Here is a 55,680-nt window from a genome sequence, read left to right on the forward strand (position 1 = left end):
CTGCGCTGCCGAGAGGGGCTGAAAGTGCAATGAAACAACCGAGGAAAGGTCGGCGTTCGCAGGCTCACCTAAATGACGGATCGTGTATCCGCAGCAGCACGAGAAAACCTGGGTTGCTAAGTGAGCTGTCCAAAATCCCGCAACGTTCCTTGGCTCCAAAGACAGCAAAGCCCGCTTAGGCGCTTGTTTTCTACTCTTATATTTTTCTGTAAGGTTCGATTTCAAAACTGGTACTCGCCTCAACTGCTCTACGTTGACAACTGGCCGTATTGCGCCGCGTAGTGCGTCATTCCGCCCTTCGGCCCTGCGGGATGACTTCGTAGCCCGGTTCTTCCGGTTCGTCATCCAGAATCTCGGGCGGAAAGCCGGGTGCTGTGATGTCCAGGCCAGTGGCCTCCTCTAACCGCCTGATAATGTTCGGAGACAGTTCTCGTTCGCCAAAACGGGCGATGCCATCGTCGAAGATGCGGATCATCACCGGGTTGATTTCCAGCGGCACTCCGGCCCGGTCGGCCACGTCCTGGAACAACCCGATATCCTTTTTGACAAGGTCCATCGTGAAGGAGATATCGCGCGATCCATTCAGGATGACCTGGCTTTCGGTTTCATGCACGAAGGATGTACCGGAGGAAATCTTGATCGCCTCATAGGTGGTGTTGAGGTCCATCCCGGCAGCCTTGGCGGTCACCAGCGCCTCGGCACAGGTGATCAGGTTGGCGGTGGCCAGATAATTCGTCAGCACCTTCAGGACCGAGGCCGAACCTAATTCCCCGGTGTGCAGAACTCGCCGTCCCATCGTGGTTAGAAACGGCAAAATCCGCTCGAATGTTTCGCGGTCGCACCCTGCGAAGATCGAAATGTTGCCGGTCGCCGCCCGGTGGCACCCGCCGGACACCGGGCAATCGACCGCGGCGCCTCCGCGTTCGACCACCATCGCGCCGAGACGCATAACCTCAGTCTCATCGGTGGTCGACATCTCCATCCAGATTTTGCCCGGAGCGACCTCGGGCAGCATCTCTTTCATCACGGTGTCCGAGGCGGCCGGGGACGGCAGACAAGTGATGACTGCATCACAATCCCGCATCATCTGCGCCGGGCTTTCAGCAGCTTTGGCGCCTTTGGCCACGTATTCGGACACCAGATCGGGGGCGAGGTCATGGACCGTCAAGTCAATTCCGTTGCGCAGCAGTGAGCCGGACAGCTTGCCGCCGACATTGCCCAAACCGATGAATCCGACTTTCATTTCACCCTCCCGAAGGTCGCCGTTTGTGCCGAGTATCCCTATTGCCTGTCGGAAAAGAAAATGAATAATAACATGCGATATAGGTAAAAATTTTTGGTGGTAAATGGATCGCCTTCCAAATCCCGTTTGGCTGCGCAGCTTCGAATCCGCTGCGCGCCATCTGAATTTCACCACAACCGCGCGTGAACTTGGCCTGACGCAAACAGCCGTTTCACTGCACATTCGGTCCCTTGAGGCCGAGTTGGGTCAAAAGCTGTTCACACGAAATGCACGGCGGCTGGAACTGACCGAGCTGGGGCAGTCTTATTCGCTGACGGTTCGGCGCGCTTTGGCCGACATTGCGCTGTCGACCAACAGTCTGTTTGGCTCGGCCTCGCGCCAGACCCTGACGATCCGGGCAGCAATTTCGACCGCGACCTATTGGTTGGCTGCCGAGCTGCCTGACTTCTCCGCGCAGCATCCGGATATTCCGGTCCGTCTTGTCTCGCACATCTGGAACGACAGCGGGACGCCCGGCGATGTGGATGTGGAAATCCGGCTGGGTTATGGCGACTGGCCGGGGGTGCGATCCCAAAAACTCACCGACGAAAAGCTAGTCCCGGTCTGTCGGGCTGGGGACGACTCAGCGAAACTGATCACCCTGCCGAACGGGCCACTGATTCACATCCTTGGATACGAGGACAACTGGGCGCGGTATCTTCAGGCCAACGGCATAGCGCCGCCCGACCAGCCGCCTCGGCATTCTGTGGACACCACGGTGGCAGCGCTGCAACTAGTGATGGCCGGTGCAGGATATGCCACGATCCTTGAACGGTTCGCAAAAAACGCAATTCGGCAAGGCGCACCGATTGCGATTGCGGGTCCGGCGATTCCCTTTGCCCAGTCGCATTATCTGGTCAGCGCTCAACGGGCCGCGCAATCCACGGCAGCGGCCGGTTTGTTTTGCGCATGGTTGCAGGACCGGCTGGTGGCGGATGCCGCGGATTGACACAAGCTGGTCGCTTTTCTGTTCTATGGGGTTTCTACCCCTGTCTCGCGCTTGACAAGGCCCCTGCCCGTGCCGCATGTCGCTTGCGTTGGTGTCCATCCTAGGATGGATGAAAAGGGAATGCGTCAACGGCCATCCGTCAAACGCAGCCGCCCCCGCGACCGTGACCGGAGAGGGTGCCCATAGCCACTGGCCGAATTGGCCGGGAAGGCGGGACATCCGACAGAGGCCCGCCTCTGACATCCGCAAGCCGGGAGACCTGCCAGCACGCGAAGATGAAACCGGGCGGGGTGTTCCGGTGTCGGGTCCATGTTGCGACACGTGGCCCGCATGAAACCCCGTCCCCCGCAAGGAGGATTTGGGGGGATGAGAGACATGACCGAGACCGCACCTGTTGAGCTGCTGGTCTGTACCACGTGCCGCCGTGGCCTGCCTGTCGAGGACGACGCGCAACGGCCCGGCTCCCTGCTTCATAAAGCGCTGGAACAAGCGGAACTGCCCGAGGGCATCACGCTGAAAGCCGTGGAATGCCTGTCGAACTGTGATGAAGGTTGTTCCATCGTGCTGCGCGGCGGGCCGGATCGTTGGACCTTTGTCTATGAACACCTCAACGAAAACGACCATGTCGAAACCATTGTCGAAGGTGCCACCAAGTACCTCGCGACCGAGGACGGCCTGGTCAAATGGCGCGAACGCCCCGAACATTTCCGCAAAAACTGTGCGGCCCGCATTCCCCCGATTGGAGCCCTGAAATGAGCAATCTCGAAAAACTCCCCGTCACTGTGATCACCGGCTTTCTGGGCTCGGGCAAGACTACGCTGGTCAAACACCTGATGCAGAACCCGCAGGGCAAGCGTCTTGCCGTTGTGGTCAACGAGTTTGGCGATGTGGGCGTAGATGGCGATATCCTGAAATCCTGCGCCATCCCGGATTGCCCGGCGGAAAACATCATGGAACTGGCCAACGGCTGCATCTGCTGCACCGTAGCCGATGATTTCATTCCCACTATCGAGGCGCTGATGGCGCTGGAGCCGCGCCCCGATCACATCCTGATCGAAACGTCCGGTCTTGCTCTGCCCAAGCCGCTGCTGAAGGCCTTTGACTGGCCCGACATCCGCTCCAAAATCACCGTGGATGGCGTGATCGCTCTGGCAGATGCCGAGGCCGTCGCCGCCGGTCGTTTTGCCCCTAGTGTCGAGGCCGTTGATGCCCAGCGCCTGGCCGATGACTCGATCGATCACGAAACGCCCCTGTCCGAAGTGTTCGAGGACCAGATCTCCTGCGCCGACATCATCCTATTGACCAAGCCCGATCTGGCCGGTCCCGAGGGTGTGGCGAAGGCGAAAGAAATCATCGCCGCCGAGGCGCCTCGTCCCCTGCCCGTCGTCGAAGTGGCCGAAGGTGCCGTGGACGTGCGCGTGGTACTGGGTCTGGAAGCCGCCGCCGAGGATGACATGGACGCCCGCCCATCGCACCACGACGGTCATCACGACCACGAGCATGACGATTTCGAAAGCATCATCGTCGAGTTGCCGGAACAGACCGATCCGGCCCAACTGGTCGCCAATATCGAACGTCTGGCCAATGAGTTGAACATCCTGCGCGTCAAAGGCTATGCCGCCGTTCAGGGCAAGCCGATGCGTCTATTGGTTCAGGCCGTCGGTGCCCGTGTACGTCACCAGTACGACCGCCCCTGGGAACCCGGCGAGGATCGTCGCTCGCGTCTGGTGGTGATTGCCGAGCATGACGACATCAAAGAGGCCGCGATCCGCGATATCCTCGTGGGCATGACCGAGGCCGCCGAGTAAGCCATGCACGTCGTCTTCCGCGAAAGCCACGGGTTAGAAGAAACCGAGCCCCCGACCGATCTGGGCCAAAGCCCGGCGGATCTGGTTGTGCTGTCCTTTTCCGACAGCGACCTTGGTGCTTTCGCGGCGGGCTGGCATCGTGGTGGCGGTCCCGAGGGGCGGATGCCGACGATGCGGCTGGCCAACCTGACGGCGCTGAAACACCCTCTGTCTGTCGACACATATGTTGAACAGACTCTGGAGGGTGCAAAGGGCATCCTGATCCGCCTGATCGGCGGTGTTCCTTATTGGTCTTACGGCTTGCAGCAGGTTCTGGCGCTGGCGCAGGCCAAAGGCATCGCGCTGGCCGTTCTGCCTGCGGATGGGCGTGAGGACACGCGGCTGGATGATTACTCCACCCTACCGGTCTCGACCCTGCGCCGCTTGGCGCATCTGTGTGACACTGGCGGCGAGGTTGCAGCACAGGCTGCACTGGCGCAGATGGCGCTGGCGGCAGGTCTCTATGCCGGCCCGGTGATGGGTGCAAAGACCTTACCCGACTGCGGCGTCTGGTGCCCGGACCGCGGCGTGATCCCGGTGGATATAGCGTTCACAAGCGATGCGAGACGTATCCTCGTCACCTTCTACCGCGCCTATCTGACATCGGCCGACACTGCTCCGGTCGCCGCCCTGATCCGCAGCCTACGGGACCGGGGACTGGATGCGGTTGGCCTGTTCGCTCCTTCGTTGAAAGCGCCAGCCGCCGCTGAATGGCTGCGTGAACAGGTCGTTGTATCGGAGCCCTCAGCGATCATCAACGCCACCTCTTTCTCGGGCAAAGGCGCATCGGGCACTTCGCCCTTGGACGCGGCAAACGTGCCGGTGTTTCAGGTCGCCCTCGCCACCTCGCGCCGCAAAGCGTGGGCCGAGGCGGAACGGGGCCTGTCGCCTGCCGACCTTGCCATGCATGTGGTACTGCCCGAGGTGGACGGCCGGATTTCGGCCGGCATTGCCTCCTTCAAAGAACCCGGCAAGCGCGATCCGCATCTGGAATATTCCCGTTTCGCCCATCGTGCCGAGCCTGAGCGGATCGAAGCCATTGTCGACCGCGTCACCGGCTGGTTGAACCTGCACGACAAGCCCAAAGCGGATCAGGTTCCCGCACTGGTGCTGTCCACCTACCCCGGCAAGAACTGGCAGATGGCCCATGCGGTTGGCCTCGACGCGCTGGCTTCAGCCGAAGCAATGCTGTCCGACCTGCAAGGCGAAGGTTATGATACCGGACCGGCGGAGCCGATTGCCGAGACCTTGCTGGACGCACGTGTTTCGTGGTCGCTGGACGACTATCAAACCGCACTCGCGGACCTACCGGAACAACTACGCACCGACCTGCAAACAGTGTGGGGCAACCCCGAGAACGACCCGGCCTTCGCCAATGGTGCGTTCCACTTTACCGCTCTGCAGCGCGGCAAGGCGCTGGTCGCGCTGCAACCCGAACGCGGCACGCCCGAGTTGCGCGATGACGACTATCATGACCTCTCACGCACTCCACGCCACGGCTATGTGGCCTTCTATCTCTGGCTCCGCAAAGGATTGGGCGCGGATGCTCTGATCCATATCGGTGCGCATGGGACACTGGAATGGCTTCCCGGCAAATCGGTCGCCTTGTCCGCCGATTGCTGGCCCGAGGCGCTGATCCGCGATCTGCCGGTGATTTACCCCTTCATTGTCAACGACCCCGGCGAGGCCGCGCAGGCCAAGCGCCGAATCGGGGCCGTCACGCTGGGCCATATCCCGCCTCCGATGAAGGAAAGCGGCACGCCTGATCGGATGGTGCGACTGGAATCGCTGCTGGATGAGTTCTCGAACGCCGATGGCCTCGATCCCAAGCGCCGCGACCGGCTGCAGGAAGACATCCGCAACGAAGCACAGGCCATCGGGCTGGAAAACGACCTCGGCCTCGATCAGGCCACCTGCACCGCCGAGGCAATCACCCGCATCGACCGCTTTGTCTGCGATATCAAGGAAAGCCAATTCGGTGACGGTCTGCACATCTTTGGCCGTGTGCCCGAGGCGAACGGCAATTTCGACCCCGCGCCCTCGGCCCACGCAGAGCGCAACGCTCTGATTGACGCGCTGGCCGGCAAACGGATCGAGGCCGGGCCGTCGGGCTCTCCCTATCGGGGGCGGTCGGACGTGCTGCCCACCGGGCGGAACCTCTATACCACCGACCCGCGCTCGGTGCCGACCCGCGCCGCCTATGACCAAGGTGTGAAACTGGCCGAAGAACTGGTCCGGCGACACCTGCAGGAGGAAGGCGATTACCCCAAGGGCCTGATCGTCGATCTATGGGGCTCGGCCACCATGCGCACGGCGGGTGAGGAATTCGCCATGGCGCTACACCTGCTGGGCGTGAAACCGGTCTGGGACAAGGGGTCCGAGCGGGTCTCGGGCATCGAGGTGCTGCCGATCACCGACCTGAGCCGCCCGCGTCTAGACGTGACCTTGCGCGTCTCGGGTTTGTTCCGCGATGTGTTCCCGACGCTCTCGGCACTGTTCGGTCAGGCGGTAAGGGCGCTGTCAGAACGCGATGAAGCGTCGGACTGGAACCCCTATGCCGGTCAGGAACCCGCCGCTCGCGTCTATGGCCCGGCCCCCGGCAGCTATGGCCTGAACATGACGCACCTGTCCGAGACCTATACGGATGAGGCCCGAATACAGGCGGGCGAAGCGTGGCTGGAGGCCAGTTCCTTCGCGCTGGAAGGTGAGCATATAGCGCCGGACAAAGACGGCATTACAAAACGTGTCGCCAGCGCCGACAGTTTCGTGCACCTGCAGGACCTGACGGAAACCGACCTGCTATTGGCCAATGACTATGCCACGCATGAGGCCGGGTTTGCCGCCGCCAAGAAAATCACCGGCGGCACTGCGCAGCTCTACCATCTGGACAATACCAACCCGGAAAACCCACGCGCGCGGACCCTGCCCGAAGAAATCAGCCGCGTCGTCCACGCCCGTGCCGCCAATCCCGGCTGGATTTCGGGAATGCAACGTCACGGGTTCCGGGGCGCGGCCGAGATCGCGGCAACGCTGGATCACATGGCATCGTTCGCGCATCTGTCCAACACAGTCGCGCCGCATCTGTTCGAACTCTACCACGATTCCACGCTGGGCAATGCCGAGGTCGATGCCTTCCTGCAAGAGGCCAACCCGCAGGCACATCAGGCCATGAAAGACAGGTTCCTTGCGCTGCTGGAGGCAGGGCTTTGGAACACGCGCCGGAATTCTATCCGGGCCAACCTGGAGGACCTGGAATGAGCGCGCCAATCGTCCAAGGCTGGTGTCCCGGCGCCCATCGCCCGATGATGTCCGGTGACGGGCTGGTTGTACGGGTACGACCCCGGCTGGCCCGGTTGAGCGCCGCGCAGGCGCTTGGGCTATGCGAACTGGCGGAACGGTTCGGCAATGGCACCATTGACCTGACCAACCGCGCCAATCTGCAGCTGCGAGGGGTGAAAGAGCCCGACCATCAGCCGCTGCTTGCGGAGCTTGCAGCGCTGGACCTGCTGGATTCCGAACCTGGCATCGAAGTACGTCGCAATATCCTCGTGTCACCCTTGTATGACACAAGTGATCTGACCGCGCGACTGACCCAAGAACTGATCAACCGGCTGGCGGAACTGCCTGCCCTGCCCGCGAAATTCGGCTTTGCCATCGACACTGGCCCCGAGCGTCTGCTGGCTGGGGATTCGGCGGATATCCGAATTGAAACCGGTGCCGAGGGCCTGATCCTGCGCGCCGACGGCTGTGAAACCGGGTGCCGCGTGGCGGAATCTGAAGCCATCGACCAGTTGATCGCTCTGGCCGATTGGTTCGCTAAGAGTTTCACGCCCGAAACACGCCGCATGGCGCGGGTGGTTGCGGCGCTGGGCTTGCCGCAGGACTGGCAGGGTAGCGCACCAGCTGCCATCGGCGCGCCATTGCGACCCGGTGCCTGCGAACTCGGTGCACTTTATGGTGCGGCCTTCGGGCAACTGCCAGCAAGGCGTCTGTTCGACCTGATCGAAGACACCGGCGCGTCGGCTCTGCGGGTCACCCCGTGGCGGCTGATCCTGCTTGAAGGCGGGGCGGCGATACCCGCTTCCGCCTTTGTCACCGATGGTACCGACCCGCTGATGACCACCGACGCCTGCCCCGGCGCGCCGTTCTGCCCGCAGGCGCAAGCGGAAACACGCGACATTGCTCGCGCGCTCGCTCCGCGCGTCTCGGGCAGCCTGCACGTCTCGGGCTGCGCCAAGGGCTGCGCTCGGATGGGAACCGCAGATATCACTTTAGTCGGTGACAATGGACGATTTGATCTTGTCAAACAGGGCCGCGCGGGGGATGAGCCCAGCCAGCGCGGGCTGAGCACCGAAACACTCAAGACCATGGACTTCACCTGATGCCATATGAATACGAAACCAACGGCGCGGCGATCTATAAGGAAAGCTTCGCCACCATCCGGTCCGAGGCCGACTTGGCCCGTTTCGACGCCGACGAAGAGCAGGTCGCCGTTCGCATGATCCACGCCGCCGGGATGGTCGGGCTGGAAGAGTTCGTACATTTCTCGCCGGGTTTTGTCTCGACCGCTCGCATCGCATTGGAAAACGGCGCGCCTATACTGTGTGACGCGCGCATGGTCAGCGAAGGGGTGACCCGCTTTCGCCTGCCCGCCGATAACGAGGTGATCTGCACGCTGCATGACGAGCGTGTACGCCCATTGGCCGCCGAGATGAGCAACACCCGCTCCGCCGCCGCTCTGGAGTTGTGGCGCCCGCATCTGGAGGGTGCTCTGGTCGCCATTGGTAACGCGCCCACCGCACTTTTCCATTTGCTGAACATGCTGGAAGACCCCGAATGCCCACGCCCCGCCGCCATCATCGGCTGCCCTGTGGGCTTTGTCGGCGCGGTTGAGTCCAAAGACGCCCTGTGGGAAGCGCAACCCGTGCCGTCCTGCATCGTCAAAGGCCGACTGGGCGGCAGCGCCATCACCGTGGCCGCCGTCAACGCCATCGCGAGCCGCGCCGAATGAGCGCGGGTAAGATATACGGTGTGGGCCTTGGCCCCGGTGACCCGGATTTGATGAGTGTCCGGGCCGACCGCCTGCTGCGCAATGCCCGCCACGTCGCCTTTTTTCGCAAACCGGGCCGCAGCGGTCAGGCGCGCAAGATTGTCAACGGAATGATTCCCGAAGGTGCGGTAGAATTCCCGATGGAATACCCGGTCACCACGGAAATCCCCGTGACCGACCCACGCTATAACGAACTGCTTTCGGCCTTTTACAAAAACTGCGCCGCGCATCTGAAATCCCTGTCAGATCAGGGTGAGGAAGTCGTGGTTCTTTGCGAGGGTGATCCGTTCTTCTATGGTTCTTTCATGCATCTTTACAGCCGCTTGCGAGACGAGGCTGATGTCGAAGTCGTGCCTGCTATCACCGGCATGTCCGGCGCATGGACAGCGACCGGCGACCCGATCACCTGGGGCGACGACGTACTGACCATACTGGTCGGCACCCTGCCCGAGGAAGATCTGGCGCAGCGCATGGCGCAGACAGACGCTCTGGTCGTGATGAAGATCGGGCGCAATATCGACAAAGTGAAACGAGCGCTGAAGACGGCTGGTCTATATGATCGCGCGTGGATCGTGGAATTTGCCCAGATGCCGAACCAGACGGTGACGAAACTGTCTGAGGCCTGTGACAAGGTCACCCCCTATTTCTCGATCATCATCGTGCATGGTCAGGGGCGGCGGCCATGAGCGGATGGGTCAAGATCGCGGGCCTTGGGCCGGGTAACGAAGATTTGGTGACACCCGAAGTGTCAACCGCGCTGGCCGAGGCCACAGATATCGTTGGCTATATCCCCTACGTCGCACGCGTGGCCGAGCGGCCCGGCCTGACGCTGCACGCCAGCGACAATCGGGTCGAGATTGACCGCTCGCAGCACGCGCTGCAGATGGCTGCCGAGGGAAAACGCGTGGTCGTCGTCTCCTCGGGCGATCCCGGCGTGTTTGCGATGGCGGCCGCGGTGTTCGAAGCGTTGGAGAACGGTCCCGCCGAATGGCGCGACATCCCCATCGACGTTCTGCCCGGGATCACCGCGATGCTGGCCGCCTCCGCCCGTGCTGGCGCTCCGTTAGGGCATGATTTCTGCACTATTAACCTTAGCGACAACCTGAAACCGTGGTCCCTGATCGAGAAGCGCCTGCGCCTTGCCGCGCAAGGGGATTTTGCGATGGCGTTCTACAATCCGCGCTCGAAATCCCGCCCCGAAGGCTTTGTGAAGACGCTCGAAATTCTACGCGAGGAATGCGAGCCCGAGCGTCTTATCCTGTTCGCCCGCGCCGTATCCCGCACCGACGAAACCATCCGGGTTTCGACCCTTGCCGAGGCGACGCCGGATATGGCCGACATGCAGACGGTGGTCATTGTCGGCTCCTCGCTGACGCGTGTGATAGAACGGAACGGCCCCCCGATCGTCTATACCCCGAGGTTCACACCGGAATGAACCAGCCAGTCCAGAACATGAGCGACATTCGACAATTCGGTCCGCAGCGGCAAGGCCGGGCGATCGATCATCAGCACCGGCACGCCCAGCGCCCGCGCGGCGTCCAGTTTGGCACGCGCGCCGGTGCCGCCCGCGTTCTTGGACACTACCAACTCTATGCCATGCTGTTGCATCAGCGCCCGATCATCCTCAACTGTGAACGGCCCGCGCGCGACAACTACGTTGCAGTTCGGCAGAGGCCGCTCGTCCGGTTCATCAACCAACCGCAGCAGATAGTGGTGGTGGGGCTGGGCGGCGAAATCCTCAAGATGCATCCGACCGACGGCCAGAAAAATGTGCTGCGGCTTGCCGGACAGCGCTGCGACCGCGTCGTCGATATCCGCGACGTGGTGCCACCGGTCGCCTTCCTGCGCTTCCCATGCCGGGCGGGTCAGCGCGGCCAGAGGCACTCCGGTCTCATGACACGCCGCGACAGCGTTGGCGCTCATCTGTGCGGCAAAGGGATGCGTGGCGTCGATCACATGGGTGACCGTGTTGTTCCGCAGATAGCTTGCCAGACCGTCGGAGCCGCCAAATCCGCCTACACGCACCGGCAAAGGTTGCGGGCGCGGTTTTTCAACGCGCCCAGCGTAGGAATAGGTGGCCGGAAGCCCCTGTTCAGCCACAGACTTTGCAAGTGTGTTGGCCTCGGTCGTGCCACCAAGAATCAGGAGATGTGTCATGCATGAAACTCCGTGGCTGACCGTTCTGGGCTTGGGCGAAGATGGACTGGATGGCCTGCCGCCCGCAAGTCGTCAAGTGCTGGAACGCGCCGAAATCATTATAGGCCCGCCACGCCATCTGTCGCTGGTTCCCGAAACCTCGGCGCAACGGATCGAATGGCCTGTACCGTTCGCAGATGGTCTGCCGATCCTGACCAAATTCCGGGGGCGGCCAACCGTTGTTCTGGCCTCTGGAGATCCGTTCTGGTTCGGCGCAGGCTCGGTCATCGCGCGTAATTTCGAGGCCGGGGAATGGGCAGCTCTACCCGGCCAATCAACCTTTTCTCTGGCAGCTGCACGACTGGGCTGGCCGTTGGAAAGCACGCTGACCTTTGGCCTGCACGCGGCCCCGCTGACCCGGCTTCGGCCGCATCTGTCCTCCGGCCTGCGCGCCATCCTGTTGCTACGCAACGGCGCCGCAGTGGCGGAGCTGGCAACCTATCTGACCGAGACCGGATTTGCAGACAGCGCCCTGCACGTGATGGAAGCTCTCGGCGGTCCCCGCGAACGCGCGCGGACCGTGTCGCTGACCGAGGCTCTGCTCGGTAGCTTTGACCACCCTGTCTGCGTCGGGCTTGAGGTCGCGGGCGCAGGGCGCGCTTTCCCGAAGGCCTCGGGCAAACCCGATGAGATTTTCGAAACCGATGGCCAGATCACCAAACGCCCGGTCCGCGCGCTGACGCTGTCGGCACTGGCACCGCAGCGGGACGAGCATCTGTGGGATATCGGCGGCGGCACCGGTTCGATCAGCATTGAATGGCTGATGTGCGACCCGACTCTGACAGCCACCACGATTGAACCCCGCGCAGATCGCGCAGAACGTATCCGGCGCAATGCCGATGCACTGGGACAGGATCGCCTGAATGTGGTGCACGGTACCGCACCGGATGCCTTGATCGAGCTTACCCTGCCCGATGTCGTCTTCATCGGCGGCGGGTTGAGCGCCGAATTGTTGCAGTGGATACATGATGCCCTCCCTGCGGGTACCCGGCTGGTCGCCAATGCGGTGACACTGGAAAGCGAGGCGTTGCTGGCGCAATGGCACGAGAAACTGGGCGGTGAACTGTTGCGGATCGAGTTGGCGCAGGCCTCGGCCCTTGGCCCCCGGCGCGGCTGGAAATCCGCTTACCCGGTGGTGCAGTGGAGCGTCACCCTATGATTGTAGCGGGTTTGGGATTTTCTTCGGCGGCCACTTTGGACAGCCTGCGCGCAGCCTTCGACCGGGCCCGCGTCGATTGGCAGGTCGAAGCACTCGCCACAGTCATCGACAAAGAAGGTCACGCCGCGCTGACGGAATTCGCGGCATCCACAGGCCTGCCGCTGTATTTCATCGCGCCCGCCGATCTGGCCGGACAGCGCACCTTCACCTGCTCGAACCGCAGCCGCGCCAGCTATGGCACTGGCAGCGTGGCCGAAGCATCCGCCCTTGCTGCCGCCGGCCCCGGTGCGCGGCTAACCTCACCCAGACACATTTCGGACGACCGGCTTGCCATCTGCGCCGTCGCCATCGGAGGACAAACATGACAGTTCATTTCATCGGCGCGGGACCGGGCGCTGCCGACCTGCTGACACTGCGTGGGCGCGATATCATCGCCTCGTGCCCAGTGTGCCTTTATGCCGGATCGCTGGTGCCCGAGGAAATCCTGGACCACTGCCCCGAGGGGGCAAAGATAATCAACACCGCGCCGATGGACCTGGATCAGATCATGGCCGAGATCGAGGCGGCCCATAAAGCCGGACAGGATGTGGCGCGACTGCATTCCGGCGACCTGTCGGTCTGGTCGGCAATGGGAGAACAAATCCGCCGCCTGAAAGAGATGGGCATCCCGGTCAGCGTAACGCCGGGCGTGCCGTCATTCGCGGCTGCCGCGGCCTCGCTGGGAACCGAGTTGACCCTGCCCGGGCTGGCGCAATCGGTGGTTCTGACCCGGACGCCCGGACGAGCGTCTTCAATGCCCGAGGGCGAGACGCTGGAAAACTTCGCCCGTACCGGGGCGACGCTGGCCATTCACCTGTCGATCGGCAATCTGGACAAGGTGATCGCCGACCTGACCCCGGCCTATGGCGCGGATTGCCCGGTCGCTGTCGTGTACCGCGCCAGCTGGCCGGATGAGCGGATCATCCGTGCTACTCTGGCCACTTTGAAAGGTTCGCTGGACGAAAGCATTTCGCGCACCGCCCTGATCATGGTTGGCCCCGCGCTGGCCGGTGAAGGTTTCGACGAAAGCTGCTTGTATTCAAAGGATTACGATCGCCGCTATCGTCCGCAAAGCGCTGACAGCCCGTGGTCGAGCTGGAGCCACGGTGATGACTAACCCTCCGGGTCTTCTGATTTCCGCGCCGTCTTCGGGCACAGGCAAAACCACCGTCATGCTGGGCCTGCTGCGTGCGTTAGCCGAAGACGGGCTGGCCGTTCAGCCGTTCAAGAGCGGACCTGATTATATTGACCCGGCCTTCCACCACGCGGCAGCGGGGCGGGCCTCGTTCAACCTCGACAGTTGGGCGATGGGGGACCCGCTGCTAGGCGCCATTTCGGCGCAGGCCGAAGGGGCTGATATCGTGGTCGCCGAAGGCTCGATGGGTCTGTTCGACGGCGTCGCCAAGCCCGGAGAGCTGGGCCACGGGTCCAGCGCCGAAACTGCGCTGCAGATGGGATGGCCTGTAGTACTGGTGCTGGATGTTGGTGGTCAGGCGCAATCGGCAGCCGCCACCGCGCTGGGGTTTCGGATGTATAACCCGGATCTGCCGTTTGCGGGCGTGATCCTGAACCGCTGCGCCAGCCCTCGGCACGAGCGGCTGACGCGCTTGGGAATGGAGCGTGCAGGTCTGCCGGTTCTGGGCGTATTGCCCCGTCGCGGAGACCTGACCCTGCCCGAACGGCATCTGGGCCTGATCCAGGCGGTCGAGCATCCCGATCTGGAAAGTGCGATTGCCGGTTATGCAGCGTTTCTGCGCGAACATGTGGATCTGGAGGCGATCAAGGCGGCGGCTTCCTCAGGCCCAATGGAGCCATCGTCAGCCGCGCTGCCGCGTCCTCCGGCGCAACGGATCGCGCTGGCCCGGGATTCCGCGTTTTCCTTTACCTATCCGCATTTGCTGGAAGGCTGGCGCGCGGCAGGGGCCGAGATTCTGCCGTTTTCGCCGTTGGCGAATGAGGCCCCTGCACAGGATGCTGATCTGGTCTGGCTGCCCGGTGGATACCCCGAATTGCACGCCGGGACGCTGGCCGCGGCGGAGACCTTCCTGACCGGGCTGCGCAAGCACGCCGAAACCAAGCCCGTCCACGGGGAATGCGGCGGGTACATGGCGCTGGGTCAGGCACTGATCGACAAGGAAGGTGTTCAACACCAGATGGCCGGTCTGCTGGGACTGGTGACCTCGTATGAGAAGCGCAAGTTCAACCTTGGTTATCGCAAGGCGGAACTTTTGGCACCGATGCCCGGCTTTACGTCCGGAGCGGCTCTGCGTGGGCATGAGTTCCATTACTCGTCGATTGTCCAGCAACCGGATGCGCCGCTGGCACGGGTCTTTGATGCTGAGGGGGCCGAGGGTCCGCAGACCGGTTCGGTCCGCGGCAACGTCACCGGCACATTCTTTCACCTGATTGCGGAGGCCACGGCATGAACGGCTTCGTTTCCTTTATCGGATCCGGCCCCGGCGACCCGGAACTTCTGACGCTGAAAGCGGTCGACCGGATGCAGAAGGCCAACGCGGTGCTGTTTGACGACCTGAGCAGCGGTCCGATTCTGAGCCATGCGCACGAGGACGCTGATTTGGTTGGTGTTGGCAAACGCGCCGGGCGGCCCTCGCCAAAGCAGGATCATGTCAGTCGCCTGCTGGTGGATTATGCCAAGACCGGTGCCCGCGTGGTGCGGTTGAAATCAGGCGATGGCGGGTTGTTCGGACGGCTCGAGGAAGAACTGGTCGCCCTGCGGGAAGCCGGAATTGAATACGAGATCATCCCCGGCATTCCCTCGGCCGTGGCTGCTGCGGCGGCAGCCGGTATTCCGCTGACGCGGCGTCTGACCGCCCGTCGGGTGCAATTCGTCACCGGCCATGACGTCAGCGGCCAACTGCCCGAAGACCTGAACCTGCCCGCGCTGGCCGATCCGGATGCGACAACCGTGGTGTTCATGGGCAAGCGGACCTTTCCCTTGCTGGTCAAAACACTCCACGATCACGGACTGCCGCTGGACACACCTGCCTTGATGGCCGAGTCGGTCTCGACACCAGACCAGAAATTGCAGCGGGCGACCATCGGCGCGTTGTCGGAACAACTGACATACGAGATCGGCACCGCCCCGGCGCTGATCCTTTATGGGCCACTGGCAGAGCTTGACGATGTATGACCTGACCCTGATTGGCATCGGCACCGGCAACCCGGATCACGTGACCTTTCAGGGCGCGCAGGCCATCCGCGATGCAGACCTGATCCTGATCCCTCGCAAGGGTGATGACAAGGCCGATCTGGCCGGGTTACGCGAAGATATCATCGCAGCCGTGACTGACACGCCACCTCAGATCGCTTATTTCGACATCCCCAAACGTCGCTCGGACGACGGCTACCTGCGCGGCGTGGACGAATGGCATGACGCGATTGCCCTGCGCTGGCATGAGGCGATCTCAGTACACCCAGAGGCGAAACACGTGGCCTTGCTGATCTGGGGCGACCCGTCGCTCTATGACAGTTCGCTGCGGATCGCTTCACGGCTGGACACACAGCCGGAGACGCGAGTGATACCGGGCATTACGGCGCTGCAAGCGTTGACGGCCGCCCATGCGATTCCGATCAACGACCTTGGTGCGCCGTATATTGTTACCACGGGCCGGCGCATCCGGGACGAAGGTTGGCCTGTAAATGCCTCGAAAGTAGCGGTTATGCTGGACGGCGAATGCTCGTTCCAAAGCCTTGAGATGCAGGACTATGACATCTGGTGGGGCGCCTATGTGGGTATGAAAGAGGAACTGCTTATCAAGGGGCCTTTAGCCGACGTGGCGCAACAGATTCTGGAAACCCGCGCTCGCGCACGGGCTGACCATGGCTGGATCATGGATATCTATCTGCTGCAAGAACGCACGGGATTGTGAGTGCGCCGCCCCGTGTTCTCTGTCATCAATAGAGCCAATCATGGAGCTGGAGGTATCACGAATGCGCGCTCTTTGGGCTTCGCTTTGCTGTCTGGTCATGCCTGCCTGGGCCGAAGAACCCCTATCCGGCTGGGCAGTTTACCCGACTGACAAGAGTTATGAGGAACTCGTGGCCGACACAAAGGCTGCGGTGAAAGAAAACGGGCTGATCGTGGTCACTCAGGCCGGACCGACCAAAGCCGCGGCCGCGCGCGGCATCGTCATTCCCGGCAATCTGGTGATCGGGGCCTTCAACAACGACTACGCGGTACGTGTTCTGGAGACCTCGGTCCAGGCGATGATCGAGGCCCCAATCCGGTTCTACGTCACCGAAAACGAGGATGGTACCGCCACCCTATCCTACAAAACGCCCAGCTTTGTGTTTGCGCCCTATGTCTACGAGGGGGGCGAGCCCCTGAGCGACATTGCCGCCGAGCTGGATACAAAGTTTCAGGCAGTGGCGGGAGCCGCAGTCAAATAGTCACACTGACGTGAACCTGCTTGCGTCCGGGCGCGTCCTCCGCAATCTCCTGTGAAACACGTTTTTCGGAGCTTTCCTGATGCAGGACCTATCCCCCCGCGCAGCGGACCTATTGGCCCAACGTCTTTTCGAGGCCGGGTGCCGCCACGCCTTTGGTATGCCCGGTGGAGAAGTTCTGACGCTGGTGGATGCGCTGGAGCAGGCGGGGATCACTTTTCACCTGGCCAAGCATGAAAACGCCGCCGGGTTCATGGCTGAGGCCGTGCATCACCGCGACGGCGCGCCTGCGATTCTGGTGGCCACCCTCGGCCCCGGCGCGATGAACGGGATCAACGTGGTAGCCAACGCGCTGCAGGACCGGGTGCCGATGATCGTTCTGACCGGCTGTGTCGATGCGGATGAGGCGCTGACCTATACGCATCAGGTCATGGATCATGCGCAGGTCTACCGTTCTATCACCAAGGGGACATTCACCCTGACCGCGCAAGGCGCGGACATCGTGGCTGACAAGGCCGTGTCATTGGCTAACCAACCACGCCCCGGCCCGGTTCATATCGACGTGCCGATCTCGGTCGCGGATACGCGCGTATCCGGGGTGAAGCGCCGTCGCCTCACCAAACCCGCCGCCGTCGCGCCCGAGGGGAATTGCGTCGAAAAGGCCCGCCGCTGGGTCGCCAACGCTGAGCGGCCCATCGCCATCGTCGGCCTGGACGTGCTCTATGACGCCTCACGCAACGTGGTACAGGCGTTTCTGGAGCATTTCAGTATTCCCTTCGTGACTACCTACAAGGCCAAGGGTGTGATCCCCGAGGACCATCCTCTCTGCCTCGGCGGCGCGGGCCTGTCACCGCTGGCCGACAAACAACTGGTGCCGCTGGTTGAACAGTCCGATCTGGTGCTGTGTCTTGGCTATGACCCCATCGAAATGCGCCCCGGCTGGCGCGAAATCTGGGACCCCGAGGAAAAGCGGGTCATCGACATCTCTGCCGTGGTCAATGATCACTATATGCATCAGGCGGGACTGAATCTGGTGGCCCATACCGGTGCCACGCTGGAGGCCATCGCAAAAGGCAACTCTGCCCGCGCGACATGGCCGGGTGGTGAGCCCGCGCTGGTCAAGGCCGCGCTGGCGCAGGCCTTCCCAACCGATGACGATTGGGGCCCAGCGGCGGTGATCGCCGAAACCCGCGCCGTTCTGCCTGCCGAGACGCTGGCGACCGCTGACAGTGGCGCGCATCGCATTCTGCTGAGCCAGATGTGGGACTGCCACGAAGAACGCGGGCTGATCCAGTCCTCGGCTCTGTGCACCATGGGCTGCGCCGTGCCGATGGCCATTGGCCTGAAACTGGCCGAACCGGACCGTCCGGTGATCAGCTTCTCGGGCGACGCCGGATTCCTGATGGTAGCCGGAGAGCTGTCGACCGCCGCCGAAATGGGCGGCAACCCGATCTTTCTGGTCTTCGTCGATGCCAGCCTTGCGCTGATCGAATTGAAACAGCGGCAGCGGCAGATGGGCAACATGGGCGTCGATTTCGACCGCCACGATTTTGCCGCCATGGGCCGGGCCTTTGGTGGCAACGGCCATACCGTCAGCAATCGGGAAGAACTGCGCGCAGCGTTAAACGCGGCCGTCAAGGCCGACGCATTCACCGTGATCGCCGCCGAGATTGACCGTGGAGGGTATGATGGCCGTATCTGAGGGACCGCTGAAGGGCGTTAAAGTACTGGATCTTTCCCGCATTCTGGCCGGGCCGACCTGCACGCAACTGCTGGGCGATCTGGGCGCCAGCGTCATCAAGATCGAAAACCCGGCAACAGGTGGTGACGACACGCGGCAATGGGGTCCTCCGTACGTTGAGGATGCAGACGGCAACCGCTCGGACCTGAGCGCCTATTTCATGTCGACCAACCGCAACAAAAAGTCCGTTGCGATCGACATCACCACAGCTGAGGGTCAGGCACAGATCAAACGGCTGGCCTCGCACGCGGATATCCTGATCGAGAATTTCAAACCCGGCGGGCTTGCAAAATACGGGCTGGACTATGCGGGCCTGTCGGAAGAGTTTCCCAGCCTCGTCTATTGTTCGATCTCGGGCTATGGCCAGACCGGGCCGAACGCATCCAAACCCGGCTATGACCTGATGGCGCAGGGCTATGGCGGGATCATGTCACTGACCGGTGACCCCGAAGGCGCGCCGATGAAGGTGGGCGTGGGCATCTCCGACGTGATGTGCGGAATGTACGCAACTGTCGGTATTCTGGCCGCGCTGCGCCACCGCGATCAGACCGGTGAAGGCCAGCAGGTAGACTTAGCACTGGTCGATACACAGGTTTCCTGGCTGATCAATGAGGGCGTGAACTATCTGACTTCGGGTGATGTGCCACAACGGCGCGGCAATGGGCATCCCAATATCGTGCCATACGACGTCTATGATACCGCGGATGGTCACGTCATTCTGGCGGTCGGGAACGATGGCCAGTTCCGTCGCTTTTGCGAGTTCATCGACCACCCGGAACTGGCGGAAGACCCGCGCTTTGCCACCAATCCGGCGCGGCTGGAAAACCGTGACGCCCTGAATTCGGTGCTGCGCCCGGCGGTGCAGAGCCACGACACCGCCACCGTCATTGCCGAGCTTGAAACGCGCAAAGTGCCCGTTGGCCCGGTGCAGACGCTGGATCAGGTATTCGCCACAAAACAGGTCGCTGCGCGGGAGATGCAGATCGCCATGCAGGCCGCCCCGGGCGAGGTGAAATTGATCGGGAACCCGCTGAAACTGTCCCGAACGCCCGTAACATATCGCAGTGCTCCGCCCGTGTTTGGGGCTGACACTCAGGCCGTACTGAACGCCAAAAATCCATTCGAAGATTGAAACACAGCGCCCATTTCGGCGGCATGTTGCTGAAACATGCCGTTGAATCGGCGGTTTTTTTCACGTTTTCCACACACGGCATTTCACCAATTCGAGAGCAGCAGCGATACTGATACGACGCCGCCGAAGTCTCTGCTACATCGAATATGTAGAAATTTACAATTGGATCGGATCACACGCATGAAACAAGATGTTTTCGGACAGATGAACACCCTGAGCCAGCCCGCAAGCGTCGAGGCGTGGAATGGTGTTCTGCTTGGTTTCATGGCGCATTCGGCCAGCACGCCGCTACATCTGGGCAAAGTGCTTGAACTTGAGCCCGACTTTGCCTTGGGTCACGCGATCAAAGGTCTGTTCATGGTTTTGCTGGGTCGGCGTGAGATGACGGCGGTCGCGGTTGAGGCTCTGGCAGCTGCGAATGCGGCGGTGGAACGACAGCCAGTCTCCGCGCGCGAGCGGTTGTATATCGAGGCGCTGGGTCTGTATCTGGCCGACCTGCCCTCTCAGGCCGTAAAGAAGTTCGAAGAGATTCTGCGCGCCGCTCCTCAGGATACGCTGGCGATGAAGCTCAGCCACGCAACGCGGTTTGTTCTGGGCGATTCGGCCGGAATGCGCCGTTCGATTGAACGGGTATTGCCCGCCTATGAACCTGACCATGCCGGACGTGGATACCTGCTGGGCTGTCATTCCTTCGCGCTGGAAGAAACGGGCGCCTATGAAAAGGCCGAGATCGCGGGACGTCAGGCGCTGTGGATGGTATCCGACGACGCCTGGGGGTTGCACGCGGTGGCCCATGTGCATGAAATGACCGGTAACGCGCAGCTGGGTCTGGATTGGCTGGCCGGTCGCGAGGATGCGTGGACCCACTGCAACAACTTCCGCTATCACGTCTGGTGGCATAAGGCGCTGATGCATCTGGATCTGGGGCAGGTCGATCAGGTGATGGAGCTTTATGACAACTATATCCGTCAGGACAAAACCGACGATTACCGCGATATTTCCAACGCAACATCGTTGCTGTCGCGGATGGAACTAGAGGGTATCGATGTCGGCAACCGCTGGGAAGAGCTGGCCGACCTGAGCGCTGCCCGGACCGAAGATGGCTGCCTGATCTTTGCCGATTTGCACTATCTTCTGGCGCTGACCGGCGACAAACGTACCGACGCGACCAACAAGATGTTGCAACGCATCCAGAAGGACGCGCAGCGCAATCAGGGGGATACTCCGATCCGCATGTCCGATCCGGGCATTGCAGCCGCTAAGGGGCTCGAAGCCTTCGGCGATGGTCTCTACGGTGCGGCATTCGACTTTTTATCGAGTGCCCGAAATGGTATGCAACTGGCAGGTGGAAGTCACGCCCAACGTGATGTATTCGAGCGCATCACAATTGATTCTGGCCTGCGCGCGGGCCGTCTGGATGCTGTCGAGCACATTCTGGACGATCGCCGCGCCAAACGCGCCGGAGGCGAGGATAATTATGCACTGGCGCGCCGCGCATTGATTGACGCGGCGCGCGACAACGGAGACGCACAAAGCGTCCCGGCTGAATAACAAAACAAAAAAACCAAGAAGGACAGAATACGTATGGCGACAGCTTCGCCCGCTTCTGATTTTGCGCCTGTGGTGGCCTCGACGGCTGCCCCTGCGCGCACGCGCGACCCGCGGCTGGATTTCTATCGCGGCATAGCGATGTTCATCATCCTGATCGCACATATCCCCAATGACCCATGGGCCAACTGGATTCCAGCCCGGTTTGGGTTCTCGGACGCGACTGAAATTTTCGTGTTCTGTTCGGGCATGGCTTCGGCCATTGCTTTCGGCGGGGCGTTCCTGCGCAAAGGCTGGTGGATGGGCACCGCCCGCGTCGCCTTCCGCATCTGGCAGGTTTACTGGGCGCATATCGCGCTGTTCTTCTTTGTCGCCATGACCATGGCAGCGCTGGATCAGAGCGGGCTGTTCGAGAAGAATTATATCTCGTCGCTGAACCTGCAGCATTTCTTCAACGACCCGGCGCCGCAGATCGTCGGGATGTTCACCCTGACCTATGTGCCGAACTATTTCGACATCCTGCCGATGTATCTGGTGGTTCTGGCGATGATGCCGCTGGTCATGGGCCTGTCTCGGATCGGGTTCTGGGCGGTTGCCTTGGCCTCGGTCACGCTGTGGCTGGTTGCCCAGACCGACGTTTTAGACCTGCCGGCCGAGCCGTGGTCGGACCGTCAGTGGTTCTTCAACCCCTTCGGTTGGCAGTTGTTGTTCTTCACCGGCTTTGCCTTCATGCGCGGCTGGATTCCCGCACCGCCGGTGTCCAAGACCCTGATCTGGGCGGCGGCGCTCTTTCTGATCTTCTCGATGCCATTTGGCTCGTGGAAAGTGTTTAGCTGGATCAATGCTGCAGCCCCCGATCTGGCTGACGAAATCCGTAAGGTCTGGCCGGTCACCAAGGAGTTACGCGACAAGACAGACTTTGGCCTGTTCCGGTACCTGCACTTCCTGTCGCTGGCCTATCTGGGCTGGGTCATCGCAGGCGAGCACGGCCACCGCCTGATCGCCACCGGGCACGGAGCCGCTGCCAAAGTATGGCAATTCCTGCTGACCGTGATCACCAAGGTCGGGCAACAATCGCTGGCAGTGTTCGTATTTTCCATGGCAGCAGCACGACTTATCGGCGTCGGACTGGACCTGAGTGGGCGGGATGTTGCCAGTGTGTTCGTCGCTAACACAATAGGCTTTGCTTTGATCATCGGTGTGGCTTACATCGCCGCTTGGTTCAAGTCTCAACCTTGGAAAACAAAGACATGAATTTTACGCGTCGCGCATTTCTGGCCTCGACTTCGGCGCTTGCGTTTGCGCCGGCCACCTTTGCCACAGGAGGTGAGACTCCGTTCGATCGCAACGACGTAATCGCCATGGCCCGGGAACTGGCCAGCCAGCCTTACGCCGAACGCGAGATGGTGCCGCAGGAATGGCAGAACCTGACATACCAGCAATACCGCTCGATCCGGTTCCGTCTGGACCGTGCGCTTTGGTTTGAGACCGAAACACCCTTCAACGTCGATTTCTTCACCCCCGGCCTGTATTTCCCGCGCACGGTGAAGGTGATGACGGTCGAAAACGGGATGGCCGCGCCTGTCGCCTTTGATCTGAGCATGTTCGACAAGTCCGAGGACGTGCCGGAACTTCCGATCGACGAGACGCTGGGTTTTTCCGGCCTGCGCCTGCGCACTGAAATGCACCGCCCCGGCAAGACCGACGAGTTCTGCGTCTGGCAGGGTGCCAGCTATTTCCGCGCGATTGGACTGCACGAGGTTTATGGCCTGTCGGCCCGCGGTCTGGCGTTGAAAACCGGTGACCCGGATGGCGAGGAATTCCCCGAATTCATCCGCTTCTGGCTGGAGCGCCCCAAGCCCGGTCAGCGCGGCATGGTCGTCCATGCGCTGATGGACAGCCCCAGCGTGACCGGTGCCTATCGGTTCAACGTCACCGCTGGTGCGGATTGCGTGATGGATATCGAGGCCACTCTGTTCCCACGCGAAGAGCTGACCCATGTCGGCATCGCACCCGGAACGTCGATGTTCCTGTTCGATCAGACCAACCACAGCCGGTTCGACGATTTCCGCCCTGCTGTCCATGACAGCGACGGCCTGCTGATCCGCAACGGAGCCGGTGAGGTGCTGTGGCGCCCGCTGGCCAACCCCACGCGCCTGCAGTTTTCGTCCTTTGTCGACATGAACCCGCGCGGGTTTGGCTTGTTGCAGCGCAAGCGTGAGTTTTCGGACTATGCAGATCTTGAGGCGAATTACCACAAACGACCCGGCCTTTGGGTCGAACCCAATGGCGATTGGGGCAAAGGTGCTGTCACGTTGGTCGAAATTCCGGCCGATCAGGAAATATATGACAACATCGTAGCCTATTGGCGCCCGATGGAACCCTATGCAGCAGGCACTCAGGTCGATCTTTCCTATCGACTGGTCTGGGGCGAAGAACCGCAGCGCACGCCGATGCCGCGCGTAATCAATACTGCGATGGGTGAAAACACCTTTGGCGAAGGGCGTCTGGCCGTCATCGACTTTGAGGAAAGCGAGCTGTTCGACGATCCCGAGGCGATGACGATCTTTGTCGACTCGCCCCATGCCGCAACCTCCGAGGGCGTGCTGCAACGCAACCCCGATACCGGTGGCCTGCGGCTGGCGTTTTCGTTTCAGCCGGGCGACCGCAACCACGTGGAACTGCGCGCGCAGTTGCTGAAAGACAAACAGCCGGCCTCTGAGGTCTGGCTTTATCGCTGGACCGCATGACCCAGGATTTGCACATCATGCCCCCGGAGGCGCCTTTGGCCATGCCCGCGCAGGATTTCAGCGCGGACTTCCGGGATGCGCAGGTACCCGAGGGCCAGCGGCCCTCGGCCGGGTTCTGGCGCGCGTTGGCGTTTTCTCCGGCGATGGCGGCCACGCTGGGCCTACTGTGGGTCATGAGCGATTGGTTCGGGGCTGAAGGGATCAATCTGATCGAAGGCGTCTTGCTGGCGCTGATCTCGTTCAACTTTTTTTGGATTTCCTTTACGGTCTGCACAGTGCTTCTGGGCATGGTGTCCCTGTCGCGACAGGAACCGCCGAAACGCGAGACCCGACCGCAGCCGCTGCGTGTGGCGCTTCTGACGCCCGTCTACAACGAAGTGCCGTGGAACGTGCTTGGCAACGCCCGCACGATGTTGGAGGATCTGCGCGCGCGGGGGGGGCAGCACCATTACGCGATGTTCATCCTGTCCGACACCCGCGATCCCGAGATCGCGGCGCAGGAGCAGGACAGTGTCGAAGCGCTGCGCACCACCCTCGCCCCCGGTCTGGAGCTCTACTACCGGCGTCGTGAAGAAAACACCGACCGCAAGGTCGGCAACATCGCCGATTGGGTCAGCCGCTGGGGTGCCGATTGGGATGCGATGTTAGTGCTGGATGCCGACAGCCTGATGACCGGGCGCGCCATCCTGCGGCTGACGGACTCGCTGGCGCGTGACCCGGGTGCGGGCCTGATCCAGAGCTATCCGCAGCTGATCGGCGCGCAGTCGGTCTTTGCCCGGATGCAACAGTTCGCCAATGGCGTCTACGGTATCGCCTTTGCCGAAGGTCTGGCCCGCTGGTGCGGGCAGGAAGGCAACTATTGGGGCCACAATGCCATCATCCGCACACGGGCTTTTGCCACAAGCGCTGGCCTGCCCAAACTGCGGGCTTATAATGGTCAGGAAAAGCTGATCATGAGCCACGACTTCGTCGAAGCCGGTTTGTTGCGCCGCGCCGGTTGGGGGGTGCGGTTCCTGCCGCGCATCCGGGGCTCGTATGAGGAAACTCCGCCCACTCTGATCGACCACGCCCTGCGGGATCGTCGCTGGTGCCAGGGCAACCTGCAGCACCTGAAACTGTTGGGCTCGACCGGGTTCCGAGCCGTGTCCCGCTTCCACATGTTCCACGGCGCGGTCGGCTATCTGATGTCGCCGCTGTGGTTTGCCCTGCTGGTTATGTGGGCGCTTATTGGTCAGGGTGAAGATGCCTCGGTCCTGCACTATTTCAGCCCCGACAACCCGATGTTCCCGCAATGGCCCGAGATGTCGGAAACACGCCACGTGCTGATCATTCTGGTAATGTACGCGATGCTATTGGCCCCAAAAGTGCTAGGTGTTCTGGCCCTGCCCCTGAGCGGGGTGCGCTATGCAGAGTTCGGCGGCGGGTCCAAGTTCCTGACGTCATTTCTGGCCGAGGTGATCCTGTCTATACTCTATGCCCCGATCCTGATGGTACAGCAGATGATCGCTGTGTTCCGCACGGTACTGGGCATTCAAAAAGGCTGGTCACCGCAGGCGCGGGACGGCGGCACCTACAGCTTGCGCACACTGATCCTGTGCCACACGCTGGAATCTATCAGCGGCATCGCGCTGAGCGTTGGCATCCTGTCCGGCCTTGTTTCAGTCTGGTTGGCACCAATCGCGATCAGCCTTGCGCTGGCAATCCCTCTGTCCGCGCTCAGTGGTGTCTCGGCCGGGGCTGCGCGGCGTATGGTCGGGATGAGAGAGGATTTCCGGGAACCTGCGATTACCCGCTCGGCCCGGCGTCACCGGGACGAACTGAAGCGTCTGATCGAAGGCAAAGGCGTCATGACCCCTGCCGAGTAAAGTGCTTTGCGTTTCATGTGAGCACCAGCAAGGAAATGCGCGTTCGTCCAACAGGAGAGTCAGGGCGTTTCGTTTCCAACTGAACGCAAAGCGCCTGGATCAACCACCCGGCAGACCTTCGTACCAATCGACCATCATGTCCGCCCAGCCCTTGGGCACCCCGTGGCCGCCGGGGAACAGCGCAAATTCCAGCGCGCTGCCCTCGGCGCATCCAGTCCAATAGCGGCGCATGAATTGGCCGGTGGTGGAAAACCCGCTGGGTTTGGTGTCGGCGCATTCGTTGGCAACGCGCCAGATTTCCAGACCGGCAAAGATGTCGCCCTGGTGGAACCGGCCGCCCCCCAACAGTCGCCCCTCCAGCGGCACCACATTATCGGTCCAACCGTGAGTGTGAAACAAGCGCACCGGGCCGTCGCAGGCTACGGGTTGTGGGCGCCAGAAACCGCCCGAAACGGGCACATAGGCCGAAAACGTTTCCGGCGCGGCGCAGGCAAGGTAATAGACCATGAAGGCACCCGCCGAGAAACCACCCAACACCACCCGGTCAGCATCCACCCCGAACCGGTCCGAGGCATCCTGAACAGCCTCGGTCAAAAAAGCCGTTTCTTCGCGCCCTTCCCATCCGGGAAAGAAGTTCCAGCTTTGGCGGCCATTCCGCTGGGACCCTTCCGGGGCCATCACCGCATACCCCCGCGCCAGCAGAGGCTCGACCATGCTGCGATTCTTCAGCGTTCCCGTGGCGGTACCGCCATAGCCGTGCAGAAACACCACCAGCGGCGGGTTTTCCGCCTCGGGCATTTCGATGTGATAGCCGCCTGTTGCGGTTTCGCACATGCCTTCCTGATCGGCACAAGCAGCAAAACCCATCTGGCCCGCCAGCGCCAGCCCGGTTGCCAGCGTCATTTCCCGGATCATCCTGTCTCTCCTGTATTACGCTGCACAGGCAACCCGGCGCGCACCCATCCCGGCCCTGCGGCCGACCCCAACATGCCCTCGGGCACATCTATGACATTTGTGAACCCGACCTCAATCAACCGGTTGCTCAGACGGGCCGACCGCACCCCGCGGGCGCAAATCAGCGCAACCCGAGTATTGCGGTCTCCACCGACAAGCTGCGCCAGCGCCTGCTCAAAATCATCCCGGCGCATATCCAGCTGGTACGCGCCTTCAGCAACGCCCGTGGCCTTCCACTCGCGCGGGGTTCGGATATCCACCAACAGAACTTCGCCCGACAACGCCTGCTCATGTGCGTCTGCAACACTCAGTTTTTCACCCGCATAATCCGGGGGGATCAGGCGGTATTGCCGGATGGCGAAACCGGCGGCAAAGGCCGCACCCCCGCCAAGCAACACCCATCTTCGGGTCCGGTTCACCATTTCAGCCATACAGCAACCTCCTGCGCGGACAGGCCGGTTCTATCACAGTCGTCGGGTTGGCGCTGTGGTGAAATCCGGGCGGCAGATCAAGTTCGCGTCATTATTTCGCACCTGAAACGCTATCGGCGCGACGCTTCTAGAATGCAGCTAAAAACCTGCAATAGCTGGACAGTCAGAAAATTATCCTTACAAAATCAGGATTACTTTTGACCGCTCAGACCGGAGTATCGCACTTGTCCCTATTCCTCATCGCGGCCCTTCCCTTCCTCGGAGCTGTTTTTCCAGCCCTTCTGATCCGGGCAGGACGAAACGCAGCAGCATCAGCCGCCGGGCTGACGACATTTCTGGCGCTTATGGGGCTGTTGATTCACATCCCGTCGGTCATGCGCGGAGATGTCGTTACGGCGCGGTTCGAGTGGATACCAGCGTTGGGACTGAACGCGAATTTCATGCTAGACGGTCTGGGGTTCCTGTTTGCCCTGCTGATCCTGGGGATCGGATTGCTGATCATCCTCTATGCCCGGTTCTACCTGTCGCGCGAGGACCCGATGGGGCAGTTCTATACCTATCTGCTGCTGTTTCAGGGCGCGATGGTCGGGATTGTCCTTTCTGACAACATCCTTCTTCTGCTTATATTCTGGGAGCTTACGTCGCTTAGCTCATTCCTGCTAATCGGCTATTGGAAGCACCTGCCCGAAGGTCGTCAGGGCGCACGGATGGCGCTGGCCGTTACCGGTTCCGGCGGGCTGGCGATGATTGCCGGGATGCTGATCCTTGGCAATATCGTGGGGTCTTATGACCTGAGCGTGATCTTGCAAAACAAGGAACTGATCCAGGCGTCGCCCTACTACATGCCGGCGCTGATCCTGATCCTGCTGGGCTGTTTCACCAAATCGGCGCAGTTCCCGTTTCACTTCTGGCTGCCGCACGCGATGGCCGCACCAACGCCGGTTTCGGCCTATCTGCACTCGGCCACGATGGTAAAGGCCGGGCTGTTCCTGATGGCGCGGATGTGGCCGGTTTTGGCGGGGACCGATGCCTGGTTCTATATCGTTGCGACAACAGGTCTTGTGACCATGTTGATCGGCGCCTGCATCGCGCTGTTCAAGGACGACCTCAAGGCGCTGTTGGCGTTTTCGACTGTGTCGCATCTGGGGCTGGTGACGATGCTGCTGGGCTTTGGCACCAAGATTGCCGCCGTGGCCGCTATCTTCCACATCATCAATCACGCGACTTTTAAATGTGCTCTGTTCATGACCGCCGGGATTGTGGATCACGAAACCGGAACCCGTGATATCAAGCGATTGGGCGGGCTTCGGCAACTGATGCCGATTACCTTTACCATCGGCACGATTGCCGCCCTGTCGATGGCGGGCCTGCCGCCGCTGAACGGGTTCCTGTCCAAGGAAATGATGCTGGAAGAGACAGTCCACACCACGTGGTTGAACTCGCATTATCTGGTTCCGGGGCTGGCGTTGCTGGCGGCGCTATTCTCGGCGGCCTATTCCTTCCGCTTTGTCAGCCATGTCTTCCTCGGCCCACAACGCACCGATTACCCGCACCACCCGCATGACCCACCTGTCGGGCTTTGGCTGGCTCCGGCTTTCCTTGTGGTGCTGGTTGTTTTGATCGGGCTGTACTCGGCGGCTATCGTCGGGCCTCTGGTCGCGGTTGTGTCCAGCGCTGTGATCGGTGGTGAGAAACTGCCCTATTACTCGCTGAAACTGTGGCACGGGTTCACGCCTGCGCTGTATATGTCTGTCGTGGCCACGCTGGGCGGTCTGTTCCTGCTGGGGCTGCACCGCCGGGGAGAGGCACTTTGGAATGCCCTGCCCCGCCCCGAGGCCAAGACGATCTTTGAAGCCGTGATCGGCGCCTTGACCACGCTCAGCCGGTGGGTCACCGACACGCTGCACAATGGTGTGATCAGCCGCTATGCAATCATCCTGATCGCTTTCACCGTCGGGCTTGGCTATTACGCCTATACAACCGGGACAATTGGTCCGGAAACGCGCGAACCGCTGCCTATACAGATCATCCCGTTCATCGGCTGGATTTGTTTGGTTGGTGCAACGCTGGCGATCATGTGGTTCCACCGCAATCGCTTGCTGTCGCTGGTGCTGATCGGTGTGGTCGGCCTGATCGTTTCGATGGCGTTTAACTATCTGTCGGCCCCGGATCTGGCGCTGACGCAGATCTCGGTCGAGGTGGTGACGATGATCCTGTTGCTGCTGTCGCTGAATTTCCTGCCCACGGATACGCCGTGGGACAGCAGCGCCGCACGGCGCTGGCGAGATGCAGCTATCTCGGTCGTGGCAGGTCTTGGCACCGGCGGCTTGATCTACGCGCTGATGCTGCGGGACTTTGCCTTCCCGACGATCTCGGAATTCCATCTGGCGAATTCGTATAAAGGCGGTGGCGGCACCAACGTGGTCAACGTGATCCTGGTGGACTTCCGGGGCTTTGATACCTTTGGCGAGATCATCGTTCTGGGCATAGCCGCACTGATCATCTTTGCCCTGACCGAGGCGGTTCTGGGCTCGAACGTCCGCGCCTATCTGCTGAACCGAAAACCGCACTGGCCGCAATCGGGGGATTCCCATCCGCTGATGATGGTGGTGGCGACCCGCGTGATGATGCCAATTGCCCTGATGGTCGGCGCCTACATCTTTTTCCGCGGACATAACCAGCCAGGTGGTGGGTTCATTGCCGGTCTGATCGTCGCGATCGCGTTCCTGATGCAATACATGGCCAGTGGCTATACATGGGCCATCGAACGGCAGAGGTTCTATTACCACGGAACTATCGGCTGGGGTATTCTGATCGCGGCAGCCACCGGGATTGGCGCCTGGTTCAACGAACGTCCATTCCTAACCAGCGATTTCGGTTACATCCATTGGCCGCCGCTGGAAGAGTTCGAATGGGCCACCGCTATCCTGTTTGACACCGGCGTGTTCCTTGCGGTTCTGGGCGCGGTGATGCTGGCGCTGGACAGCCTGTCGCGGTTCGCGTGGCAGCCGGGCATGGCACAGGAATTTCCGATGGATATCAACCCGCTGCGGGACGACCTGAAAGAAGAAGAAAAGAAGGAGCAGGCCTGATGGAAGCGCTCGTAGCCTCCGCCGTAGGCATCATGACCGCCGCCGGGATTTTCCTGATCCTGCGCCGCCGGACATTTCCCGTGATCCTGGGCCTGTCTCTCATCACCTACGCGGTGAACGTGTTCCTGTTCGCAACCGGACGGCTGGCACTGGATGCACCGGCCGTTCTGAACAAATACGAAGACGTTCCTTACACCGATCCCTTGCCGCAGGCGCTGGTGCTGACGGCCATCGTGATCTCGTTCGGGATGACAGCGGTGATCGTGATGATCGCGCTGTCCGCCTATCTGTCCTCGAAAGATGACCATATCGACATGACCGCGCGGGACAGCGTGGACGGCGCAGGAGAAGACGCATGAACCATTGGATCGTAGCGCCGATCGTCCTGCCCGCGATCCTGGCTCCATTCATCATCATGGTCCTGCGATACCACCTGGACCTGCAGCGCATCTTTTCAGTTGCTGGTGTGGTGGCGCTGCTTGGCATTGCCCTTACCATCACCGCGCAGGCCTCTGGCGGCGATATTCAGGTCTATGAACTTGGTGACTGGCCTGCGCCGTTCGGTATCGTGATGGTGCTGGATCGACTGTCTGCCATGATGGTTTTGCTGACCGCTCTGCTGGCCCTGCCTATTGTGCTCTATGCAATTGCGTCGGGTTGGGATGACAGAGGTAAGCACTTCCACGCGCTGTTTCATTTCCAGCTCATGGGCGTCTGCGGTGCGTTCCTGACCGGTGACGCGTTCAACCTGTTCGTGTTCTTCGAGGTCCTGCTGATCGCGTCCTACGGTCTGATGACACACGGTGGTGGTGCGGTGCGCCTGAAAGCAGGTGTGCAATATGTAGCCTATAACCTGCTGGGCTCGACCCTGTTCCTGTTTGCGCTTGGGACGCTTTATGGCGTGACCGGAACGCTGAACATGGCGGACATGGCGCTGCGCGTGGCCGAGCTTCCGGCTGATGACACAGCGCTGCTGCGTGTCGGGGCCGTTCTTTTGCTGCTGGTGTTCTGTATCAAGGCCGCCGTTCTGCCGCTGCATTTCTGGCTGCCCGCCAGCTATGCCAATGCGCCCCTGCCGGTGGCCGCCCTTTTTGCGATCATGACCAAGGTCGGGGCTTACTCGATCCTGCGGATGTACACGTTGGGCTTCGGCCCCGAGGTTGAGGCGACACAAGGACTGGTCGGCGCATGGCTGCAACCCGCAGCCTTGGTGACGCTGGCCGTTGGCACCGTCGGCATTCTCGGCACACAGCACATCGCGAGGATGGTCGCCTTTTGCGCCATCGCGTCGATGGGGACGCTGTTAATTGCCATTTCGCTGTTCACGGAAACCGCCACCGCTGCGGCGCTCTACTACATCTATCATTCAACCCTTGCGACGGCATTGCTGTTCCTTGTGGCCGATCTGGTTATGGAGCGTCAGGGCGGCTCCATCGAACCCAAGACACCCATGCCGCAGAGCGGTCTGATCTCGGCCCTGTTCTTTGTCGGTGCTATCGCGCTGGCGGGGATGCCGCCGCTGTCGGGCTTCATTGGCAAACTGCTGGTTCTGGACGCATCCCGCGACGCGCCGGATGCAAACGCGATCTGGGCGGTCGTTCTGATCGGGTCGTTTGTCACCATTGTCGGGCTCGCGCGCGCGGGTTCGCTGATTTTCTGGAAAAGCCACGACGCCCAACACAACCCTGCGCCCGAAGAAGATGAAGAGCCCCCCGCCCAACCCGCGCCCGAGCCAAACGCTGGGCTGGCCTTCTCGTCCGTCTTTGGGCTGGTGCTGGGCCTTGTCATGCTGACCCTGTTCGCAGGTCCAGCTCTGAATTATGCTGGCAAAACCGCTGAGCAGCTGTTCACACCCGAACACTACATCTCGGCCGTTCTGGGAGGAGAAGAATGATGAGACTTCTGCACCGGATTTTCCCGCACCCTCACCTGACCATCCTGCTGACAATTGTGTGGGTTCTGCTGGCCAACGAACCCTCGCTGAATTCGCTGGTCTTCGGCCTGATCCTTGGGATTATCATCCCGTTCGTCACCCAGCCCTATTGGCCCGACCGCCCCAAGCTGCGCAACTGGCCGATGGTGGTGGAATATATGCTGGTGGTGCTGTGGGATATCGTGATTGCCAATATCACGGTGGCAAAGATCATCCTGTTCAAACGCGATGCCGACCGGCAACCCAACTGGATTTGCGTTCCGCTGGAACTGCGCACACCCGAGGCAATCACGGTTTTGGCGGGAACCATCACGATGACCCCAGGCACGGTCAGCTCAGACCTGTCTGCACAAGGGCATAACCTGCTGGTTCACTGCCTGGATGCGCCCGACCCGGACGCGGTACGGGATCAGATTAAACAGCGATATGAACGTCGCCTGAAGGAGATTTTCGAATGATCGAGGTTGCGATCTGGTTTGCCTTCGCCTGTTTTGGAACGGCCATCATGCTATGCCTCTATCGGATCATCTCGGCCGAAGGCGTCGGCACCCGGGTTCTGGCGCTGGATACGATGGTGATCAACACCATCGCGTTGTTGATCCTTTACGGGCTGCACTTGGGCACCGAGATTTTCTTCGAGGCCGCGATGATCATCGCCATGCTTGGCTTTGTTTCAACCGTGGCCTATGCGCGCTTCATGCTGCGCGGCAATATCATCGAGTGAGGGCGACATGGAGTTCCTTTTCGAAATTCTGATCGCGTTCTTTCTGATCATCTCTGGTATCTTCGGCTTTGTCGGATCGTTCGGTATGATCAAACTGAAAGACCCGATGTCCCGCCTGCACGCGCCCACCAAGGCGACCACGCTGGGCGTGGGTGGTGTGTTGCTGGCGTCGATTTGCCACTCAGTCCTGATCGAGCAGCACCTGTCGCTGCACGAACTGCTGATCACACTTTTCCTGTTTCTGACCGCGCCGATCACGGCACTGTTCATTGCCAAATGGCACATTCACCGCCATGAAAAGCCCAACGATCTGCCGGACGCGGGCGAGGATGAACTATGGGCCACTCACGCGGTCGAGCAGGTCGAGGATGTCCCTGACCACACTGCGAATTAGTTCTCATGCATCACCCTCCGCTGCCCCTGACCCGTGATCTGGTTCTGATTGGCGGCGGGCATACCCATGCGCTGGTGCTGCGCAAATGGGGGATGAACCCGCTGCCCGGCGCACGGCTAACGGTAATCAACCCCGGTCCTACTGCGCCTTATTCCGGTATGCTGCCTGGCTATGTCGCCGGACACTATGACCGCCGGGAATTGGATATAGATCTGGTGCGCCTGGCCCGGTTTGCCCGTGCGCGCGTCATCCTTGCCCCGGTCGAAGGGATCGAAGTTGATCGGTGTCTGGTCCATGCACCCGGCCGCCCTCCGGTGGCGTTCGATGTGGCCTCGGTCAATGTGGGGATCACCTCGGACATGCCCGCCCTGCCCGGTTTTGCCGACCATGCGATCCCGGCCAAACCACTGGGGTCTTTCGCGGCGCGTTGGGCCACGTACCTGCAGGGCACCGGCCCCGCTTCAGTGGCAGTGATCGGCGGCGGTGTGGCGGGGGTGGAACTGGTGATGGCAATGGCTCACGCCTTGCGCGCCAAGGGCCGCGCCGCGCGGGTGACCCTGATCGACAACGCCCAAGCCCTGACTGCTACAAAGCCAAAGGCAAGCGCGACCATTCGGAAGGCAATGGCTGATCTGAACGTTGATCTGATCGAAAACACGCCCATTTCCCGCATCGAGGCCGATCATGTTGTTCTGGAGGATGGCCGTGAAATTCCGGCCGCGTTCGTGACCGGCGCCGCCGGTGCCCGTCCCTATGACTGGATCGCCCAAACGGGCCTTGATCTGCAGGACGGTTACATCCGCGTGAACGGGTTCCTGCAATCCAGCGACCCCGTGATCTTTGCCGCCGGGGATTGCGCCCATCTGTCGGAAAGCCCGCGCCCCAAGGCAGGGGTGTATGCGGTGCGAGAGGCTCCGGTCCTGTTCAACAATCTGCGCGCCGCTTTGGGTGCAGGACGGATGCGGCGGTACACACCGCAGAAAGACTATCTGAAGCTGATCTCTCTGGGCGGAAAATCCGCACTGGCCGAACGGTTGGGCACCTCTTTCAGCGGGCCTTTGATGTGGCGCTGGAAGAACCATATCGACCAGACTTTCATGAACAGGTTCCGCGACCTGCCCGAAATGGCGCGCCCTCCAATGCCGCGGTTTCACGCGGCCGGACTGCATGAGGCACTAGGTGAAAAACCCATGTGCGGCGGTTGTGGCGCAAAAGTCGGGCGCGGCGCGCTGCAGGCTGCACTGCGCGACCTGCCCGCGCCTGAGCGCGCAGATATCACCTCCCTGCCCGGAGACGACGCCGCATTGCTGACGACCGGTGAGGTGCAGCAGGTGATGACCTCGGACCATTTACGCGGTTTCACCTATGACCCGGCGCTGATGACCCGCATCGCCGCCGTTCACGCGCTTGGGGATATCTGGGCCATGGGTGCCAGCCCGCAAGCGGCAACGGCAACGATCATCCTGCCCCGCATGTCCCCCGAATTGCAGCAACGGACCATGGCCGAGATCATGACCGCCGCAACCGAGGTCATGCGCAAAGCCGGGGCTGAAATCGTGGGTGGCCACAGCTCAATGGGCGATGAGATGACCATCGGCTTCACCCTTACCGGCTTGTGCGAGACCGACCCGATCACCCTGGCGGGTGCCCATCCGGGCGACGCACTGATACTAACAAAACCTTTGGGCAGCGGCGTGTTGATGGCCGCCGAAATGGCAGGCAAGGCCCAGGGCGAATGGGTTGTCGATGCCTTCCGGCAGATGGTTCAACCGCAAGGAGAAGCCTCCCGCATTCTGGCAGGCGCTCATGCGATGACCGACGTGACGGGCTTTGGTTTGGCCGGGCATCTGCTGGGCATGTGCGAGGCTTCGGACTGCGGTGCAACTCTCGATCTGGAAGCAATTCCGCTGTTGGCCGGCGCGCTGGCGTTGAGCACCCAAGGCGTCCGGTCAACAATATTCGATGACAATCGGTCGATCGCTCCGGATTTGCCGTTTGGCGACAGGACCGACCTGTTGTTCGACCCGCAAACAGCCGGAGGGTTGCTGGCCGCCGTCGCGGCTGGCCAGGCGCCGGGGCTGTGCGAACAGCTGAGGCACGCGGGTTATCCGGCGGTCATCATCGGATACATGTCCGACACACCTGGCCTGCGCCTTCAAAGCTGATCCAGAATCCGTTCGATCCGCGCGGCCGCGTCGTTCAGACCCGCGCCGTCAAGCGCTGTCGCGTTTACCTTTGCAACAACCTCGACGCTGCTAACGCGGCTGGATTTGGCATAGGATGGGTCATAATGCTGTTCCATCAGCGCCCGTGTCAGCGCCTGTTTGTCGCCCGCGTCGATCAGGGAAAACCAACCATCCACAACCTCATGCCCCCGATGGAACCGCAGCGGAGAAAGCCGGTCGCGCAACCGCTCTGCATCCGACAGAATGTCGTCATAGGCGCGGGTCAGATAGGCGATGCGCGCCTCGATTGAGGCCTGGACCTGAATACGCGGCGCGTTGCGCAAAGCGGCCCATACGCTTGGTGGCAGGATCAACGAACCGATCTTGGAGGACTCGGCCTCAACCACAACCGGGCGCGCCGGATCGAGCCCGCACAGCGCAGCGGACAGAGCGGATTCGAACGCCTTCTGGCTGGGTTGCCCGCCTGGCATCTCGCCCAGCAATGAGCCGCGATGATTGGCCAGCCCTTCCAGGTCCAGAACCTGAACACCACGCGTTTCCAGACGGGCCAGAAGGTCGGTCTTGGCCGTGCCTGTGTAGCCGTCCAACGCGATCAGACGATGGGGTAAGGGGTCCTGGTACAGAAACCGGTTCACCAGACGACGATAAGTGCGATACCCGCCCTCGACCACCTCGGCCCGCCAGCCGATCTGTTGCAGCATCCAGGTGAAAGACCCCGACCGCTGCCCGCCCCGCCAGCAATAGACCAGAGATTTCCAGCCACCTTCGTGGTGTGACAGGCTGTGTTCGATGTGGTTGGCCGCGTTACGGAATACCAGCGCCGCGCCCAGCTTGCGGGCCAGAAAGGGGCTTTCCTGTACATAGATCGTCCCCACTCGCGCGCGTTCTTTATCGTCCAGAACCGGCAAGTTAATGGCACCGGGCAGATGATCTTCGGCGAATTCCGCCGGGCTGCGCACATCAATAACCGTATCGAAATCATGCGCGTAAAGGCTGGGCAGGTCGGTGAAGTTCAAAGCCATATCAAGGGTCTATCCTGCAAAGGCCGCATTGAAAAGGCGCGCCGTCATGCCGGGATCGGCTCGATCAGTTCGGACCCGCTGGCGCGGTTCGAATTCACCGCTGGATCGACACGGTAAAAGTCCAAAACACCCTCGGCGCCGGGTCGCAACAGACGCGCGGCCCCCTTCCCGGCCTCACCCAGCCACAGCGGCCAGTCATCGGGCTCAAGGATCAACGGCATCCGGTGGTGGATGGCACTGAGATGGGTGTTGGCGGGTGTCGTTACGATGGCACAGGTACCTTGCCGAGCCTCATCCTGCCCCCAGTCTTGCCAGACTCCGGCAAAGGCGATCGGCGCGCCATCCTTGCGGTGAATATACCAAGGCAGGCGCGTGCCCTGATCGGTCTTTGTCCATTCGTAGAATCCGGTCGCTGCGATCAGGCATCGCCGTTCGCGACAAGCCGCACGAAACGCAGGTTTTTCCGCCAACGTTTCGGCCCGCGCATTGATCAGCAGGGGTCCGGCGGTTTCGGTCTTGTACCAATGCGGCAGAAACCCCCAGCGTAGCGGGTCCAACCTGCGCCCGCTCTCTCCGGCGCGGACCACGTGCACCTGATTGGTCGGACAGACGTTGAAATTCGGCACCGCTGGCAGCGTGTTCGCCGGTCGCGCAGAAAACAGCTGCGCCATCGCATCATTGGGAAGGGTTATTGCAAACCGTCCGCACATGGGTAATGAACCATCATTAGTCGTTTCATACAGGCACAGGATGTCCCGGGGTCTCATGCAAAATCAAACAGCGAAAACCCTCAAAGGCAAGGCAGTGGCCGCTCTGGAGGCAGGCAAGCTGCAACAGGCGCTAAAAAAAGCTCAGCTCGGCGTCAAGAAATTCCCGAAGGATTCAGATTTCCACGCCATCTCGGGCTTTGTGCTGACCGAGATGGAACAGTACAAGAAATCCATCCCGCATTTTATTGAAGCGTCCCGAATGAAACCGGACGATCCGCAATTCGTGGAAAATTTGGCCAATGCTTTGATGCAGACCGGGCAGATCCCCAAAGCGCTGGATTATACAGAGCAAAAGCTGGAACAGTTCCCGAATAACAAAGAACTGAACCGCGTCCTGGATGAGATCCACCTTAAGGGCAGCAACTGGCGCATGATCATCGAACATGCGAGCAAGAAGCTGGCAAGCGAACCCGACGATGTGCATCTTCTGGCCAAGCGGGCCCGGGCCTACGCGAAGATCGGGTTTGTCGATGACAATTCGCGTGACATTTCCCGTGCCTATGAGCTGGATCCGAACAATTCCGTAATTGCATTCGACAAATCAGTGAACCTGCACCAGAGCGGTGACAAGAATGGTGCCCGAGACATCCTGCTGCGCATTCTGGAGACAAACCCAGAACATATTTCGGCGTTGCTGCAGCTTTCCACAATGGCCACCAAAGAGGAGGCTCCGGAATTGCTTGAGGCCGTCGAAACCGCCATCAGCAACAGAGACGGTGATCATTTGGAGCTTGAATTCGCCAAGGCGCATCTGATCTCAAAAATGGATGGCCTGGACGCGGCCATGCCACAGTTCCTGCGGGCCAACGCGATACAGCATGAGAGCAACCCCTACGACGCGGACGCCGAAGAGAAAAAACTGGAGCGGATCACCGGACTTTTCCCCGCCGGTATCGGTATACCTGACTCTGGGCTAAGCGATACACCGGTTCCGGTCTTTGTTATCGGACAACCCCGATCGGGCACCACGTTGATGGAAATGATGCTGAGTTCGGCCCCTGATATTGCCGGGTGCGGGGAACTGACGCTGGGCGGCGATCTGTCCCGTGAATTCGTAAAAAATGATCAGAGCTTCGATGCGGCAAACTTCGCCGAATTTGCCTGTCAGTTCCGCAAACTGATGCCACCGGTCCCTGACGGATCTGTCGCCTTTGTCGACAAGTTGCCGCACAACTACCAGAATGTTGGTTTCCTGTTGTCCGCCTTCCCCAACGCGAAAGTAATTAACATGCTGCGAGACCCCCGTGACGTCGGGCTGTCCAAATGGATCAGGCGGTTCCCGGCAGGTGGAATGCGCTATGCCTCGAATCTTTCGGCCATTGCACACTCGGCGAATTTGTACCGCCGCTATATGGCCCATTGGGATGCCGTGTTCGGAGACCGCATTCTGACCGTTCCTTACGAAAAGCTGGTCGCCGATCCGAAAAGCTATAGCCAACAGGTCGCTACATTCTGCGGTATTGAATGGCATGAAACGATGATGCGCCCAGAGGAAAACAAAAAGCAGGTCAGAACTGCCAGTATCGATCAGGTCCGCAACAAGATCTCGACCAAATCGGTCGGTGGATGGCAGAGCGTGTCCAAACACCTGCAACCCATGCTGGACGGTTTCGACCCGGCGCTCTGGCCTGAATATGACCTCGGTTGAGCAAGCCGTAAAAACAAAGGCCGCATCGGGCGATGCGGCCTTTTTGATTACAGGGGCACAAGATTATTTCTGCTTGATGCGCCCGTCCAGATAAGGCTGATACGGCGCGTTCTCGGCGAGGTATTCCGCCGTTACATCGGCCAGATCAGGACCAAAATCGTAGGCGTTCTTGTCGTCACCTTCGAACATGGAATAACCGTCACCGCCGTTGCGGACATAGTTGTTGGTGACCACCAGATAAGTGGCAGCGGGATCAATCGGAACGAAACCATCCCCCTCGGCGACCATCACCTCGGTGATCCGCCCTTCGTTCGGCGCAACCGACGGGTCCCAGGTGAAGGTCAGGCCCGCGACCTGCGGGAAGCGGCCCTTGACCTCTTCGACCTGACTGACGCCGTTTTCCAGCGCGTCGATGACCGTCTGACCACTGATCTCAAAGGTTGAAAGCGTGTTCTGGAAGGGCAGCACGGTCAGCACCTCACCCATAGTCACCTCACCAGGATCGATCGAGGCCCGCAACCCGCCCGAGTTGGCAATCGCGATCTGCGCGCCCTGATCGGCAACCCTTGCCAGCATGGCGTCAGCAACCAGATTGCCCATCTCACATTCCTGCACACGGCAGACCGCTCGGTCGCCCTGGATAGCGTCAGCAGAATTGGCAACAACGCGCTTTTTCATCTCTTCAATCGGGGCGCCCATTTCGGCAACACGCGCAGCGATGTCTGCATCCGGTTCAACCGAAGCATCCAGCAAAATGGGTTCGCCTTCAGCCGAAATCAGGTTGCCGTCGTCGTCAAAAGTCAGCGTGACGTCGCCCAGATATTTGGAATAGGCATAGGCCTGAACAACCGGCACATCGCCGACCATCAACGGGTATGAACCCGCCGCGCCTTCCTGCGTGTTGGACAGCAATGTGTGGGAATGCCCACCGATCACCAGATCAAGGCCGGGCACCTTCTCGGCAATCTCGATATCCTTTGCCAGACCAACATGGTTCAGCGCGATGATGATATCGACGCCTTCGGCCTGCAGCGCCTCGACATCGGCGGTCAGGCTGTCGATTTCATCCTGAAAGACCACGTCCTTGCCGGGGCTGGAAGTATCTACCGTGTCCGTTGCCAGAGCAGAGACGATGCCGATCTTCTGACCTCCAACTTCAAGCACAAGATGGTTTTCAACCTTTCCGTTCAACTCGGCCGAGGACGAAAGATCGAGGTTGCCCGAAATGACCGGAAAGCTGACGGCGTCGATGAACGCAGCCAGACCTTCGGGGCCATCGTCGAATTCGTGGTTGCCGACCGCCATGGCGTCATAGCCGATAGCCTCCATAAATTCGGCTTCGGCCGCGCCTTTGTAGGTTGTATAGAACAGCGATCCCTGAAACGGGTCACCGGCATCCAGCAACAGCACATTCTGATCCGCCAGTTCATCCCGCTTGGTGTCCACTATGGTTTTCAGCCGGGCAACACCGCCAAAGCATTTGCCTTCGGCTTCGTCCTCGGCGTCGCAGGTCGAGTCGTATTTGTTGATCGACTCGATACGGCTGTGAAGGTCATTTGTGTGCAGAATCGTCAGCTTATACTCCGCCGCGGCCATACCTGCGGTCAGGCCCAGAACGGCCACTGACGCCAGAAAATGGGTGAACATATTGATACTCCCTGTATTTGTTTGCCGCGATGGTGCGCTCAGCGACAAGAAGAGTCAAAGGGGGAAATCCGGCTTGATTCTGCCTGTTCCGCGGGGCATCACCTCCTCATGCTGATTTACAAGATTTTCCGGGCCGATGAATGGGCTATTTTGCAGGATCAGGGGGCCACTAAAGGCGCACCGATTGATGTTGCCGACGGCTTTGTCCATTTCTCGACCGCCGAACAAGCCGCCGAGACCGCAGTCAAACATTTTGCCAAGGCCGAGGGGCTGACCCTGCTGGCCTGCGACGCGGATGCGATGGGCAGCGACCTGAAATGGGAGGTATCGCGCGGCGGCGCCTTGTTTCCGCATCTCTACCGCCAAATTCGCATGACGGATGTGGTCTGGTCGCGCGCCCTGCCCTTTGACGGGCAGGCGCACCAGTTCCCGGCAGAGATGGTATGACCGCGTTCATCGACCCCGACCGTGCCCAGTTTGAGGCGTTCAAGGCACTGGACCGCAATCATCCGATCGAGATGTTGAACCTTTTGAAGTTTCGTGCGCAGGCGGTCTACCCCGCTGGGCACGAACTGGCCAAGGCCGGGCTGACCGGCGCGCAGGCCTATCGCAACTATGGGGTCGAGACCGCCCCGATCATTGCACGGCTGGGGGCGTCGATCCTGTGGCGTGGCGCGTATCAGACCACCCTGATCGGTCCGCAAGATGAGGTATGGGATGAAGTGTTCATCGCCCGATATCCATCGGCACACGCGTTCCTTGAAATGGTGACGGACCCGGTTTACCAAGCGGCGGTCATACATCGACAAGCGGCGGTTGAAACCTCGCGCCTGATCCGATGCGCACCGGCAAATGGCGGAGAGACTTTCGGATGAAATTGACAGAGAAACTAGGGCTTGCCGTCCTCCACAAGTTGGACCCGGAAGCCGCCCATGGCATGTCGATCAAGGCGTTGCGGGCCGGTCTGGCCCCTATGCCGGGACCGGTAACATCGCCCCGGCTGAAAACCCAAGTAGCCGGCCTGGATCTGCCCAACCCAGTAGGACTGGCCGCGGGATTCGACAAGAACGGAGAGGTTCTGACCCCTCTCTCTCGCACTGGTTTTGGTTTCATCGAAGTAGGCGCAGTCACGCCGCGCCCGCAGCCCGGCAACCCGAAGCCCCGTCTGTTCCGACTGTCCGAAGACAAAGCCGCCATCAACCGCTTTGGCTTCAACAACGAAGGCATGGAAGCCATGGCAAGCCGCCTAGCGGAGCGCCCCAAGGACGCAGTGATCGGCCTGAACCTTGGCGCGAACAAGGACAGTGACGACCGGCCCGGCGACTTTGCCAAGGTTCTCGCCCATTGCGCGGCGTATCTGGATTTTGCCACGGTCAATGTTTCGTCCCCCAACACTGAAAAGCTGCGGGATTTGCAGGGTAAGGCGGCGCTTGGCGCGCTGCTGGGAGGCGTGATCGAAACGCGCAATACGCTGTCGCACCCAATCCCGGTTTTCCTGAAGATCGCGCCCGACCTGACCGAAGCGGAATTGCGGGACATCGCCGAAGTCGCCTCAGAAACCCGCGTGGACGCGGTGATCGCAACCAACACCACCCTGTCCCGTGACGGGTTGCGCAGCGACCACAAGGGGGAAGCTGGCGGGTTGTCAGGCGCACCCTTGTTCGAGAAATCGACGCGGGTTCTGGCCCGGCTCGGCCAACTGACCGAGGGAAGTATCCCCTTGATCGGCGTGGGCGGCATCAGCAATTCGGAACAGGCCTACGCCAAGATTTGTGCCGGGGCCTCTGCCGTGCAGTTATATACGGCGCTTGTCTATGGCGGGATATCTCTGGCCGCTGAGATTGCACAGGGCTTGGATGAATTGCTGGCGCGAGACGGGTTCAACTCTGTCACGCAAGCCGTTGGAAGTAAAAGAAAGGACTGGCTGTGATCGCATATTGGCACAACCCGCGCTGTTCGAAATCCCGCGCCGGGCTGGCGTTGCTGGAAGAGAACGGCGCGCAAGTCGAAATTCGCAAATACCTTGAGGACGCGCCTTCGGCGGACGAGCTTCGCAGCGTGCTGGATCAGCTGGGCATTGATGCCATCGACATGATGCGGACGGGTGAAAAGCGGTTCAAAGAGTTGGGTCTGACCAAGGACACGCCTGCAGATGACCTGATCACCGCCATGGCCGAAAGCCCGATCCTGATCGAGCGCCCTCTGGCCATTGCAGGCGACAAGGCGGCCATCGGGCGCCCGCCCGAAAACCTGCTTACGCTGCTTTAAGCCACCTGCGCCTCCAACCGGGGATAACGCCAGCCCAGCGTAATGCCGCGCGCGATATTCAGAACCATCAGCGCGGCCCACAGTCCGTGATTGCCCAGCGTCGGCACAAGAATGAACAGCGCGCCGACATAGATTACGACCGACTGAAGCATCGCATTGCGCATGGCGCGGGTCCATGTGGCCCCAATATAGATGCCGTCGAACATCCAGCTCGCCACTCCGATCGCCGGGGCCAGAGCGGCCCATATCAGATAGTCCCGTGCGGCGCCCCGCACTTCGGGCGAAGTGGTCATCAGGTCGATCAGGGTCGGTCCGGCCAGGTAGAATACAGTACCCAGAGCAAAAGCTCCGCCCACGCCCCATTGCGACGCCATGATCGACGCACGGCGGACCTGATACCGGTCGCGCGCGCCCACGGCGCTTCCGACCAGGGCCTCGGCCGAGAAGGCAAAGCCGTCCAAAGCAAAGGCGGTGATTTCAAGAAACTGCAACAACACCTGATTGGCCGCTAGATTCACATCGCCCAGATCGGAGCCGACAAACAGAAAGGTAGTGAACGCTCCGGTCAGCAGGACCGAGCGGATCATAATGTCCGTGTTCACCTGCATCATCCGCCGCAGCCGGGCCGCATCGAATATGCGCGGCCAGTCGCACCACTGGCTTCCCTGAAACGCGCCGCGGCACAGCCAAAGACCCAGTGCCAACCCGGTCCATTCGGCGATCAGAGTGGCGATGGCGACACCTTCAACGCCCCAGCCAAGTCCAAGCACGAACCACAGATCCAGCAAGATGTTCAGCCCATTCATCCAGACCTGCAGGATGAACACGCCGCGCGTTCGCTCGACCGCGATCAGCCAGCCTGTTACCGCATAGAGGGCAATTGTCGCCGGTGCGCCCCATATGCGTATTTGCAGATAATCCCGCGTCAGCGCTTCGACTTCGGGGCTGGCGGGTGACAGGGCGAATGCCCCCCAGAACACCCAGATCTGCGTGACTATAAAAAACAGCCCCGCCGCACCGCCCAGCAGCAGACCGCGCATCAGCAATGCGCCGGTCTCAGCAGTGTCCCCGGCCCCCCGTGCCTGCGCGGCAAGGCCGGTGGTGCCCATGCGCAGGAAGCCGAAGATCCAGTAGATTGTCGCCAGAATAACCGCGCCCATGCCAACTGCGCCGATGGGGGCCGCCTGCCCCATCTGTCCGACCACACCGGTATCGACAGCCCCCAGAATGGGCACCGTGGCATTGGACAGTACGATCGGAACCGCGATCTTCAACACCCGTTTATGGGTGAGTGGCGCCGAGGCGGTTTGCACGGTGTTCTACCCGGCGACCGGTTTGGATTGCGGCATCAGGAAATGCCCCGTCGCCTGCGCAATCGGGCGCGCGTGATTGTCCTGCCATGCCTCGACCCGGACCGAGGCGTAACGCCGGCCAGAGCGGCTGACAAAGGCGCGCGCATAGGCGTCGCGCGGCAGGCCCGAGCGCAGGTAATCCACCGTGAAATCTACGGTTTTGGGAAACCGCACCGAGTCGGCCTTGAATAGTTCCTCCGCTTCTATCTCGCCACTTTCGATCTTGGGAAAGAAATACTCCCAACTCAGCGTAATAACGGCCGTAACCTCAAGGAATGCAGCCGTAACCCCGCCATGCAGCGCGGGCAGCAGAGGGTTGCCGATCAGCTTGTCGTCGAAATTCAACACTCCGGTCAGTTCGTCACCGCGCCGGTCGAAAGTGATATTCAGGAACCGGATATACGGCACGCCTTCGACAATTGCGTTCAGGGCCGCATCGCGGCGTTGTTTGACCACCTGCATCGGTTCGGGACGGGGCCGCGCCATCACAGACCCTCCACCGTAAAGGAACCTGCGGCGGTTGCCACCGGCAGGTCCTGATTCTCGTCCATCGCTGTGGCCCGAACAAAGGCAACATTGCGGGTGATGTGATAGCAGGTGGCATGGGCGGTGATGCTCTGCCCCGGTGTCGCGGCGCGCATATAGTCGATCCTTAAATCAATCGTGGCAGTCCCTCCGGGCGCCGACGGGTGACACATGACGGCCGCACCGCAGCAGGTATCCAACGCGGCAAATACCGCGCCACCATGGATGACACCGGTTCTGGGGTCTCCGACCAGATCGGCGTTATACGGCATGGAAATCGCGGCCTCACCATCGCTGATTGTAGTCAGCTTGAGCCCAAGCGCTTTGGCGTGTGGAATCGCCTCGATGAACCGGCGCGCAATTTCTACTTTGTCGACCATGCGTGGTGCCCCCCTAATTTCCTTCTTTATGAGCCTGTGCCTTGCAAAAGAGCAAGACCGCCTGTTGCGCTTGCCGCCACGACGGCCTAGTTTGCAGCCAAGGAGATCGAAAATGACTGACAACCGTTTGTCATTAAACGAGATGTGCGAAGAGTTCGACGTAACCAAGCGCACCTTGCGTTACTACGAGTATATCGAGCTTTTGCAGCCGGAACGCGAAGGCCGCAGCCGGTATTACGGTCCCCGTGAATGCGCCCGGATGAAGCTGATCATGCGCGGTCGCCTGTTTGGATTCTCGCTGGAAGAGATTCGCCAGTGGCTGTTGATCTATGAAGATCAGGGTAATCAGGCGCAGATGGCCGAGTTCGTGAAACTGGCTGACCGGCAGATGCCCGAACTGCAGAAGCAGCGGCAGCAGCTGGATGAGGCGATGGACGAACTTCAGCGTCTGCGTAACCAGACCGCCAAATCGCTGCGCTGAACATACTCACTTCCTTTGCTGATACCTGAAGCCCGCGCATTGCAGCCTTGCGCTGGCCCGTTGTGGTTCAGTGTCAGATAGCCAACGCCCTCTCCCGGCTGAAATTCCGTTACGTCAATTCCAAAAACCTGCGCATCAGGCACCTTGACGCGAAAGGATGCTACGTCAACTTTCAATGTGACGTAGCGTTTGCATTACGTGAACGTCATCTACGTGTTGTAACGTGCGCATCGACTGCGCACCTGACTTTTTTAGACGCCAGTGACGAGAGTGCTGAAACCATGACCGAAGACCTGATGACCATCCGTGAAATGTGCGAGACCTACGATGTCACGCCGCGCACATTGCGTTTTTACGAGGCAAAGGAACTTTTGTTCCCGATCCGCGAGGGCCAGAAACGCCTGTTCACCAAACGGGACCGGGCGCGCCTGAAACTAATCCTGCGCGGCAAGCGTTTCGGCTTCAGCCTGGAAGAGATCCGGCAATTGCTGGATCTGTACCATGTGGGTGACCAACAAATGACCCAGATGATCCGTACGATTGAAATCGCACGTGAACGCCTGTCGGACATGGAAGCCCGCCGCGAAGAGCTGACGCAAGCCATTGACGATCTGAAAGAACAGCTGCGCTGGGGCGAGAAAGTCATCGCCTCAATAAACAACGAGAAAAAAGCCGCCGGGTAACCCCAGCGGCTCAATCCCCGGACATCTGAATTTAAGGGAGCTTCAAATGCCCGTCTACAACGCGCCGACCAAAGACACTCAGTTCATTCTGCACAATGTACTGAAAGTCTCGGAATCCGATATTCCAGGCTATAGCGAACTGGAGGCCGAGTTTACCGGCGCGGTTCTGGAAGAAGCCGGCAAGGTTGCCACCAACGTTCTGCATCCGCTTAACGTGGTCGGCGACACCGAAGGATGCCGGTTGGAAAACGGCATCGTCTACACCCCCACTGGATTCAAGGATGCTTTCGAGCAGATGAAGGAAGGCGGCTGGACTGGTCTGGACATGCCGGAAGAGTATGGCGGCCAGAACATGCCGTACGTACTGGGAACCGCTGTGGGCGAGATGTTCTCGGGCGCAAACCAGGCATTCGTGATGTATCAGGGCCTGACCCACGGCGCGGCCTCGGCCATTCTGGCGCACGGCACCGAAGAGCAGAAGAACACCTATCTGCCCAACATGGTCAGCTGTGAATGGACCGGCACCATGAACCTGACCGAACCGCATTGCGGCACCGATCTGGGCCTGATGCGCACCAAGGCGGAACCACAGGGTGACGGCAGCTTCAAGATTTCGGGACAGAAGATCTTTATCTCGTCCGGTGATCACGACATGGCCGACAACATCATCCATCTGGTGCTGGCCAAGATCCCCGGTGGCCCCGAGGGCATCAAGGGCGTATCGCTGTTCATCGTGCCAAAGTTCATCGTCAATGAAGACGGTACGCCAGGCGAACGCAACGGCGTTTCGGTCGGCAAGATCGAAGAAAAAATGGGCATTCACGGCAACTCGACCTGTGTCATGAACTATGACGAAGCCACCGGCTGGCTGTTGGGCGAAGAGCACAAAGGCATGCGCGCCATGTTCACCATGATGAACGAAGCGCGTCTGGGTGTGGGGATGCAGGGCCTGTCGCAGGCCGAGGCCGCGTTCCAGAACGCTCTGGAATATGCCAAGGACCGTCTGCAGGGCCGCGATGTAACCGGTGTGAAGAACCCAGACGGCCCGGCCGATCCGCTGATCGTACACCCGGACATCCGCCGCAACCTGATGGATCAGAAAAGCTTCACCGAAGGCGCACGTGCGTTCATCCTGTGGGGCGCGACCATGATCGACAAGGCACACCGCTCGGGTGACAAGGACGCAGACGGGCTGATCTCGCTGCTGACCCCGGTCATCAAGGGCTTCCTGACTGATCAGGGTTATGACATGACCGTTCAGGCGCAACAGATCTACGGCGGCCACGGCTACATCGAAGAATGGGGCATGTCGCAATACACCCGCGACGCCCGGATCGCGATGATCTACGAAGGTGCGAACGGTGTGCAGGCACTGGACCTTGTGGGCCGGAAACTGGCACAGGATGGCGGTAAGCACGTCATGGCCTTCTTCGACATGGTCAAAACCTTCTGCAAGGAAAACAGCGGCAAGGACGAAGCCTATGACAAGGCCTTCATCGAACCGCTGAAAGCCGCGTCCAAGGATCTGCAGGCAGCTGGAATGTACTTCATGCAGGAAGGTATGAAGAACCCGAACAACGCACTGTCCGGCTCTTATGACTTCATGCACATGTTCGGCCACGTCTGCCTGGGGCTGATGTGGGCACAGATGGCCAAGGCCGCGCAGGACGCGCTGGACGATGGTGCGTCGGACAAAGAATTCTACGAAACCAAGATCAACACGGGCCGATTCTACATGGCACGTCGCCTGCCTGCCACGGCAATGCACCTGGCCCGCATCCAGACCGGAGCGGACACGGTCATGGCTCTGGAGGCCGCGAACTTCTGATCAATCTCCGGTTTCGGGGCCCCGCCCCGGAACCGGCTTTTCGGAGGAGACACAATGCCAAAACGCTTTCGCCTGACCCGTCGCATTCCGGTCGCCATGACCGAGGACGGTTACCGCAGGCTCAGGGCTTTTGCCCGCGATGCCGGGCTGGACGAAGGCGAAGCACTGTCGTTTCTGTTCGAGAACTTCAACAGCGTCATAGATGAGGAGAACCTGACGCGCCGGCTACGAGAATTCAATACCGAGCTTGAGGCGCGCAAACGCTGACGGCTTTATTCGCACCCGTTTTGGGCGTGCGTGTTTTCAGAAAGACGAACCTCATATCGACCAGACCGGTTCGGCTTTCTCGAAATACGCAGATTGCGGCACTGCACCATGCGCCTTGGGAGGGGCGATCGCATGACCATAAAACTTCACTGTTTCGGCGAGAGCGGAAATTCTTACAAGGCCGCACTGGCGCTGGAAATGTCCGGGCTGGACTGGGAACCGGTCTTTGTCGATTTCTTCAATGGTGAGACACGCACGCCCGAATACCGCGCCGAGGTCAACGAGATGGGTGAAGCCCCCGTCATGATCGACGGCGATTTTCGCACCACACAATCCGGAGCGATCCAAGCCTATGTAACCGAGAAATCGGGCAAGTTCGGCGGCAAGGATCGGGACGAGAATTACGATATTTTCCGCTGGGTACTGTGGGACAATCACAAGCTCAGCTCGGTGGCAGGGTTGACCCGTTTCCTGATCCACTTCTTGCCCGAAAAGCACCGCAACCCGGATGTCATCGCTTTCAATCAAGGGCGCTTGAAGGCGGCCTATGAAACTCTGAACAACCACCTTGAAGGCCGCGATTGGATCATCGGAGACGGCGTGACTAACGCCGATCTCAGCTGCTGCGGCTACCTCTACTACCCCGAACCATTCGGCTTTGACCGGGGCGACTGGCCCCATATCGACGCTTGGCTGTCTCGCCTCAGCGAACAGCCCGGCTGGAAACACCCATATGACCTGATGCCCGGCAAACCGTCGGATCGAGCTTAAGGAGAAGACCCATGACCGAAGCTTACATTTATGATGCCCTGCGCACGCCGCGCGGAAAGGGCCGCAAGGATGGCAGCCTGCACGAGGTAACCTCGGTGCGCCTGTCCGCCCTGACCCTGAACGCGATGAAAGAGCGCAACAACCTCGAAGGCCACGCCGTCGAGGACGTGATCTGGGGCAACGTTACGCAGGTGATGGAGCAAGGCGGCTGTCTGGCACGTTCCGCGGTTCTGGCCTCCGAACTCGATCAGTCGATCCCTGGCCTGGCCATCAACCGTTTCTGTGCCTCGGGTATGGAAGCCGTGAACCTGGCGGCAAATCAAGTCAAAGGCGGCGCAGGCGAAGCCTATATCGCCGGTGGTGTCGAAATGATGGGCCGCGTGGCCATGGGCAGCGACGGTGCCGCGATTGCTGTCGATCCCACGCTGGCGATGGACACCTATTTCGTTCCGCAAGGTATCTCGGCCGACATCATCGCGACCGAGTATGGTTTCAGCCGGGATGACGCAGACGCGCTGGCGGTGGAATCCCAGAGACGCGCGGCAGAGGCTTGGGAAGACAACCGGTTCGAAAAATCGGTCATCACCATCAAGGATCAGAACGGCCTGACCATTCTGGACCGCGACGAATACATGCGCCCCGGCACCGACATGCAGAGCCTTGGATCTCTGAACCCGTCCTTCGCGATGATGGGTGAGCAGATGCCGGGCTTCGACAAGGTGGCAATGCTAAAATACCCGCACCTTGAGCGGATCAACCATATCCACCACGCGGGCAACAGCTCGGGCATTGTGGACGGTGCCGCCGCTGTTCTGATCGGCAACAAGGAATTCGGTGAGAAATACGGCCTGAAACCGCGCGCCCGGATCAAAGCGACCGCCAAGATCGGCACTGACCCGACTATCATGCTGACCGGCCCGGTTCCGGTGACCGAGAAGATCCTCGCCGACAACGGTATGAAGATCAGCGATCTGGACCTGTTCGAAGTGAACGAAGCCTTCGCCTCGGTAGTTTTGCGCTTCCAACAAGCATTCGAAGTCGATCCCGCGCTGGTCAACGTCAACGGCGGTTCGATCGCGATGGGGCACCCGCTCGGCGCGACCGGTGCGATGATCATCGGCACGCTGCTGGATGAGCTTGAGCGTCAGGACAAGGAAACCGGTCTGGCCACGCTCTGCATCGCCTCCGGTATGGGTGCGGCAACCATTATCGAGCGGGTCTGATGCCCAAGCTGGATCTCTCTCAGATCCCGTTCAAGGGTGGCTCGGCCTATCCCGGCAAGCTGGCCGAGGCGACCGCAGGTCGTTTCGTGCAGCGCGTCGGTGATGCGGGCGGGCTGACCCAATACGGGGTCAATATCGTGCGGCTGGAACCGCAGGGCCTGTCTTCGCTGCGTCACTACCACATGGAGCAGGACGAGTTCGCCATCATGCTCAGCGGCAAATGCGTGCTGATCGACGACGATGGCGAGCATGAGATGCAGCCCGGCGACTGCGCCGCTTGGCCAGCAGGTGAGGCCAACGGCCATCACCTTGTGAACAAAACCGATGCGCCCGCGACCTTTCTGGTGGTGGGCACACGGACCCCGACCGAGACCGGCTATTACAGCGACATAGACATGATGGTGAAGGATGATGAGAACGGATTCGCCTTCACCCGCAAGGACGGCAGCCCGCTGACGGCTGACCAGATTGGAGATGACAATGACTGATTTCACTCTGACCAAAGACGCGGACGGCGTCGCCTTTGTTACCTGGGACGCTCAGGGCAAATCCATGAACGTGATGACCCGCGAAGCGTTTGAACTTGTCAGCACGCTGGTTGACCAGGCGTTGGAAGATGACGAAATCAAAGGTGTCGTCATTACCAGTGGCAAAGAAGGTTCCTTCGCTGGCGGCATGGACCTGAACACGCTGGCCACTATCCGGCAGGAAGCAGGTGATGAGCCGGCACAGGCGCTGTTCGACTTCGTCATGGGTGGCCACCACATCCTGCGTAAGCTGGAATTGGCGGGCATGGACCCCAAGACCAAGAAAGGCGGCAAGCCGGTGGCCTGCGCCATCAACGGCACCTGCGCAGGGATCGGAACCGAGATAGCGCTGGCCTGTCACCACCGCGTCATGACTTCGAACCCCAAGGCCAAGATCGGTCTGCCGGAAATCATGCTTGGCATCTTCCCCGGCGGCGGCGGCACCATGCGTTTCAGCCGTATGGTTGGCGCGATGGCAGCGGCCCCGGTCCTGCTGGAAGGCAAGATGATGGACCCGGCCAAGGCCAAGGGCGCACAGCTGATCGACGCCGTGGCGGACGATCCGGTTGCGGCGGCGAAAGAGTGGGTTCTGAACGCCAAAGACGCTGATCTGGTCAAACCTTGGGACGCCAAGGGCTACAAGATGCCCGGCGGTGCGCCCTATCACCCTGCCGGTTTCATGACCTTCGTCGGCGCCAATGCAATGGTGAACGGCAAGACCCAAGGCGCTTTCCCGGCGGCCAAAGCCCTGCTGAGTTCAATCTACGAAGGTGCATTGGTAGATTTCGACACTGCTCTGCGGATCGAAGCGCGCTGGTTCACCAATATTCTGATGAACCCCTCCTCGTCGGCAATGATCCGCTCGCTGTTCCTGAACAAGGAAGCATTGGAGAAAGGCGCGGTGCGCCCCAAGGACGTGCCAGATCAGCGGGTCAAAAAGGTTGGCGTTCTGGGTGCGGGCATGATGGGGGCCGGCATTGCACTGGTCTCGGCGCAGGCCGGAATGGAAGTGGTTCTGGTCGACCGCGATCAGGAAGCTGCCGACAAAGGTAAGGCCTATACCGAGACCTATCTGGACAAGGGTATGAAGCGCGGCAAGGTCACGGCCGAAAAGAAGGAAGCCATGCTGGCCCGCATCACCGCGACGCCCGATCTGGAGCACCTAAAAGGCTGCGATCTGATCATCGAAGCCGTGTTCGAAGATCCAGGCGTGAAAGCAGAGATGACCCAAAAGGTCGAGGCTATCATCCCCGAGGATTGCATTTTTGCTTCGAACACCTCGACCCTGCCGATCACCGATCTGGCCAAAGCATCCGCACGGCCTGAGCAGTTCATCGGCATCCACTTCTTCTCACCGGTTGAGAAGATGTTCCTGGTCGAGATCATCAAGGGCAAGGAAACTGGTGATCGTGCCGTGGCCAAGGCGCTGGACTATGTCCGTCAGATCAAGAAGACGCCAATCGTGGTCAACGATGCTCGGTTCTTCTACGCCAACCGCTGTATCATCCCCTATATCAATGAAGGTGTGCGGATGATCGCCGAAGGTGTGAACCCGGTGCTGATCGACAATGCCGCGCGTCAACTGGGGTTCCCGGTGGGGCCGATCCAGCTGACCGATGAGACCTCGATTGATCTTGGGGCCAAGATTGCCCGCGCGACCAAAGCAGCGATGGGCGATGCTTACCCGGAAAGCCCCTCGGATGATCTGATCTTCTGGATGGAGGAACTGGGCCGTCTGGGCCGCAAGGCCAATGCGGGTTTCTTCGACTATGACGAAAAGGGCAAGCGCACCGAATACTGGAAAGGCCTGCAGGAGAAATACCCGCATGCCGAGGACCAGCCCGACTTGATCGAAGTACAGGAACGCCTGATGTTCGCGCAGGTTCTGGAAGCGGTCCGGGCGCTGGAGGAAGGCGTTCTGGAAGACATCCGCGAAGGCGACGTAGGCGCGATCCTTGGCTGGGGCTTTGCACCTTGGTCGGGCGGCCCGCTGAGCTGGCTGGACATCATCGGCACGCCTTACGCGGCCGAGCGTTGCGATCAACTGACCGAAGCTTACGGTGAACGTTTCGCCTGCCCGCCACTGCTGCGTGAGATGGCCGAAAAGGGCCAGAGCTTCTACAGTCGCTTCGCACCCGAAGCCAAGGCTGCCTAAACAAAAACGCTGGCGCATGCCCCCAATGCGCCAGCGTCACCTTGTAGTTTCAGATAGCTTCCCGTTCAGATCATCATCACAGGCCGACCCGGCCGCCCGGGCCGACGCGCACCCCTGACCGGCCGCACCGGAACAATCGGATGATCAAAAACCGGCGCAGGAACCGAGCCCAGCGAATTTGCCAGAACACCAATATCGCCGCGTCTTGTCGTCAGATATATCAAATCCGCAGCGGCTTCGCCCGCGACGACCTCATACGAAGCACCACCGGCAAGGCTGATCGATCCAAAGCGACCCGCGGGACAAAAGGCCCGAAATCCACCCTCGATATAGATCACTTCATCCCGATCGAAGAACAGGGTGCTGATGTCGAAATAAGTCGCAGGCACATCCGAGGTTATCCGGAACATGCCGCTCAGTAGTCTGGCTGAAACAACCGGCAGGCTAACGGGCAGTGTGATCGGATCATGACCCAGCTTGGTGTTGTCCAATGCGACGCCCTGTTCGGGCATCAGCCAGACCGGACGCCCATTATAGGCCGCGTTTGACGGCACTCTGACCGGCATGCTTTCCGAGTTGTTTTCTCCGGGCGGCACCGTGATGCAGTCCGTCGCAACGCGGTTTATCGGTTGGAAACCATTATCCAAAGTTCGAACAAAGTCACCGACCCGCAACTCTTCGACCAGCTTCCACCCACCCTTTGTCGCAACCTTTGTACCGTGTACCAGCCCACCCCGGCGCGCGTTCAGCGCTACTTGCGGCTCAGCTCTCCCCTGGTATTCGGACCCTTCAGCAAAATCTATTACACTCTGTACCTTCAACAAGAACCCACCCACCTATTACACACAAAAACTAAGTCTTATGAGTATCACAGGATCAGGTGGCGCGACTTATTTTTGACATATTGTGGCCCAATTTGGGTCATTTCAGGCCCGTCAAGCCCTTGAAAAAGGAACAACAACGAAAATCCATATATAATTGGAATCAATCTGGAAACTATCTGCTGCTGGCCGGATCAAATGCATACCCGAATCTGGCAATGTCCTCGGCACAGGCTTCGGCAACCGCCGCAGCCGTATGGTCAGAATAGTAGCTGCGGTAGTCCGCACGCCGCCCTGACCGGTTGAGACGGGGCAAAGTCACATGGAATCCAAGATGGTCATCCAAGGGGGCCGCGTCCTGTTCGAAATGCTCAAGTCGGATGAATAAGCGGCACTGCTCGACCCCGTCGGCGCGAGTCACGTACCGGCGGGCAGGGTTCAGACGGAACGATTGCCTAATATCGAGATGTTGCACAAACCCATCGAAGGGCAAGGACTTTGCCAGCGAGACCGACGCGTGATCAAAGCTCTGCTCGCGTAACCAGTGATAGTAGCTGACGATCCGGTCCCACGGGTTACGCACCAAGGTGAACACGGTCAGCACCTGCAGTTCTTCAATCGAAAGAACCCCGTCGATATCCGCCAGCGTGGAATGTTTCCACAAACGTCCCCTGCCAGTCAGAGCCTTGGCGCGCCTGCGGCGCTTGATGGCCTTGGGCGTGTCTCCGAACAGGATGTCATCCTTCATCGCCCGCTGTTCTAACGCTTGCGACAGTGATGTACCGCCCGTTTTAGGGATGTGAACGAAAACATAGCCGCGCCCGCGCGAGATGATCATGCCGTCTTCCCCAATGCGGCGGCACGCCGTGACCGCCAGCCCAGCAGTGCCCCAGCAAGCGCGATCAGCCCGATCCCGGCAATCTGCATGACGCCGATCACCTGACCCAGCGCGACCCAGGCGAATAATGGGCCGAAGATCATCACCGAGTATTCGAACACCGCGACATAAGAGGTCTCACCGATCTGATAGGATTTGATCAGCATGAAGACTGCAATCGTGGACCCAACCGCCTGCACGGCGATCCAGAGCAGCGCCGGTTTCATCTCCCACACCATGCCCCGCGTCACGAAACCATCCGCAAAGGAATGTGGCAAGGTCGAGAACACGGCCAGCCCAATCGCCCCGGCTAGCCCAAGGGTGGCGATCATCGCTGCCAGCAGCGCCACAGTGCTTTCCTGCGCGCAATGGCTGCGCGTGATGATGGAACTGAGCGCATAGAAGAACCCTCCGGCCACCGGCAACAGGGTTTGCGCATCAAATTCATAGGGGTTGGGCTGCAGCACACACAGGATACCGACAAACCCGATTACAACAGCCAAAATGCGCCACGGGCCTATCCTCTGCCCCATCGCAAGGGCCGTAATCAGCAGAACGAATATTGGCGAAGTGAACAACCCCGCCAACGCCTGTGCTATTGGCATCAGCGCCAGCGATGCAAAATAAAACAACATCGCCAGCGTAATCAGAACGCTGCGCAGGATAACCGGCCCCAGCCGTCGCGGGCGCAGACTGCCCAATCCTAGCAGCGACAGACCAACGATCAGCGGCAACATCAGCAGGGCGCGGCTCAGG

General features: G+C 60.5%; 54 protein-coding genes and 1 riboswitch (1 of these 55 only partly in view). Of the genes, 41 read left to right on the forward strand and 13 right to left on the reverse strand.

Annotated features, from left to right (window positions below; all coding sequences use genetic code 11):
• Positions 1–286 precede the first annotated feature (286 nt).
• Entirely contained in the window at positions 287–1,243 is a 957-nt protein-coding gene (locus tag ACR1XY_RS18320; RefSeq protein ID WP_480595356.1) for an NAD(P)-dependent oxidoreductase, read from the reverse strand.
• A 103-nt stretch (positions 1,244–1,346) separates the two neighbouring features.
• Here ACR1XY_RS18320 and ACR1XY_RS18325 point away from each other — a divergent pair, with 103 nt between their 5' ends.
• The 8 genes from ACR1XY_RS18325 (at position 1,347) to cobJ (ending at position 10,563) form a co-directional block, all read left to right on the forward strand.
• Positions 1,347–2,231: a LysR substrate-binding domain-containing protein gene (locus ACR1XY_RS18325; RefSeq protein ID WP_480595357.1), complete on the forward strand. Its 885-nt coding sequence runs from the start codon at positions 1,347–1,349 to the stop codon at positions 2,229–2,231.
• 72 nt (positions 2,232–2,303) lie between these two features.
• Positions 2,304–2,512, forward strand: a riboswitch (cobalamin riboswitch).
• Between the two features lie 94 nt (positions 2,513–2,606).
• Complete coding sequence (locus tag ACR1XY_RS18330) at positions 2,607–2,987, forward strand: DUF1636 family protein (RefSeq protein ID WP_480595358.1); 381 nt, start codon at positions 2,607–2,609, stop codon at positions 2,985–2,987.
• Complete coding sequence (gene cobW / locus ACR1XY_RS18335) at positions 2,984–4,039, forward strand: cobalamin biosynthesis protein CobW (protein WP_480595359.1); 1,056 nt, start codon at positions 2,984–2,986, stop codon at positions 4,037–4,039. Before ACR1XY_RS18330 ends, cobW begins: the two co-directional genes overlap by 4 nt.
• A gap of 3 nt (positions 4,040–4,042) precedes the next feature.
• Positions 4,043–7,336: a cobaltochelatase subunit CobN gene (gene cobN, locus ACR1XY_RS18340; protein WP_480595360.1), complete on the forward strand. Its 3,294-nt coding sequence runs from the start codon at positions 4,043–4,045 to the stop codon at positions 7,334–7,336.
• Entirely contained in the window at positions 7,333–8,460 is a 1,128-nt protein-coding gene (gene cobG, locus ACR1XY_RS18345) for a precorrin-3B synthase (RefSeq protein WP_480595361.1), read from the forward strand. The genes cobN and cobG overlap by 4 nt, the downstream gene beginning before the upstream one ends.
• Positions 8,460–9,089, forward strand: a complete 630-nt coding sequence (locus tag ACR1XY_RS18350; protein WP_480595362.1) for a precorrin-8X methylmutase — start codon at positions 8,460–8,462, stop codon at positions 9,087–9,089. Before cobG ends, ACR1XY_RS18350 begins: the two co-directional genes overlap by 1 nt.
• On the forward strand, positions 9,086–9,814 hold the full coding sequence (locus ACR1XY_RS18355; RefSeq protein ID WP_480595363.1) for a precorrin-2 C(20)-methyltransferase: 729 nt from the start codon (positions 9,086–9,088) through the stop codon (positions 9,812–9,814). The genes ACR1XY_RS18350 and ACR1XY_RS18355 overlap by 4 nt, the downstream gene beginning before the upstream one ends.
• The gene (gene cobJ / locus ACR1XY_RS18360; protein ID WP_480595364.1) at positions 9,811–10,563 is read left to right on the forward strand and encodes a precorrin-3B C(17)-methyltransferase; all 753 of its coding nucleotides are present in this window, start codon (positions 9,811–9,813) and stop codon (positions 10,561–10,563) included. Before ACR1XY_RS18355 ends, cobJ begins: the two co-directional genes overlap by 4 nt.
• On the opposite strand, the gene ACR1XY_RS18365 is transcribed toward cobJ, so the two are convergent.
• Positions 10,536–11,285 carry a cobalt-precorrin-6A reductase gene (locus ACR1XY_RS18365; RefSeq protein WP_480595365.1) on the reverse strand — a complete coding sequence of 250 codons (750 nt, stop codon included), beginning with the start codon at positions 11,283–11,285 and terminating at the stop codon, positions 10,536–10,538. The genes cobJ and ACR1XY_RS18365 overlap by 28 nt on opposite strands.
• Between ACR1XY_RS18365 and cbiE the strand changes: the two genes are divergently transcribed.
• From cbiE to mdoH, 13 genes are all read left to right on the forward strand, one after another.
• Positions 11,284–12,483: a precorrin-6y C5,15-methyltransferase (decarboxylating) subunit CbiE gene (cbiE, locus tag ACR1XY_RS18370; protein WP_480595366.1), complete on the forward strand. Its 1,200-nt coding sequence runs from the start codon at positions 11,284–11,286 to the stop codon at positions 12,481–12,483. The two genes, ACR1XY_RS18365 and cbiE, sit on opposite strands and share 2 nt — an antisense overlap.
• Positions 12,480–12,848 carry a cobalamin biosynthesis protein gene (locus ACR1XY_RS18375; protein WP_480595367.1) on the forward strand — a complete coding sequence of 123 codons (369 nt, stop codon included), beginning with the start codon at positions 12,480–12,482 and terminating at the stop codon, positions 12,846–12,848. The genes cbiE and ACR1XY_RS18375 overlap by 4 nt, the downstream gene beginning before the upstream one ends.
• The gene (gene cobM, locus ACR1XY_RS18380; protein ID WP_480595368.1) at positions 12,845–13,639 is read left to right on the forward strand and encodes a precorrin-4 C(11)-methyltransferase; all 795 of its coding nucleotides are present in this window, start codon (positions 12,845–12,847) and stop codon (positions 13,637–13,639) included. Before ACR1XY_RS18375 ends, cobM begins: the two co-directional genes overlap by 4 nt.
• Positions 13,632–14,948 carry a cobyrinic acid a,c-diamide synthase CobB gene (locus ACR1XY_RS18385; RefSeq protein ID WP_480595369.1) on the forward strand — a complete coding sequence of 439 codons (1,317 nt, stop codon included), beginning with the start codon at positions 13,632–13,634 and terminating at the stop codon, positions 14,946–14,948. The genes cobM and ACR1XY_RS18385 overlap by 8 nt, the downstream gene beginning before the upstream one ends.
• Entirely contained in the window at positions 14,945–15,673 is a 729-nt protein-coding gene (gene cobA / locus ACR1XY_RS18390) for a uroporphyrinogen-III C-methyltransferase (RefSeq protein WP_480595370.1), read from the forward strand. Before ACR1XY_RS18385 ends, cobA begins: the two co-directional genes overlap by 4 nt.
• Entirely contained in the window at positions 15,666–16,412 is a 747-nt protein-coding gene (gene cobF / locus ACR1XY_RS18395) for a precorrin-6A synthase (deacetylating) (protein ID WP_480595371.1), read from the forward strand. Before cobA ends, cobF begins: the two co-directional genes overlap by 8 nt.
• 61 nt (positions 16,413–16,473) lie before the next feature.
• A complete protein-coding gene (locus ACR1XY_RS18400; RefSeq protein ID WP_480595372.1) occupies positions 16,474–16,932 on the forward strand; it encodes a DUF302 domain-containing protein in 459 nt (152 codons plus the stop codon).
• Positions 16,933–17,011: 79 nt separating this feature from the next.
• Positions 17,012–18,631, forward strand: coding sequence for a thiamine pyrophosphate-binding protein (locus tag ACR1XY_RS18405; protein WP_480595373.1), 1,620 nt, complete (start codon positions 17,012–17,014; stop codon positions 18,629–18,631).
• Positions 18,618–19,802 carry a CaiB/BaiF CoA transferase family protein gene (locus ACR1XY_RS18410; protein WP_480595374.1) on the forward strand — a complete coding sequence of 395 codons (1,185 nt, stop codon included), beginning with the start codon at positions 18,618–18,620 and terminating at the stop codon, positions 19,800–19,802. The genes ACR1XY_RS18405 and ACR1XY_RS18410 overlap by 14 nt, the downstream gene beginning before the upstream one ends.
• 180 nt (positions 19,803–19,982) lie before the next feature.
• Positions 19,983–21,353: a tetratricopeptide repeat protein gene (locus ACR1XY_RS18415; protein ID WP_480595375.1), complete on the forward strand. Its 1,371-nt coding sequence runs from the start codon at positions 19,983–19,985 to the stop codon at positions 21,351–21,353.
• Between the two features lie 33 nt (positions 21,354–21,386).
• Positions 21,387–22,604 carry an OpgC family protein gene (locus tag ACR1XY_RS18420; protein ID WP_480595376.1) on the forward strand — a complete coding sequence of 406 codons (1,218 nt, stop codon included), beginning with the start codon at positions 21,387–21,389 and terminating at the stop codon, positions 22,602–22,604.
• On the forward strand, positions 22,601–24,100 hold the full coding sequence (locus ACR1XY_RS18425; RefSeq protein ID WP_480595377.1) for an OpgD/OpgG family glucan biosynthesis protein: 1,500 nt from the start codon (positions 22,601–22,603) through the stop codon (positions 24,098–24,100). The genes ACR1XY_RS18420 and ACR1XY_RS18425 overlap by 4 nt, the downstream gene beginning before the upstream one ends.
• Complete coding sequence (gene mdoH / locus ACR1XY_RS18430) at positions 24,097–25,965, forward strand: glucans biosynthesis glucosyltransferase MdoH (protein ID WP_480595378.1); 1,869 nt, start codon at positions 24,097–24,099, stop codon at positions 25,963–25,965. The genes ACR1XY_RS18425 and mdoH overlap by 4 nt, the downstream gene beginning before the upstream one ends.
• Positions 25,966–26,064: 99 nt before the next feature.
• On the opposite strand, the gene ACR1XY_RS18435 is transcribed toward mdoH, so the two are convergent.
• Both ACR1XY_RS18435 and ACR1XY_RS18440 read right to left on the reverse strand, forming a co-directional pair.
• On the reverse strand, positions 26,065–26,880 hold the full coding sequence (locus tag ACR1XY_RS18435) for a CE1 family esterase (protein ID WP_480595379.1): 816 nt from the start codon (positions 26,878–26,880) through the stop codon (positions 26,065–26,067).
• On the reverse strand, positions 26,877–27,350 hold the full coding sequence (locus ACR1XY_RS18440) for a rhodanese-like domain-containing protein (RefSeq protein ID WP_480595380.1): 474 nt from the start codon (positions 27,348–27,350) through the stop codon (positions 26,877–26,879). Before ACR1XY_RS18440 ends, ACR1XY_RS18435 begins: the two co-directional genes overlap by 4 nt.
• A 224-nt stretch (positions 27,351–27,574) precedes the next feature.
• Here ACR1XY_RS18440 and ACR1XY_RS18445 point away from each other — a divergent pair, with 224 nt between their 5' ends.
• Genes ACR1XY_RS18445 through selD form a run of 7 tightly spaced genes read left to right on the forward strand, consistent with a single transcriptional unit; the run spans position 27,575 to position 35,658 of the window.
• Positions 27,575–30,442, forward strand: a complete 2,868-nt coding sequence (locus ACR1XY_RS18445; protein WP_480595381.1) for a monovalent cation/H+ antiporter subunit A — start codon at positions 27,575–27,577, stop codon at positions 30,440–30,442.
• A complete protein-coding gene (locus ACR1XY_RS18450; protein ID WP_480595382.1) occupies positions 30,442–30,801 on the forward strand; it encodes a Na+/H+ antiporter subunit C in 360 nt (119 codons plus the stop codon). The genes ACR1XY_RS18445 and ACR1XY_RS18450 overlap by 1 nt, the downstream gene beginning before the upstream one ends.
• Positions 30,798–32,336: a monovalent cation/H+ antiporter subunit D gene (locus tag ACR1XY_RS18455; protein ID WP_480595383.1), complete on the forward strand. Its 1,539-nt coding sequence runs from the start codon at positions 30,798–30,800 to the stop codon at positions 32,334–32,336. Before ACR1XY_RS18450 ends, ACR1XY_RS18455 begins: the two co-directional genes overlap by 4 nt.
• A complete protein-coding gene (locus tag ACR1XY_RS18460; protein ID WP_170400266.1) occupies positions 32,336–32,833 on the forward strand; it encodes a Na+/H+ antiporter subunit E in 498 nt (165 codons plus the stop codon). The genes ACR1XY_RS18455 and ACR1XY_RS18460 overlap by 1 nt, the downstream gene beginning before the upstream one ends.
• Entirely contained in the window at positions 32,830–33,099 is a 270-nt protein-coding gene (locus ACR1XY_RS18465) for a K+/H+ antiporter subunit F (protein WP_480595384.1), read from the forward strand. The genes ACR1XY_RS18460 and ACR1XY_RS18465 overlap by 4 nt, the downstream gene beginning before the upstream one ends.
• Positions 33,100–33,106: 7 nt before the next feature.
• The gene (locus ACR1XY_RS18470; protein ID WP_480595385.1) at positions 33,107–33,493 is read left to right on the forward strand and encodes a Na+/H+ antiporter subunit G; all 387 of its coding nucleotides are present in this window, start codon (positions 33,107–33,109) and stop codon (positions 33,491–33,493) included.
• A 5-nt stretch (positions 33,494–33,498) separates the two neighbouring features.
• Positions 33,499–35,658 (forward strand): selenide, water dikinase SelD, encoded by a 2,160-nt coding sequence (gene selD, locus ACR1XY_RS18475; protein ID WP_480595386.1) that lies wholly within the window; start codon positions 33,499–33,501, stop codon positions 35,656–35,658.
• Here the strand turns inward: selD and mnmH are convergent.
• Positions 35,649–36,701 (reverse strand): tRNA 2-selenouridine(34) synthase MnmH, encoded by a 1,053-nt coding sequence (mnmH, locus tag ACR1XY_RS18480; RefSeq protein WP_480595387.1) that lies wholly within the window; start codon positions 36,699–36,701, stop codon positions 35,649–35,651. The genes selD and mnmH overlap by 10 nt on opposite strands.
• A 44-nt stretch (positions 36,702–36,745) precedes the next feature.
• Complete coding sequence (locus ACR1XY_RS18485) at positions 36,746–37,411, reverse strand: SOS response-associated peptidase (RefSeq protein WP_480595388.1); 666 nt, start codon at positions 37,409–37,411, stop codon at positions 36,746–36,748.
• Between the two features lie 55 nt (positions 37,412–37,466).
• Between ACR1XY_RS18485 and ACR1XY_RS18490 the strand changes: the two genes are divergently transcribed.
• Positions 37,467–39,119: a tetratricopeptide repeat-containing sulfotransferase family protein gene (locus ACR1XY_RS18490; RefSeq protein WP_480595389.1), complete on the forward strand. Its 1,653-nt coding sequence runs from the start codon at positions 37,467–37,469 to the stop codon at positions 39,117–39,119.
• Between the two features lie 63 nt (positions 39,120–39,182).
• On the opposite strand, the gene ACR1XY_RS18495 is transcribed toward ACR1XY_RS18490, so the two are convergent.
• Positions 39,183–40,766 carry a bifunctional metallophosphatase/5'-nucleotidase gene (locus ACR1XY_RS18495; RefSeq protein WP_480595390.1) on the reverse strand — a complete coding sequence of 528 codons (1,584 nt, stop codon included), beginning with the start codon at positions 40,764–40,766 and terminating at the stop codon, positions 39,183–39,185.
• 108 nt (positions 40,767–40,874) lie between these two features.
• On the opposite strand from ACR1XY_RS18495, the gene ACR1XY_RS18500 reads away from it, so the two are divergent.
• The 4 genes from ACR1XY_RS18500 to arsC are packed head-to-tail and all read left to right on the forward strand — an operon-like array spanning position 40,875 to position 43,034.
• Positions 40,875–41,213, forward strand: a complete 339-nt coding sequence (locus tag ACR1XY_RS18500) for a DUF952 domain-containing protein (protein WP_480595391.1) — start codon at positions 40,875–40,877, stop codon at positions 41,211–41,213.
• The gene (locus ACR1XY_RS18505; protein WP_480595392.1) at positions 41,210–41,641 is read left to right on the forward strand and encodes a DUF1330 domain-containing protein; all 432 of its coding nucleotides are present in this window, start codon (positions 41,210–41,212) and stop codon (positions 41,639–41,641) included. The genes ACR1XY_RS18500 and ACR1XY_RS18505 overlap by 4 nt, the downstream gene beginning before the upstream one ends.
• Positions 41,638–42,696 (forward strand): quinone-dependent dihydroorotate dehydrogenase, encoded by a 1,059-nt coding sequence (locus ACR1XY_RS18510; protein WP_480595393.1) that lies wholly within the window; start codon positions 41,638–41,640, stop codon positions 42,694–42,696. Before ACR1XY_RS18505 ends, ACR1XY_RS18510 begins: the two co-directional genes overlap by 4 nt.
• Positions 42,693–43,034: an arsenate reductase (glutaredoxin) gene (gene arsC, locus ACR1XY_RS18515; RefSeq protein WP_480595394.1), complete on the forward strand. Its 342-nt coding sequence runs from the start codon at positions 42,693–42,695 to the stop codon at positions 43,032–43,034. Before ACR1XY_RS18510 ends, arsC begins: the two co-directional genes overlap by 4 nt.
• Here the strand turns inward: arsC and ACR1XY_RS18520 are convergent.
• Genes ACR1XY_RS18520 through ACR1XY_RS18530 form a run of 3 tightly spaced genes read right to left on the reverse strand, consistent with a single transcriptional unit; the run spans position 43,031 to position 45,291 of the window.
• Complete coding sequence (locus ACR1XY_RS18520) at positions 43,031–44,347, reverse strand: MATE family efflux transporter (protein ID WP_480595395.1); 1,317 nt, start codon at positions 44,345–44,347, stop codon at positions 43,031–43,033. The two genes, arsC and ACR1XY_RS18520, sit on opposite strands and share 4 nt — an antisense overlap.
• Before the next feature lie 6 nt (positions 44,348–44,353).
• Positions 44,354–44,872 (reverse strand): PaaI family thioesterase, encoded by a 519-nt coding sequence (locus tag ACR1XY_RS18525; protein ID WP_480595396.1) that lies wholly within the window; start codon positions 44,870–44,872, stop codon positions 44,354–44,356.
• A complete protein-coding gene (locus ACR1XY_RS18530; RefSeq protein WP_170325473.1) occupies positions 44,872–45,291 on the reverse strand; it encodes a PaaI family thioesterase in 420 nt (139 codons plus the stop codon). Before ACR1XY_RS18530 ends, ACR1XY_RS18525 begins: the two co-directional genes overlap by 1 nt.
• A 112-nt stretch (positions 45,292–45,403) precedes the next feature.
• Here ACR1XY_RS18530 and ACR1XY_RS18535 point away from each other — a divergent pair, with 112 nt between their 5' ends.
• From ACR1XY_RS18535 to ACR1XY_RS18570, 8 genes are all read left to right on the forward strand, one after another.
• Entirely contained in the window at positions 45,404–45,772 is a 369-nt protein-coding gene (locus ACR1XY_RS18535) for a MerR family transcriptional regulator (protein ID WP_480595397.1), read from the forward strand.
• Between the two features lie 281 nt (positions 45,773–46,053).
• Positions 46,054–46,455, forward strand: a complete 402-nt coding sequence (locus ACR1XY_RS18540) for a MerR family transcriptional regulator (protein WP_480595398.1) — start codon at positions 46,054–46,056, stop codon at positions 46,453–46,455.
• Between the two features lie 46 nt (positions 46,456–46,501).
• Positions 46,502–48,283, forward strand: a complete 1,782-nt coding sequence (locus ACR1XY_RS18545) for an acyl-CoA dehydrogenase C-terminal domain-containing protein (RefSeq protein WP_480595399.1) — start codon at positions 46,502–46,504, stop codon at positions 48,281–48,283.
• Between the two features lie 54 nt (positions 48,284–48,337).
• Positions 48,338–48,550, forward strand: coding sequence for a hypothetical protein (locus tag ACR1XY_RS18550; protein ID WP_480595400.1), 213 nt, complete (start codon positions 48,338–48,340; stop codon positions 48,548–48,550).
• 132 nt (positions 48,551–48,682) lie between these two features.
• Positions 48,683–49,321: a glutathione S-transferase family protein gene (locus ACR1XY_RS18555; protein ID WP_480595401.1), complete on the forward strand. Its 639-nt coding sequence runs from the start codon at positions 48,683–48,685 to the stop codon at positions 49,319–49,321.
• 11 nt (positions 49,322–49,332) lie between these two features.
• Entirely contained in the window at positions 49,333–50,544 is a 1,212-nt protein-coding gene (locus tag ACR1XY_RS18560; RefSeq protein WP_480595402.1) for an acetyl-CoA C-acetyltransferase, read from the forward strand.
• On the forward strand, positions 50,544–51,032 hold the full coding sequence (locus ACR1XY_RS18565; RefSeq protein WP_480595403.1) for a cupin domain-containing protein: 489 nt from the start codon (positions 50,544–50,546) through the stop codon (positions 51,030–51,032). Before ACR1XY_RS18560 ends, ACR1XY_RS18565 begins: the two co-directional genes overlap by 1 nt.
• Complete coding sequence (locus tag ACR1XY_RS18570; RefSeq protein ID WP_480595404.1) at positions 51,025–53,226, forward strand: 3-hydroxyacyl-CoA dehydrogenase NAD-binding domain-containing protein; 2,202 nt, start codon at positions 51,025–51,027, stop codon at positions 53,224–53,226. Before ACR1XY_RS18565 ends, ACR1XY_RS18570 begins: the two co-directional genes overlap by 8 nt.
• A gap of 65 nt (positions 53,227–53,291) precedes the next feature.
• Here the strand turns inward: ACR1XY_RS18570 and ACR1XY_RS18575 are convergent, their stop codons facing one another.
• From ACR1XY_RS18575 to ACR1XY_RS18585, 3 genes are all read right to left on the reverse strand, one after another.
• Positions 53,292–54,050 carry a Hint domain-containing protein gene (locus ACR1XY_RS18575; RefSeq protein ID WP_480595405.1) on the reverse strand — a complete coding sequence of 253 codons (759 nt, stop codon included), beginning with the start codon at positions 54,048–54,050 and terminating at the stop codon, positions 53,292–53,294.
• A 172-nt stretch (positions 54,051–54,222) separates the two neighbouring features.
• Positions 54,223–54,885 (reverse strand): sulfotransferase family 2 domain-containing protein, encoded by a 663-nt coding sequence (locus ACR1XY_RS18580; RefSeq protein WP_480595406.1) that lies wholly within the window; start codon positions 54,883–54,885, stop codon positions 54,223–54,225.
• Positions 54,882–55,680: the 3' portion of a DMT family transporter gene (locus ACR1XY_RS18585; protein ID WP_480595407.1), read on the reverse strand. The gene runs 128 nt beyond the window's last position; the window shows 799 of its 927 coding nt (coding positions 129–927); the start codon falls outside the window, past its right edge; its stop codon occupies positions 54,882–54,884. The genes ACR1XY_RS18580 and ACR1XY_RS18585 overlap by 4 nt, the downstream gene beginning before the upstream one ends.

The organism is Ruegeria sp. AD11(2025) (genome assembly GCF_056542405.1).

What these genes read in the sequence shown, in the direction of transcription:
- ACR1XY_RS18320 (WP_480595356.1), bottom strand. Translation starts at nt 1,243, where the DNA reads ATGAAAGTCGGATTCATCGGTTTGGGCAATGTCGGCGGCAAGCTGTCC.
- ACR1XY_RS18325 (WP_480595357.1), top strand. Translation starts at nt 1,347, where the DNA reads ATGGATCGCCTTCCAAATCCCGTTTGGCTGCGCAGCTTCGAATCCGCT.
- ACR1XY_RS18330 (WP_480595358.1), top strand. Translation starts at nt 2,607, where the DNA reads ATGACCGAGACCGCACCTGTTGAGCTGCTGGTCTGTACCACGTGCCGC.
- cobW (WP_480595359.1), top strand. Translation starts at nt 2,984, where the DNA reads ATGAGCAATCTCGAAAAACTCCCCGTCACTGTGATCACCGGCTTTCTG.
- cobN (WP_480595360.1), top strand. Translation starts at nt 4,043, where the DNA reads ATGCACGTCGTCTTCCGCGAAAGCCACGGGTTAGAAGAAACCGAGCCC.
- cobG (WP_480595361.1), top strand. Translation starts at nt 7,333, where the DNA reads ATGAGCGCGCCAATCGTCCAAGGCTGGTGTCCCGGCGCCCATCGCCCG.
- ACR1XY_RS18350 (WP_480595362.1), top strand. Translation starts at nt 8,460, where the DNA reads ATGCCATATGAATACGAAACCAACGGCGCGGCGATCTATAAGGAAAGC.
- ACR1XY_RS18355 (WP_480595363.1), top strand. Translation starts at nt 9,086, where the DNA reads ATGAGCGCGGGTAAGATATACGGTGTGGGCCTTGGCCCCGGTGACCCG.
- cobJ (WP_480595364.1), top strand. Translation starts at nt 9,811, where the DNA reads ATGAGCGGATGGGTCAAGATCGCGGGCCTTGGGCCGGGTAACGAAGAT.
- cbiE (WP_480595366.1), top strand. Translation starts at nt 11,284, where the DNA reads ATGCATGAAACTCCGTGGCTGACCGTTCTGGGCTTGGGCGAAGATGGA.
- ACR1XY_RS18365 (WP_480595365.1), bottom strand. Translation starts at nt 11,285, where the DNA reads ATGACACATCTCCTGATTCTTGGTGGCACGACCGAGGCCAACACACTT.
- ACR1XY_RS18375 (WP_480595367.1), top strand. Translation starts at nt 12,480, where the DNA reads ATGATTGTAGCGGGTTTGGGATTTTCTTCGGCGGCCACTTTGGACAGC.
- cobM (WP_480595368.1), top strand. Translation starts at nt 12,845, where the DNA reads ATGACAGTTCATTTCATCGGCGCGGGACCGGGCGCTGCCGACCTGCTG.
- ACR1XY_RS18385 (WP_480595369.1), top strand. Translation starts at nt 13,632, where the DNA reads ATGACTAACCCTCCGGGTCTTCTGATTTCCGCGCCGTCTTCGGGCACA.
- cobA (WP_480595370.1), top strand. Translation starts at nt 14,945, where the DNA reads ATGAACGGCTTCGTTTCCTTTATCGGATCCGGCCCCGGCGACCCGGAA.
- cobF (WP_480595371.1), top strand. Translation starts at nt 15,666, where the DNA reads ATGTATGACCTGACCCTGATTGGCATCGGCACCGGCAACCCGGATCAC.
- ACR1XY_RS18400 (WP_480595372.1), top strand. Translation starts at nt 16,474, where the DNA reads ATGCGCGCTCTTTGGGCTTCGCTTTGCTGTCTGGTCATGCCTGCCTGG.
- ACR1XY_RS18405 (WP_480595373.1), top strand. Translation starts at nt 17,012, where the DNA reads ATGCAGGACCTATCCCCCCGCGCAGCGGACCTATTGGCCCAACGTCTT.
- ACR1XY_RS18410 (WP_480595374.1), top strand. Translation starts at nt 18,618, where the DNA reads ATGGCCGTATCTGAGGGACCGCTGAAGGGCGTTAAAGTACTGGATCTT.
- ACR1XY_RS18415 (WP_480595375.1), top strand. Translation starts at nt 19,983, where the DNA reads ATGAAACAAGATGTTTTCGGACAGATGAACACCCTGAGCCAGCCCGCA.
- ACR1XY_RS18420 (WP_480595376.1), top strand. Translation starts at nt 21,387, where the DNA reads ATGGCGACAGCTTCGCCCGCTTCTGATTTTGCGCCTGTGGTGGCCTCG.
- ACR1XY_RS18425 (WP_480595377.1), top strand. Translation starts at nt 22,601, where the DNA reads ATGAATTTTACGCGTCGCGCATTTCTGGCCTCGACTTCGGCGCTTGCG.
- mdoH (WP_480595378.1), top strand. Translation starts at nt 24,097, where the DNA reads ATGACCCAGGATTTGCACATCATGCCCCCGGAGGCGCCTTTGGCCATG.
- ACR1XY_RS18435 (WP_480595379.1), bottom strand. Translation starts at nt 26,880, where the DNA reads ATGATCCGGGAAATGACGCTGGCAACCGGGCTGGCGCTGGCGGGCCAG.
- ACR1XY_RS18440 (WP_480595380.1), bottom strand. Translation starts at nt 27,350, where the DNA reads ATGGCTGAAATGGTGAACCGGACCCGAAGATGGGTGTTGCTTGGCGGG.
- ACR1XY_RS18450 (WP_480595382.1), top strand. Translation starts at nt 30,442, where the DNA reads ATGGAAGCGCTCGTAGCCTCCGCCGTAGGCATCATGACCGCCGCCGGG.
- ACR1XY_RS18455 (WP_480595383.1), top strand. Translation starts at nt 30,798, where the DNA reads ATGAACCATTGGATCGTAGCGCCGATCGTCCTGCCCGCGATCCTGGCT.
- ACR1XY_RS18460 (WP_170400266.1), top strand. Translation starts at nt 32,336, where the DNA reads ATGAGACTTCTGCACCGGATTTTCCCGCACCCTCACCTGACCATCCTG.
- ACR1XY_RS18465 (WP_480595384.1), top strand. Translation starts at nt 32,830, where the DNA reads ATGATCGAGGTTGCGATCTGGTTTGCCTTCGCCTGTTTTGGAACGGCC.
- ACR1XY_RS18470 (WP_480595385.1), top strand. Translation starts at nt 33,107, where the DNA reads ATGGAGTTCCTTTTCGAAATTCTGATCGCGTTCTTTCTGATCATCTCT.
- selD (WP_480595386.1), top strand. Translation starts at nt 33,499, where the DNA reads ATGCATCACCCTCCGCTGCCCCTGACCCGTGATCTGGTTCTGATTGGC.
- mnmH (WP_480595387.1), bottom strand. Translation starts at nt 36,701, where the DNA reads ATGGCTTTGAACTTCACCGACCTGCCCAGCCTTTACGCGCATGATTTC.
- ACR1XY_RS18485 (WP_480595388.1), bottom strand. Translation starts at nt 37,411, where the DNA reads ATGTGCGGACGGTTTGCAATAACCCTTCCCAATGATGCGATGGCGCAG.
- ACR1XY_RS18490 (WP_480595389.1), top strand. Translation starts at nt 37,467, where the DNA reads ATGCAAAATCAAACAGCGAAAACCCTCAAAGGCAAGGCAGTGGCCGCT.
- ACR1XY_RS18495 (WP_480595390.1), bottom strand. Translation starts at nt 40,766, where the DNA reads ATGTTCACCCATTTTCTGGCGTCAGTGGCCGTTCTGGGCCTGACCGCA.
- ACR1XY_RS18500 (WP_480595391.1), top strand. Translation starts at nt 40,875, where the DNA reads ATGCTGATTTACAAGATTTTCCGGGCCGATGAATGGGCTATTTTGCAG.
- ACR1XY_RS18505 (WP_480595392.1), top strand. Translation starts at nt 41,210, where the DNA reads ATGACCGCGTTCATCGACCCCGACCGTGCCCAGTTTGAGGCGTTCAAG.
- ACR1XY_RS18510 (WP_480595393.1), top strand. Translation starts at nt 41,638, where the DNA reads ATGAAATTGACAGAGAAACTAGGGCTTGCCGTCCTCCACAAGTTGGAC.
- ACR1XY_RS18525 (WP_480595396.1), bottom strand. Translation starts at nt 44,872, where the DNA reads ATGGCGCGGCCCCGTCCCGAACCGATGCAGGTGGTCAAACAACGCCGC.
- ACR1XY_RS18530 (WP_170325473.1), bottom strand. Translation starts at nt 45,291, where the DNA reads ATGGTCGACAAAGTAGAAATTGCGCGCCGGTTCATCGAGGCGATTCCA.
- ACR1XY_RS18535 (WP_480595397.1), top strand. Translation starts at nt 45,404, where the DNA reads ATGACTGACAACCGTTTGTCATTAAACGAGATGTGCGAAGAGTTCGAC.
- ACR1XY_RS18540 (WP_480595398.1), top strand. Translation starts at nt 46,054, where the DNA reads ATGACCGAAGACCTGATGACCATCCGTGAAATGTGCGAGACCTACGAT.
- ACR1XY_RS18545 (WP_480595399.1), top strand. Translation starts at nt 46,502, where the DNA reads ATGCCCGTCTACAACGCGCCGACCAAAGACACTCAGTTCATTCTGCAC.
- ACR1XY_RS18550 (WP_480595400.1), top strand. Translation starts at nt 48,338, where the DNA reads ATGCCAAAACGCTTTCGCCTGACCCGTCGCATTCCGGTCGCCATGACC.
- ACR1XY_RS18555 (WP_480595401.1), top strand. Translation starts at nt 48,683, where the DNA reads ATGACCATAAAACTTCACTGTTTCGGCGAGAGCGGAAATTCTTACAAG.
- ACR1XY_RS18560 (WP_480595402.1), top strand. Translation starts at nt 49,333, where the DNA reads ATGACCGAAGCTTACATTTATGATGCCCTGCGCACGCCGCGCGGAAAG.
- ACR1XY_RS18565 (WP_480595403.1), top strand. Translation starts at nt 50,544, where the DNA reads ATGCCCAAGCTGGATCTCTCTCAGATCCCGTTCAAGGGTGGCTCGGCC.
- ACR1XY_RS18570 (WP_480595404.1), top strand. Translation starts at nt 51,025, where the DNA reads ATGACTGATTTCACTCTGACCAAAGACGCGGACGGCGTCGCCTTTGTT.
- ACR1XY_RS18580 (WP_480595406.1), bottom strand. Translation starts at nt 54,885, where the DNA reads ATGATCATCTCGCGCGGGCGCGGCTATGTTTTCGTTCACATCCCTAAA.